Consider the following 53401-nt stretch of genomic DNA (forward strand, 5'->3'; position numbering starts at 1 on the left):
GCCCCCGAACTGCTGCACGGTGGCGGCGATCTCCTGCTGCGCCTTCCACTGCAGGTCCTGGTCGATCGTCAGAGCCACGTCCTTGCCGTCGACGGCCGGGGTGGTCTCCTGGATGCCGGTGGGGATGACCTGTCCCCCGGCACCGCGCTCGTAGGTCGTCTCCCCGTCGGTGCCGGCGAGCAGCTCGTCGTCGGCGCGCTCGACGCCCGCGGCGGCCTTGCCGTCCCCGCCCACGAAGCCGACCACGTTGCCGCCCACCTCACCGGCGGGGTACTGGCGCTTGGAGATGGCGTTGGCGCCGATGCCCGGCACCTTCTGGGACAGGACCGCATCGCGCACCTCGGGGGACACGTCCTTGACGAGGTATGCGAAGCCCTTGGTGCCGGTGAGCTTGGCCTGGGTCTCCTCGACGGTGAGGCCCAGCGAGGGGGCCAGCACCTTCGCGGCGGCTCCGACGCCCTTCTCCTGCGCGTTCTTGTCGCGTTCGAGGTAGTCGCCGACCTGCTTCTGGTTGACCCAGATGTCGTACCGACGCACGGAGGTGGCCATGACCGTGCCGTTGCGATCGAGGATGTCTCCGCGCAGCGCGGGGATGTCGCTGCGGTACGTGCGCTCCTTGACGGCCTCCGCGGCCAGGGCGCTCGCGTTGAGCCCCTGGACCCATACGAGGCGCCCGGCGAGGGCGACGATGGCCAGGAGGATCGCGATCACGAGCAGCCGGTGACGGATCGTGGGCGTCCCCACACGGGACGGCGGGATGAGGGACCTCATCGCCCTTCCTCTCTCGACGCGAGGCGTCGGGCCTGGGTCATCGCTCGGTGCACCATGGGTCAGCGGCCTTCGTTGCCCATGCCGTGGTACGGCTCGTTCTGGTCGTAGATGCTGGCCTGCGGCACGGGCGCCACGGGCGCCGGCGCCGTGGCGGGCGGGGTGCCGGTGGTCGGCGCCTGTCCCACGACCGATCCGGTCGAGAGGTCGATGTAGGCGGTCTCGCCGCTGGGCACCATGCCCAGCGCCACGGCCCGCGCCTGCAGCTCCTGCGGGGTGGAGAGCTTGTCGTCCTGCTCCTGCAGGGCCTGGCGCTGCTCCTCGAGAGTGCGCGACTGGGTCTGCAGGCGGGAGATCTCGTAGCTCGAGCTGGACATCGACAGGTTCAGCGACAGCACGCACAAGAGGGTGCCGACGATGATCAGCGAGCACAGCAGGGTGAAGGGCAGGGCGCTGCGCCGGGGCGCGGGCCGCTCGAGGACGGTCAGCCGCGGGCGGGCCGACCGGGTGCTCGACGGGGTGCGTTCGGCCGGCGCCGTGCGGGCGGCCGGACGGCGGACGCGGGCGGTGGAGGTGGCGGTGGTCATCTGGGTGCTCCTCCTCAGGATCCGATGCGGGTGCGCTCGAGGGCCCGGAGGCGGACCGAGGCCGAGCGCGGGTTGGTCGCCTGCTCCTCGGGTGCGGCGCGCTCGGCGCCGCGGACGAGGGCGGTGAAGGTGGGGCGGTGCTCCTCGAGCTCGACCGGGAGCCCCTCCGGGGCGCTGGATCGGGTGCGCCGGCCGAAGGCGGTCTTGACCAGACGGTCCTCCCCGGAGTGGTACGACTCGACGACGATCCGGCCCCCGAGGGTGACGGCGTCCAGCGCGCCCTCGACCGCGCGGGCGAGGATCTCCAGCTCGGCGTTGACGGCGATGCGCAGCGCCTGGAAGGTGCGCTTGGCGGGGTGCCCCCCGCTGCGCCGCGTGGCGGCGGGGATCGCGGCCTCGAGGAGCGCGACGAGCTGGGCGCTGTGGGTGATCGGGGTCGTTCGGCGGGTCTCGACGATCCGCCGGGCGATGCGACGGGCGAAGCGCTCGTCGCCGTACTCGTGGAGGATCCGCACGATCTCGACCTCGTCGGCGTCGCGCAGCAGGTCGGCGGCCGTGGGCTCGTCGCCCGCGGCATCCATCCGCATGTCCAGCGGGGCGTCCTCGGAGTAGGAGAAGCCGCGCTCGACGGTGTCGATCTGCAGGCTCGAGAGACCGAGGTCCATCATGATCGCGTCGGCGCCGGGGAGGCCGAGGTCGGCGAGCACGTCGGGGATCTCGTCGTACGTCGCGTGCACGAGGGTGATCCGCCCGGCGTGGCCCGCCCGGGTCAGACGCTCCTGGGCCAGGGCGAGCGCCTGAGTGTCCCGGTCGATGCCCACGAGGCGCGCGTGCGGGGCGGCGTCGAGGACGGCCGTCGCGTGGCCGGCCATGCCGAGGGTGGCGTCGAGGTAGACGGCGCCGGGATCCTCGAGGGCGGGGACGAGGAGGTCCACGCAGCGTCGCAGGAGCACGGGGACGTGCCGCTCCTCGGCGAGGGGCGGCGGTTCCTGGGTCTCCATGTCACCTCCGTGCTGCTGCTCGTGATCCTGCACCGGCTGCCGTGCCCGTCCGGCGGGATACCCCGTCGCTCCCGACCCGCCACCGGGGAAGATGCATCGGGGCGGGAGCGACGAGAGGTCTCATCGGACGGACTGCGGTCAGAACGACCCGGGGACCACTTCCTCGGCGGTCTCCGCGAAGCTCTCCTCGTTCTGGGCGAGATAGGCCTCCCACGCGGGGCTGGACCAGATCTCGAGCCAATCTCCTGCACCGATGACGGTGCAGTCCCGGTCCAACTTCGCGTAGGTGCGCAGATGGCCGGGCACGGTGATGCGCCCCTGCTTGTCCGGGATCACGTCCTCGGCGCCGGAGAGCAGCACGCGCAGGTAGTCGCGCGTCCTCTTGTCCGTGGCCGGGGCCGTGCGCAGCCTCTGGTGCAGCTCTTCGAAGGCTCGAATCGGATACACCGAGATGCAGTGCTCCTGTCCGCGGGTCATGACCAGACCCGTGGACAGCTGATCCCGGAACTTGGCGGGGAAGATCAGGCGGCCCTTGTCGTCCAGGCGCGGCGTGAAGGTCCCGAGGAACATCCGGCCACCTCCTGTTCGACATGGAGGCCCCTTCCTCCCCCGATCACTCCACTTTACCCCACATGCCTCCACCAGGCGCCAGGCCTTAGGCAAAATCACGGGCATGTGGCGGCAAGACTGCAGGTCACAGAGGTGGAGTGATGTGGAGCAGATTCGCACGCTGCGGGCTCCCTGGGCGCGGCGCTCGCGCGCAGGGGTGTCGCGCGGACGAGGTGGGCAAGTGCGCCTTGGCACGGACGACGACCGGGAGCCGGAGGACCCCGGGTGCAGCCCGAGGCACGTCGCCCCTGGTCATCGAGGGTTTCTGCGCGACAGACCGCTCGTGCGGTGCTCCTCGGGATCACCCGCCACGCCCCGGGCGCGCACACCTTCGGCCCGGTGGGGCGCCGTGGAGGACCCGGAGTGGAGCGATGTGGGGAGCGCCCTCGGGACCGGGGTAGAGCGATATGGGGATCACCCTGGAGACCGGGGTGGAGCGATATGGGGAGCGCCGCCGAGACCGGGGCGCAACGGTGCCGTGGCAACGGCGCGGGCATCGTGGTGAGGGTCCGCGCCCGAGGAGGATGCGCTCTCGACCCGGGGGCGAGCGAGGTCCGAGGACCTCGCACGACGACGCGCCGCCCCCGAAGGGAGCGGCGCGTCGTCAGATGCGGTGGAGGCTGTGCCGCCCCACGGGGCGGTGCCGGGTCAGGCGGGGCCGTCGGGCCCGGAGCGGCGTTCCCAGCGCTCCTCCATCCGGCGGAGGAAGGCGGACTGGGACGCGGCTGCGGTCGAGCGTCCGTCCGCCTCGGCGGGCTCGCCCTCCGTGGTGCGCGAGGGAGCCGTCACGGCGGCGATGCCGCCGGCGACCATGATCAGGAAGGCGAGAACACCCAGCCAGATGGCCGGGAGGGCCACGGCGAGCACGAGCAGCGCGAGGCCGATGCCGACGCCGAGCAGGCCCAGGATGATCCGACGCCGGCTGCGACGCTGCTGCGGGGACGCATGGAAGGCGCGCGCGAGCTTGGGATCGTCGGCGAAGAGCTGACGCTCCATCTCGTCGAGCATCTTCTGTTCGTGATCGGAAAGAGGCATCGTCGATACTCCTCGGTGCGGAACTGGGGTCCAGTTCGATCCTCCGGATCGTCATCGATGCTTCCGGAAGTCCCCCAAGGATAGACGTGCGGCCTGTGGATCGGAACAGTCCGGACCGAACGGTCTCCCGGCATGGCACGGGGGTTCACAGGGACCGGTCCCGTCCGCCTCCCGCGGTCCGACCTCCCCCGCCCCGGGTGGCCCCCGTCCGGGCGCCGTCGGCGGTCCCGGCGTGCCCCGTCCGGGCGTCGTCGGCGGTGCCGGGTCCCCGCGTGCGCGGCCCGTCCTCGCCGCGCGGGGGGAGGGTCGAACCCCGCGCGAGCGTGACGCCCCCGAAGCGCGCGCGCGCGCGGTCCATCGCCCGTTCGAGGTCCTGCCAACCGGCCGTCCTCCCGGTGAGCTCCGAGGGTGCCGCGCCGTCCTCGGCGCCCCGCAGCTGCTCGGCACGCACGCCCGCCAGGCGGATCCGCGGCAGCTGCGGAGCGACCCGCTCCCACAGGGCGACGACGTGCTCACGGAGCCGCTCGCCGCTGTCGGTCGCCTGGGCGAAGGTTGCCGATCGCGTGATCGTGGTGCCATCGGGTGCCCGCAGCTTCACGGCGACGGTCCGCGTGGTGAAGCCGTGGGCACGGAGATCGGCGGCGACGTCGTCGGCCATCGCCGTCAGCCGTCGCCGCACCTCGGCGGGATCGGAGATGTCCTCCTCGTACGTGTGCTCGGTGCCCAGCGAGCGGTCCCGGACCTGATGCACCAGTCCCGTCCGGTCCTCACCGCGCGCCACGTGCAGGATCCTCGGGGCGCTCGGGCCGACGGCGCGTCGGAGCGTCGTGACCGGCAGGTCGACCAGCTGGCCGATCCGGGTGACCCCCAGACGCTCGAGGGAGGACGCGGCGGCCGGCCCGATGCCGGGGATCGCGCGCACGTCCAGGGGCGCGAGGAACGGTGCGGTCTGGTCCGCGGGGACGATCAGCTGCCCGTCGGGCTTGGCGCGGGCCGACGCGATCTTCGCGACGGTGCGCGAGACCGAGCCGCCCACGCTGCTGGGGAGATCGAGCTCGTCCCGGATCCGACCGCGGAGGATCGTCGCGATCTGTTCGGCGCTCCCGAACTGGCGTCGCGCACCGCGGACGTCGAGGAAGGCCTCGTCGATGCTGATCTGCTCGATGTCGGCGCACACGGAGGACAGCACCGCCATCACGTCGCGGGAGGCCGCACGGTAGCGCTCCATGTGCGGCGGCACGATCACGAGATCCGGGCACCGCCGCCGAGCGGCCTCCATGGGCATCGCCGACCGGATCCCGAAGGTGCGCGCTGGATAGCTCGCGGCCGCGACCACGGAGCGCCGTCCGGTGCCGCCCACGACGACCGGGAGTCCTCGCAGCTCCGGGTCGTCCCGGATCTCGACCGAGGCGAAGAAGGAGTCCATGTCGAGGTGGAGGATGGTGCTGTCAGCTCCCGACATCCCCTCACCTCCCGTCGTCCGACCGCGCGGCCCACCATGCTAACGAGCCGGGGAGGGCGTGCTGCCGCGCCCGCCGCTCATGCACCCGCGCCCACGACCGCCGGCAGCAGCGCGACGGTGATCTCCGCACGGACGGCCGCGATGCGCTCACGGGTCCGGCGTGCATGGGTGTCGCGCAGCGCCGGGTCGACCCGCGCCGCGGGATGCGCGTCCAGGCGGGAACGCTCGGCCACCATGGGTGCGACCTCCGCCGCCCATTCCCGATGCAGCTCACCGCAGCGGCTCAACGCGGTCCAGGCGTTGAGCGGAAGGCGCCGGACGCGCCCGCGGTTGGCCTGCTCGATCACGACGCCTGCCGCGCGCAGCGCCGCACGATGCACGAGCTCGAAGGAGGCGCGGGGGTCCTCTTCGCGGAGCTGCTCGGCCTCGACGAGAAGGCTCTCGCACCGTTCGAGCACCACGAGTGCCCGGTCGAGGCGTTCCAGGTCCTCGCGGACCCGGCGCTGGGCGACGGCGCTCGCCTCGACGCCCGGCTCGGGGGGAGAGGAGATCGGCGCGCGGGAGGCACGTGCCGTGGCGTGCGGGGCACGCCCCGACGTGCGACTCCTCGGCGCCGCGGATGCCGCGGGCTCCGGGGTCCCCGTGGGTGGCGCGGATGTCCTGGATGTCGTCGAGATGGTCATGGCGGGCCTCCTCCCCGCGGCCGCTCCGTGCGACCGTGACCTCACGCTACGGAGCACCCCCGACACACGAAGCCCGCCCGGTCTTCTGCACCTGGGGAGGGATCGCCGACGGCCACGGGCGCGCCGTCCGTCCGCGGCCTGCCTAGAGTGGGCCCATGGCTCGGGGACGCACTGGACGCACACGGCAGAGCGACCCGTTCCCCCACCTGGGGGCCGTCGGGATCGACATCCCGGTCCCCACCGGCACCGTCCGCCTGACCCGCGAGACCGACGGCGGCGTGCTGGTCGAGGTCAACGGCGTCCCCAGCTCCTACCAGCACCCGGACCCCTCGCACCTGGTCTTCGAGTACATGCGGTGGATGCAGACGGCCCTCGTCGAGGTCGCGGAGCTCCGCGGGTCCGATCTCCCCCTGCGCGAGATCGCCCATCTGGGAGGTGGCGGCTGCTCCCTGCCCCGCGCGTTCGCGGCCCGCTGGCCCCGGGCGCACCAGGTCGTCGTCGAGCTCGACGCCCACCTCGCCGAGCAGGCCCGCAGCTGGTTCGACCTTCCGCGGGCCCCCGCCCTGAGGATCCGCGCCGGAGATGCGGCCGATGCCCTCGCGAGCTGGAGGGAGGACCGCTTCGACGTGCTCGTGCGGGACGTCTTCGCGGGCGACCGCACGCCGCCGCGCCTGCGCTCCGCGCAGGCCACCCGCGACGCGGCCCGGGTCCTGCGTCCCGGGGGGACCTACCTGGTCAACAGCGCCGGGTCACGGGCGCTGCGCGCCTCGCTCGCCGACGAGATCACGACTTTGCGCACGGCGTTCGCGCACGTCGGCGTCATCGCCGAGCCCGGGGTGCTCGCCGGCAGGCGTCGGGGCAACTGCGTGCTCGTGGCCTCGGACGTCGCGGCTCCCGGCGGTCTGGACCGGGCGCTGCGCTCGGATCCGGTGAGCGTGCGCTGGGCTCCGCCCGCCGAGGTGGACCGCCTCGCGGCGGGTGGTCGTGTCGAGGACGTGCCCGCCCCCTGACGGCGTGGGCGCACGAGCCTGCGACGGTGTGCCCGGGCGGCCCGGCCGCACCCCGGACATGCGGAACGGGCGACCAGGGAATCCCTGGTCGCCCGTTCACGGACGCGGGTCGAGCCCGCAGTCGGTCAGCTCAGGCGGGGCGGACGTTCTCGGCCTGCGGGCCCTTGTCGCCCTGCGTGACGTCGAACTCCACGCGCTGGCCCTCGTCGAGGGAGCGGTACCCGTCCATGTCGATCTTGCTGTGGTGCACGAAGACGTCGGCGCCGCCGCCGTCGATCTCGATGAAGCCGAAGCCCTTCTCGGCGTTGAACCACTTAACAGCACCCTGTGCCATGTTCCGTCCATCTTTCATTCGGTGTCGTCTGATCGCGACGCGATCCTGTAGCCGCTCGTGACGCCATCGCACCCGGAGGTACGGGAGGGTCGTTCACCAGATGCCACGGATCCTCGCACCGGAAGGTGTTCGGGGCCGTAGGCCGTACTGCTGACGTACTCATCACTGCAACATGACCATCATGGCACGGCAGCGCCGCGAGTGCACCCCTTCGCGCCACGGGTCGGGAAACGTCGGGTGAACTTCGCGGTTCTGCGGCCCATGGAGAGTCGATATCGGAGCAATCGGGACGTACCCACCGTCCGGTCGGTCGGTCCCGCTGAGGAATGCGCCACTCAGGACGGCGCGTCGCCCGGCTCGGGATCGTCGTCGCGGTGGGCGAGGAACCTCTCGAAATGGTCCCCGATCTCATCCGCCGTGGGCATGTCCATCGTCGTCGCGAGACCGGCTCCCTCGCCGCCCTGCATGGCGTCGTAGCTCTGCTCGAGGGCGGACACGATCCCCTGCACCTCGTCGTTGTCGGCGAGCGTGTCCCCCAGAGCGCTCCCGGCGGCGTCGGTGAGGTCGCCGAGGGTCACCAGCGGCAGCTCAAGGCCCGTGGCGGCGCTGACGCGACGCAGCAGGGCCAGGGCACCCGCCGGGAAGTCCGAGCGCGTGAGGTAGTGCGGGATCTGCGCCGCGAAGCCCTGGGCGGGATGTCCCGCACGCTCGAGCTCCCTCTCCAGCAGCGCACCGAAGGAGGCGGGGACGATGATCTCGGTCTCGTCGTCCCCGGCCGCGATCCCGTCGCGCTCGCGCGCCTGTCGGTTCGCATGGGCGATGAGACCGATCGGCCGCGTGTGGGGGACGGCCATCGGCACGGCGTTCATGCTCACGACGGACTCGACGTCGAAGTACTCCACGAGATCGGTGATCGCCTGCGCCAGTCGGCGCCACTGCAGATCCGGCTCCGGCCCGTCCAGCAGGAGGAAGGGTCGGTCGGACTCGTCGTAGACGAGGTAGAGCGCCATCTCCGGCAGCTCGACCGAGCGGAACGAGGCCCCGTCGAACACGGCCTGGGGTCGCGACCCCCGGTAGTCCAGGAGCTCGTCGGCGTCGAAGGTCACCAGGCGGACGTTGCGGAGGCTGTCGCGGAGGTAGGCCGCCGCGATCCGGCATGATTCGCCGGCGTCCACGATCCCCGGCAGGGCGTGCACCAAGGTCAGCCCGCGACGCGGCACGGCGGCCACGACCTCGGCCGATTCGAACGCGTACAGATCGCGCGGATCGCGCATCGTCGTCCTCCCCGCCCCATGGTTTCTCGCCCTGCGGGCGGATCCACCATAATGGATGACCGCGTGCCGACGGCACGCCGCCCGGATCGCCCGAATCGACGCGGTGTCCGGCGTCGCGGGTATGGGGAGGCCGACGTGGAGCCATCCGTCGATCAGATCGCTCATGAGCAGTCCTACACGGACGTGCTCTACGGGCGGCTCGACGAGCTGCTGGTGCAGGTCGCGCAGAACCTGGATCGCGCGCAGCATTCCCAGAACGCCTCGACCCATCAGAACCGCTCCGAACGGGACGCCTTCGTGGCGCTCTACGAGGACCGTCTGGGGCTCCTGCGCACGGCGTCCCAGAACCTCGTGTTCGGCCGCCTGGACACCGATGACGCGGCCCGGCACTACATCGGACGGATCGGGCTGTTCACGGCGGAGCGCGATCAGCTGCTGGTGGACTGGCGGGCGCCCGCGGCGGCCGCCTTCTACCAGGCCACGAGCGCGGATCGCCAGGGGGTCGTGCTCCGGCGCCACCTCATCACGCGCGGCCGCACCGTCGTCGGCCTCGAGGACGACGTCCTGGACGCCTCCGTGCTCGAGACCGAGGGGGCCGCCGAGGATCTCGCCCTGCAGGGCGAGGGGGCACTGCTGGCCGCCGTGAGCGCGCAGCGCACGGGCCGCATGGGCGACATCGTGGCGACCATCCAGGCCGAGCAGGACCGGATCATCCGGGCCGAGACCCGGGGCGTGCTGGTCGTCCAGGGTGGCCCGGGCACCGGCAAGACGGCTGTGGCGCTGCACCGCGCCGCCTACCTGCTGTACACGCACCGGCGTCGGCTCGAGCACGCGGGCGTCCTCATCGTGGCGCCCACCCGCGGCTTCCTGCACTACATCGAGCGCGTGCTGCCGAGCCTCGGAGAGTCCGGGGTCGTCATGCTCACGCCGGGCGAGCTGATCCCCGGGATCGACACGATGCTGCACGACAGCGACCGTGTGGCGGCGATCAAGGGCGACCTCGCGATGGCCGATCTCCTCGGGCGCGCCGTCAAGCAGCGTCAGCTGGTGCCCTCGCACGACACCGAGCTCGACATCGACGGGATCCGCGTCGTCCTGACCCGCGACGACGTCCGCGGGGCACGTCGCGAGGCCCGAGCGACCCATCGACCGCACAACGAGGCCCGATCGGTCTTCGTGCGGGCCGCGCTGGACCGCCTGGTGACGCGCTACGAGAGCGCCCTCAGCGCCCGCGGGCACACGGTCGTGCCCGAGGATCGCGGCGGGCACCTCTCGGACCTCCGGGACTCCGCCGCCGTACGGCGCGCGCTGAACCTCGCGTGGCTGCCCTACTCACCCGAGTCGTTCCTCCGGATCCTGCTGTCGCGACCGGACCGCATGCGGGCGGCGGCCCCCTCGACCCTGGGGCACGAGGCCCTGGAGCTCCTGGTCCGTCCCAAGGACGCCCCCTGGACCGTCGAGGACGTCCCCCTGCTCGACGAGGTCGCCGAGCTCCTGGGCGGCGACGGGGACCTGCGTCGTACCGAGGCCGAGTCCGCGCGGGCACGGCACGCCGACGACGTGGCCTACGCGCGCGAGGTGCTCGAGAACGTCGACCCCCACGGCGTCGTGCGCGCCGAGGACCTCGCCGAGCAGATGAGCTATGTGCGCGATACCCGCTCCCTCGCCGAACGGGCGAGCTCCGAGCGTGCCTGGACCTACGGCCACGTGGTCGTCGACGAGGCCCAGGAGAACTCCAGGATGATGTGGCGCTCGCTCATGCGCCGCTGCCCCACCAAGTCCTTCACGATCGTCGGCGACGTCGCCCAGACCTCCGCGGCGGCGGGCTCCTCCTCGTGGACCACCGCGCTGGAGCCCTTCGTGGCCGATCGCCTCGACGTCGAGGAGCTCACGGTCAACTACCGGACGCCCCGACGGATCATGGACGTGGCCGTCGCGACCGCCGAGAGCCTGGACCTGCCGGTGGCCGCCGTGACCTCGGTGCGGGACGGGGAGCATCCCGTGGGTGTGCATGCCGCCTCGACGGAGGGCGTCGCCGGCACGCTGGCCACCGTCGTGCGGTTCCACCTCGCCGAGGGTGCGGCCCGGGTCGCCGTGATCGCCGTCGAGGAGGACGTCGCACCCCTCGCGGCGGCTCTCCGCGCGCACGGGGACCTGCCCCGAGTGGGCGTGGGCAGCGCCGGCATCGACGACGTGATCGGCGTGATGACCGCGCAGGACGCCAAGGGCCTCGAGTTCGACGGGGCCGTCCTGGTCGAGCCCGCCGCGGTCCTCCGCGCCCATGAACGGGGGGCCGGCGACCTCTACGTCGCGATGACCCGCCCCACCCAGCGGCTGGACATCGTGCACGCCCTGCCGCTGCCCGCTGCACTGCGGGATGCACTGACGGCGGCGAGCGTGGGTGCGAGCACGGCGGTCTGAGCGAGGAACCGACCCGGGACGCACGCCGGGCTCACGGCGCGCGAGCATCCCGGGGCGACGCCTTCGCCGTGGGCGCCTCGGACCGGGCGCCGGGAAGACGGAGGACCGGTGGTCGAGGCTTCCCCTCCTCGACCACCGGTCCATTGTGCGCGAACGCACGCGTCACATCATAGGGGCATCCGGGGCGTGCTCGGCACCGTGTCCACGCATCCGGAGCAATCAGGCATTCTGGGAGGACCCGGGAACGGAGCGATCGCCCTCCGGCACCTCGCCCGTGGGGTGTGCGCGGAGCTCGAAGATCGCCGCCTCGAAGTCGTCGAGGGAGTCGAAAGAGCGGTACACGCTCGCGAACCGGAGGTAGGCGACGAGGTCGAGCTCCTGGAGGGGCTGCAGGATCGCGAGCCCCACCTGATGCGCATCGATCTCGGCCTGGCCGGACTGGCGGATCGTCTCCTCGACCCGCTGGGCGAGCACGGCGAGCTGATCGTCCGAGACCGGGCGCCCCTGACACGCCTTGCGCGCCCCGGCGATGACCTTCGCGCGGCTGAACGGCTCCGTCGCCCCGGACCGCTTGACCACGGACAACGAGGCGGTCTCGACCGTCGAGAACCGACGGGAGCAGTTCGGGCACTGGCGACGCCGGCGGATCGAGGCGCCGTCGTCCGAGGTCCGCGAGTCGACGACGCGCGAATCGGGATGACGGCAGAACGGGCAGTGCACCCCGCAAGGATACCGTCCGCACCCGACAGACGCGGGCCCTGTGGAGAACCCCGTGCGGGCCGGCCGGCTCAGCCCTCGACGGGGATGTCGATCTGCGATCCGGTGGCGATGTGCCCCGTCGGGAGGCCGTTGGCCTCCTGGATGGTCAGGACGAAGTCGCGGGGATCCGTCCCGGCGGGCGCGTACTGCTCGGCGTAGCCCCAGAGGGTGTCCCCGGGCTGGACCGTGACGGACACGTACTGCTGCTCGTCACCCCACGAGGCGAGAGCGGTGGGGGTGCCGAGCGCCACGAGCGCGGTGGCCGCGATCGCGAGCACCGCGAGGAAGACGAGCGCGCTCGCGACGAGGCGGCCACGGCGCGTGAGCTCGAGTCGCGAGGGGTGAACAGACGTTCGATCCGGACGCCGCACCTGGGGGCCGACGCGACCGGGGAGAGCCTGCACTGCCGAGATGGTGGTCATGGTCCGAACTCCTGTTCGATCGAATACGTGTACGACTGTAGGTCTCCGGGGCGCGACACGCAAGACACGATCGAACAGGTGTTTGGTCCACGGCCCCCTCCGACCTACTCTGGGGACACGGATCACTCCACCAGGGGGGTCCGACAGACGAAGGTCGCGGAGCCCGCGGCATCGTTCCGGGGCCCGAGGGCCCGCAGGACGGTCCCGCGCCCGAGGAGAGGACGCACGATGACGCCGAGCACCCCGCCGGAGGCAGCCGTCGACGGCTCGGAGCTGTCCCCCCGTCAGCGCACCGTGCTGGAGACGATCGCCCGGGCGATCGAGACCCGCGGCTACCCGCCCACCATGCGGGAGATCGGCGACGCCGTCGGGCTGACCTCGCCGTCCTCCGTCTCCCACCAGCTGCAGGCCCTCGAGCGCAAGGGCTTCCTGCGCCGTGATCCCAAGCGCCCGCGGGCGATGGAGATCGTCATGCCCGACGAGGCCGACGACCCCTCGGTCGTCGAGATCGCCCCCGAGCGCACCTCGCCGTCGGTCGCCGTCCCCCTGGTCGGACGGATCGCCGCCGGCGTGCCCATCACCGCCGAGGAGCAGGTCGAGGACGTCTTCACCCTGCCCGAGCAGCTCGTCGGCTCCGGAGAGCTGTTCCTCCTGGCGGTCGTCGGCGACTCGATGATCGACGCCGCCATCTGCGACGGAGACTGGGTCGTGGTGCGCTCGCAGAACGTCGCCGAGAAGGGCGAGATCGTCGCCGCGATGATCGACGGCGAGGCGACCGTCAAGACGTTCGCGCAGCGCGACGGGCACGTCTGGCTCATGCCGCACAATCCGTCGTTCGCGCCGATCCTGGGCGATCACGCCGAGATCCTCGGCAAGGTCGTCGCGGTGCTCCGCGCGGTCTGAGCTCGCACGAGCCCCCGGCCGCGATCCTCCAGGATCGCTCGAGGGGGGCGGCGGCCGCAGGATCGACGTCGGCACTCCGCACCACCGCCGACGGCGCGCCCCGCGCGGTCAGACGCGGGCCAGACGTCCCAACGCCGACAGCGCGGCCTGCGGGTCCGAGGTGCGCCACAGCGGCGGCATGGCGCTCGTGAGGAAGCCGCCGTAGCGGGCGGTCGCCAGGCGGGGATCCAGCACCGCCACCATCCCGCGATCCTCCGTGGACCGGATCAGCCGCCCGGCCCCCTGCGCCAGCAGCAACGCCGCGTGCTGGGCCGACACCGCCATGAACCCGTTGCCGCCGCGCCGTCCGATGCGCTCCTGGCGCGCCGCCGTCAGCGGATCGTCGGGGCGCGGGAACGGGATCCTGTCGATCGTCACGAGGCGGCAGGCGCGGCCCTGCACGTCGACGCCCTGCCACAGCGACAGCGTGCCGAACAGGCTCGCGGCGTCGTCCTCCCGGAAGGTCCTCACGAGGCTCGAGATGGAGTCCTCCCCCTGCAGCCCGATGGGCAGGGACGAGCGCAGGCGCACGTGGTCGGCCGCGAGCTCGGCCGCACGACGTGAGGAGAACAGGCACAGCGCGCCGCCGTGCGAGGCCTCGATGAGCTCGGTGAGGTGATCGAGCATCGCCGACGACGGACCCTCGCGTCCCGGGGGCGGGAGGTGCCGGGCGACGTAGAGGATGCCCTGACGCCCGTAGTCGAAGGGGCTGCCCACGTCCAGCGCGCTCCAGGCCGATCGGCCCCCGGTCCGGGGCGCGACCTCGGGGTCCTGGCGGTCGTCGGCCCGCAGGCCCACGCTGCCCGCCGGGGGCTCGAAGCGACCTCCGAGCGCAAGGGTCGCCGAGGTCAGCACCACGGTGCGCTCCTCGAGGACGGCTCCGCGCATGGCGCCGGCGACGCTGAGCGGTGCCACCTGGAGGCTACTGCGGCCCGTGGCCTCGGAGTGGGAGACGGAGACGACGTCGTCGTCGGCGGGAGCCGCGAGGCGCTCACACACGTCCATGATCGCCTGGAGATCGGCCCGGGCGGCCTTGCGGGCACCGGCGGTCGCGGCGCTCGAGGGATCCCCGGCGTCCCGAGCATCCGCGTGGGCGTCGCGGGCGGCGCCGCGCAGGAGCACGAGCGCGTCCAGCAGGGTCACCGGGAGATCCCCGATGACGCGCCCGTCGCCGACCAGCTCGAGCGCGGCGCGCAGGGACTCCCCCGCGTCATCGAGCGCGGTCGCCGCGACGCCGAGACCCCGGAGCTGGCGCACCACGCCGCGGACCATCCCGGCCGTCAGCTGCTCGGTGACGGCGCTCGTGACGCGGTCCACGAGATCGTGGGCCTCGTCGAAGACGACCACGTCGTGCTCGGGCAGGATCCCGTGGCGGTCGAAGGCGTCGACCGCCATGAGGGCGTGGTTGGTGACGACGAGGTCGACGTCTCGGGCGATCGCGCGGTTGCGCTCGGCGAAGCACGCCTCGACCATCGGGCACGAGGAGCCGATGCACTGGGGGCCCGTCACCGACACCTGCCGCCAGGCACGGTCGGAGACGGGGGTGGCCAGGTCGTCGCGGTCCCCCGTGTCGGTCTCCTCGGCCCAGTCCCGCAGCCGCCTGACCTGATCGCCCAGGCGCTCGGAGGCTCCGCTCGCGGGGTCGACCGACGCCTCGGTGAACAGCGCCTGCGGGTCGAGGTCCTCGGGGTATCCGCCGGTGGCCTTGTGCAGGCACAGGTAGTTGCTGCGCCCCTTGAGCAGGCTGTACGAGGGGGTCCGCGGGAGATGGGGCGCGAGGGCCTCGACGATCCGCGGGAGGTCCTTGCGGACGATCTGGGACTGCAGGGCGATCGTGGCCGTCGAGACCACGACGGTGCGGTCGGTCGAGACGGCATGGCGCAGGGCCGGCACGAGGTACGCGAGGGACTTGCCGGTGCCGGTGCCGGCCTGGACCAGCAGGTGCCGTTCGCCGCTCATCGCTGTGTCGACGGCGACCGCCATGTGCGCCTGGCCCTCGCGGGGCGTACCCCCCACCGCGGCGACCGCCGCGTCCAGGAGGACGGGGAGCTCGGGGACGGGGGCGGATGGCACCGGATCAGGGTAGTGGCGTGGCCGCCGCGCCCCGGGGAGGCGCGGCGGCGGGGACGCGCATCACGTCCGCGGCGTCCTGCCGCGGTCGACGTGGAAGCGATGTCGGGGAGCCCCGCCGCGGGCCGCGCAGGGTCCGAGGGCCCTGGCGCCCGGGCGGGGAACCCTCCGATGGCGCGCGCCCAGCCCGTTCTGGGACAGGCTCAGGCGACGGCCGTGAGCTCCGCGGCGAGCGCCGCATCGACCCGGGCATGCAGCCGGGTGCCGTCGGCGACGTGCTCCTCGGAGAGCACCTCTCCCGTGGAATGCGCACGGGAGACGAGGTCGCCCCGCGTGTACGGGACGACGACGTCGACCTCGACCTCCGGGCGCGGGAGGCGCTCGGCGATGAGCTCGCGGAGCTCCTCGATGCCCTCGCCGGTGCGGGCCGAGACGACGGCGCTGTCCCCCACCTGGCTGCGGATCCGGGCGATCGTCTCCGGGAGGGCGACGTCCGCCTTGTTCAGCACGACCACCTCGGGCACGTCGAAGCCGTCGATGTCCGACAGCACCGCCCGCACCGCGCGGATCTGCCCCTCGGGGTCCGGGTGGGAGGCGTCGACGACGTGCAGCAGGAGGTCGGCGTCGGCCACCTCCTCGAGGGTCGAGCGGAACGCCTCGACGAGCTCGGTGGGCAGCTGGCGCACGAACCCGACGGTGTCGGCGTACGTGTACTCGCGGCCGTCGGGCGTGGCCGTGCGGCGCACCGTCGGGTCCAGCGTGGCGAACAGGGCGTTCTCCACGAGCACCCCGGCACCCGTGAGGCGGTTCAGCAGGGAGGACTTCCCGGCGTTGGTGTATCCGGCGATCGCGACCGCGGGCACCTCGCGGCGTCTGCGGTCCGCCCGCTTGGCCTCGCGGGCCGGCTTCATGTCGGCGATCTCGCGGCGCAGCTTGGACATGCGGGTGCGGATCCGTCGGCGGTCCAGCTCGATCTTCGTCTCACCGGGACCGCGTGAGCCCATGCCCGCGCCGCCCGCGGCGACACGGCCGCCGGCCTGGCGGGACATCGACTCGCCCCAGCCGCGCAGGCGCGGCAGCAGGTACTCGAGCTGCGCGAGCTCGACATGCGCCTTGCCCTCGCGGGACTGGGCGTGCTGGGCGAAGATGTCGAGGATCAGCGCGGTGCGATCGACGACCTTGACCTTGACGACGTCCTCGAGCGCGCGACGCTGGCTGGGAGCGAGCTCGCCGTCGGCGATCACCGTGTCGGCACCGGTCTCGGCGACGATCTCGGCGACCTCGGCGGCCTTGCCCTTGCCCAGGAAGGTCGCGGGGTCCGGGTGGTTGCGGCGCTGCATCACGCCGTCGAGCACCTGGGAGCCCGCCGTCTCGGCGAGTGCCGCGAGCTCGCGGAGGCTGTTCTCGGCCTCCTCGATGTTGCCGCTCGTGTAGATGCCCGCGAGCACGACCTTCTCGAGGCGCAGCTGGCGGTACTCGACCTCGGTGACGTCCTCGAGCTCCGTGGAGAGGTTCGGGACGCGGCGCAGGGCGCGGCGGTCGGCGAGGTCGAGCTGGTCGCCGTCGGTCTGGGAGTCGTAGGTCGTCGCGGAGACGGAGGCGTCGCCGCGGTCCAGGATCCGCTGGGTCAGGGCGTCGCGGGTGCGGGGCGACGATTCCTTCTCGGCTCCCGCGGCGACGTCGGTGTCGGGTTCGGGGTCCGGATGGAAGGCGATGGGCACGATGCGGTGTTCTCTTCCTGTCGAGGAGTGGGCCGAAGCATCCATCGTCCCACGGGGCGCGGGGCGGCGGCGAGCGGTTTTCGCCGTGGGCGCAGGGAGCCCGGAGATGGGGACACGGAGGCCTGGGGGCTGAGGGCTGGGGGCTGAGGAGGGTGCGCATCGGTGACCGGGAAGGACCACACGCCGGGAGGCGCATCGGCGCGGTGGCGGCACGACCGTCCTGCCGGGCCGGTGGGCGCGCCGTACAGTGGCGGCCGTGACCGAGCACTACTTCTCCGAGGATCCCGCGACCGACGACGTGCGACGCCCGCTGCGGGTGCGCCTGGCCGGCGCCGACAGGGATCTGGTCTCGTCCCGGTCGGTGTTCAGCGGCGGCGGGCTCGACAAGGCCACGGCCGTGCTCCTGGACCGTCTCGACGTGCTCCCCACGGTGCCCTCCGGGGCGACGCTCGTGGATCTGGGCTGCGGCTGGGGGCCGATCGCGCTGACGGCGGCCCTCGAGCACCCGGACGCCGAGGTGTGGGCCGTCGACGTCTCCCGGCGTGCCCGGGAGCTGACCGCCGAGAACGCACGGCTCCTGGGCCTGGACGGACTGCGGGTCGTGGCCCCCGAGGAGGTCCCGGCCGAGCTCGCGGTCGACGTCCTGTGGTCCAACCCGCCGATCCGGATCGGCAAGCAGGCGCTGCACGAGCTGCTGACGCTGTGGACCGGGCGCCTGGCCCCGACCGGCTGGGCCGGTCTCGTGGTGGGTCGCCATCTGGGCGCGGATCCGCTCGCGGCGTGGCTGGGGCAGCTGCTGCCCGCGCGGCGCGTCGAGAAGCTGGCGAGCGCCAAGGGCTATCGGATCATCGGGGTGGGCCCCGAGCGCTGAGGACCAAACGCATCGCGTGCCGCCGGCCAGGTGGTCTGCGAGCCGATGCTCCGGTGGTCGACGTGTCGTCGGTCAGGACAGCAGCGTGCCCTCGGCCACCAGCACGGCCGGTCCCGCGAGCGTGACCTCGCCATCGGCGGTCCACCCGACCTCGAGCGTGCCGCCGGGCAGGTCCACCCGCCAGGGCAGGCCGCTGGCATCGCCTGCGCGACGTGCCGCCGCGACGGCCACGGCGCAGGCGCCCGTTCCGCAGGCGAGGGTCTCCCCCGAGCCGCGCTCGTGGACCCGCATCGCGACGTGGCGCTCCCCGCGCTCGACGACGAACTCGACATTGGCCCCGGCCTCGGGAACCGGGCTGAGCGGCGGCGCGGTGGTGAGGTCGAGGTCTGCCAGCGTGAGGTCCGCGGGCAGGAATGCGACCGCGTGCGGGTTGCCCATGTCGACGTCGACCGTCGGCAGGTCGTGGCCGGCCACATGGACGCGACGCCCCGTCTCCTGCAGCGTCGAGCGGCCCATGCCCGTCCGGACCTGCCAAGTGGCGCCCGTGACGGGGCGCTCGAGGATCTCGATGCTCCGCTCGCCCGCCCTGGTCCAGATCGAGTAGCGGTCGGAGTCGACGAGACCGGTGCGGTCCAGCCAGGCGGCGAACACGCGGGTGCCGTTGCCGCACATCTCGGCGATCGAGCCGTCGGCATTGCGGTAGTCCATGAACCAGGTGGGTGCACCCTCGGGCGCCGACTCCTGGGAGGCCGTGGTGCGGACCACGCGGATCACGCCGTCGGCCCCCAGCCCGGTGGTGCGCTCCGCGAGCCGCGCGACGCTCTGAGCGTCCAGATCGAGCGATCCCTCGGGGTCGTGGACCAGCACGAAGTCGTTGCGGGCACCGTGGCCCTTGGCGATCCGGGCGTTCTCGAGCGTCATGCCCGCGAGCCTAGGCCACCGTGCCCACGCCGTGCCTCAGGAGGTGATGCGGGAGACGAGGGCCAGCGCCCTCTCGGCGAGCTCGGTGCGGTCCGTGCCCTCGTGGGCATCGATCCAGTGCACACGCTCGTCGCGCCGGAACCAGGTGTCCTGCTTGCGGACCAGCCTGCGGGTGCCGATGACGGTGGCCTCGATCGCCTCGGCGCAGCCCATGGTTCCGTCGAGCACCGCGAGCGCCTGCTCGTAGCCGATCGCCCGGCGCGCGGTCCGTGCGCGGTCCAGGCCCTCGCCCCGCAGCCGCTCGGTCTCGGCGAGCAGACCGTCGCGCACCATGAGATCGACGCGTCGCGCGACCCTGTCGTGGAGCTCGGCGCGGTCCCGGTGCACCCCCAGCTGCAGCGCGGCGCCGTCGAGGTAGCGGTGGGTGGGCAGGAACGCGCGGAAGCTGCGTCCGGTGAGGCGGAGCACCTCGAGGGCGCGGACGATGCGCCGTGCGTCGCCGGCGCCGATGCGGGCCGCGGCCCCCGGGTCGCTGGCGGCGAGCTCCGCGTGCAGCGCGGCGGGGCCGATCGCCTCAGCACGGCGTTCGAGATCGGCGCGCACGGCGGCGTCGGTGGGAGGGAAGGCGATGTCGTCCAGGACCGCGCGGAGATAGAGGCCCGATCCCCCGACGAGGATCGGCACGCGGCCGCGTCCGCGGATGTCGGCGATCAGGGCCCGGGCCTCGCGCTGGTAGCGCGAGACGCTCGCCTCCTCGACCACGTCGAGGACGTCGAGCAGGTGGTGGGGCACGCCGTGCCGTTCGGCGAGCGGGATCTTCGCGGTGCCGATGTCCATGCCCCGGTAGAGCTGGAGGGCGTCGGCGTTGATGATCTCCCCGTCCAGGGCCAGCGCCAGATCGACGGCGAGATCGGACTTGCCGGTCGCGGTGGCTCCGACGACGGCGATCGGTCCCGGCAGCGGCATGGCCGGGACTCTACCGGGCGGCCCCGCGCGGATCGCACCCGCGCCCGTCGGTGCCTTTCAGGACGCCTGCCGAACACTCCGTCCCGCCCGGCGTCCCGGGGTGCGCGACCCCACCTCGCTCCGCCCCTGGCGCTCCCGGGCGCGCGGGGTAGTGTGTGCCGGATGCCGGGACGCGCCCGGCCCTGACGTCTGTGCGAAGGAGCCCCGTGACCTCCCCGATCGATTACCGACTGCCCGAGGAGACCGGCGTCCCGGCCGAGGCGCTGTCCCTGGAGCGCGTCGAGGCCAGCCTCGAGCGCCATGGCTACGCCTTCGTCGAGGACGAGGAGCACCCGGACATCGTCCGTGCCCGCTTCGACGCGTACCCGTTCCTCTTCATGCTCGCCGGCGACGACCGCACGATCCTGCAGACCCGCGCCCGCTGGAACCATTCGGTGGACGTGGCCCGCAAGGTCGAGATGGTCAAGCTGTGCAATGAATGGAACATGAACCGGATCTGGCCCAAGGTCTACGTGCGCCGCGAGGCCGAGACCGTGCTGGGCATGTACGGGGAGGTCGCCGTCGACTTCTCCACCGGTGCCCGGGACGACCAGATCGACCGCTCCTTGGAGTGCGGTCTGACGACGATCATCTCGTTCTTCCACGACCTCGAGGAACGCCTCGGCTCGAGCGTCGACGACCTCGACGACTGAGACTGCGGGGCGGGAGCGGCGACGTCAGCGCCGTCGCAGCGTCGGCAGTCCCAGGGTGACCGGTCCCGCGGGAGCCGTGGTGCCCGTCCCGCATCCGCCGGTGCCGCAGGCCCCCGCCGCCTCCTCGGGCTCCGTGGCGCCGAGCGCCCCCCGCTCCCAGGCGTCGCCGCTGCGGGTGCGTCGCACCGAGAAGGCCCGCGGATCGTCCTGCCCCGGGGCCAGGGACAGGGCGCTGTCGGCCAGCAGGTAGTGAGGCGCCCCGCGGGTCACGGTCGCGGTGACGAGATCCCCCGGTCGCGGGCGCGCGGATTCCGCGAGGTCGGCGGGCAGCGACAGGTGCACCAGGCGGTTGTCGGCGGCGCGCCCGGAGATGCGGTGCGTCTCGCGGTCCCGCTGCCCCTCCCCCTGGGCCACGAGCACCTCGACCTGCGTGCCCTCCAGGCGCCGGTTCTCCTCACGGGCGATCCGGTCCTGCAGGGCGGTCAGCCGCTCGTAGCGCTCCTGCACGACCTCCTTGGGGACCTGGTCGTCCATGGTCGCCGCCGGGGTGCCCGGCCGGATGGAGTACTGGAAGGTGAAGGCGCTCGCGAAGCGTGAGGCCTCGACCACCTCGAGGGTCCGGGTGAAGTCCTCCTCGGTCTCACCGGGGAACCCCACGATGATGTCCGTCGTGATCGCGGCGGTCGGGATGGCGTCCCGCACCCGGTCGAGGATCCCCAGGAAGCGCGTGGACCGGTAGGAGCGACGCATCGCGCGCAGCACGCGGTCCGAGCCCGACTGCAGGGGCATGTGCAGCTGGGGCATGACGTTGGGGGTCTCGGCCATCGCCGCGATGACGTCGTCGGTGAACATCGCCGGGTGCGGGGACGTGAAGCGGACCCGCTCGAGTCCCTCGACGTCCCCGCAGGCACGCAGGAGGTCCGCGAACGCCCCCCGGGTCCCGAAGTCCACGCCGTAGGAGTTCACGTTCTGGCCCAGCAGCGTGACCTCGATGGCGCCGGAGTCCACGACGTCGCGGACCTCGGCGAGGATCTCCCCGGGTCGGCGGTCCTTCTCCGCCCCGCGGAGGGACGGCACGATGCAGAAGGTGCAGGTGTTGTTGCAGCCGACGCTGATCGAGACCCACGCCGCGTACACGCTCTCGCGGCGGGTGGGCAGGGTCGAGGGGAACACCTCGAGCGATTCGAGGATCTCGACCTGGGCCTCGCGGCGGTGGTGGGCGCGCTCGAGCAGGCTGGGGAGGGAGCCGATGTTGTGGGTGCCGAAGACGACGTCCACCCACGGGGCGCGGTCCACGATGCTCGCGCGATCCTTCTGCGCGAGGCAGCCGCCGACGGCGATCTGCAGATCGGGGTTGGCGCGCTTGGCGGGGCGCAGGATCCCGAGGTTCCCGTAGAGCTTGTTGTCGGCGTTCTCGCGCACGGCGCAGGTGTTGAAGACGACGACGTCGACCTCACCGGCGGTGGCGTCGGCGTCCCGGGGGGCGGCGACGTAGCCCGCGTCCTCGAGCAGGCCCGTGAGGCGCTCGGAGTCGTGGACGTTCATCTGGCACCCGAAGGTCCGGACCTGATAGGTGCCGCGGGCGGACGGCGAGGCGGGCGCCGAGGACGCCGCGGAGCGGGGACGCTCGCCGGTGTCGTCGGGGCGGAGGTGCGGGGCGGGCACGATCGTCGACATGATCCGACCAGGGTACGGCGTGGGCGGCTCAGCGCCCTGTCAGGGCACGGAGCTCGGTGGAGATCACGCGCAGCGCGAGCGCCCCGTCGTACCCCTTGCGCCGCAGCAGGGCATCGAGGCGCCGCGCGACGCGTCCGCGCACGGCACCGTCACGGTCCGCGCACAATGCGTTCTCGTCGCGCACCAGCCGAGCGCGGACCAGCTCGCGCGCGCGGTCCTCCTCGTCGTCGTCCCCGAGCGCCAGGGCCGTCGCGATCACATCCTCGTCGACCTCCTTGTGCCGCAGCTCACGCCGCAGCGCCTCGTCGGAGAGGCGGCGCAGCGCGCGGCGCTGCTGGACCCAGTCCCGGGCGAAGGCCAGGTCGTCCAGGAGCCCGGCACGGTCCGTGCGGGCCATGGCCTCGTGCGCGACGGCGGGTGCGACCTCGCGGATGCGGAGCTTGGCATGCAGCTCCCCCGCCGAGCGGCGGCGCGTCGAGAGCAGGCGCAGGAGGTAGCGGCACTCCCGGACGACGTCCTTCTCGAAGGCGACGTCCGCGGCATCGGGCGTCCGCGGCGTGGCCGCGAGGATCGCCTCGGTGCGGCGGGCCAGCCCGTCCACGACCTGCGAGGTGGGCGCGGATCCATCGGCCTGCTCGGTGCGCGAGCGTTCGCGCACCTCGTGTGCGCCGGCCCCGGAGTGCGGTGTGTGATCCATGGTGCGTGTCGGCCCGCGCCACGGGTCTCCGACGGCGCGGGCCGATCCGTCGGCGATCAGATCGTCGCGGGGACGTCGTCGTCGAGGAACTCGCCGTCGGCCGTGTCGACCGGGGCCGCGGGCTCCTCGGCATATGCGCCCACACCGAGCGTGCGCAGGATCTTGTGCTCGATGTCGACCGCGAGGTCCGGGTTGTCCTTGAGGAACTGGCGGGCGTTCTCCTTGCCCTGGCCCAGCTGATCGCCCTCGTAGGTGAACCAGGCACCGGACTTGCGGACGATGCCGTGCTCGACGCCCAGGTCGATGAGGCCGCCCTCGCGGGAGATGCCCTCGCCGTAGAGGATGTCGAACTCGGCCTGCTTGAAGGGCGGGGCCATCTTGTTCTTGACGACCTTGATGCGGGTGCGGTTGCCCACGGCGTCCGCGCCCGACTTGAGGGTCTCGATGCGCCGGATGTCCATGCGCACCGAGGCGTAGAACTTCAGCGCCTTGCCACCCGTGGTGGTCTCGGGGCTGCCGAAGAACACGCCGATCTTCTCGCGCAGCTGGTTGATGAAGATGGCCGTGGTGCCCGAGCTCGCGAGGGCACCTGTGAGCTTGCGCAGCGCCTGGGACATGAGGCGTGCCTGGAGGCCCACGTGGGAGTCCCCCATCTCGCCCTCGATCTCGGCCTTGGGCACGAGCGCGGCGACGGAGTCGATGACGATCACGTCGAGCGCCCCGGAGCGGACGAGCATGTCCACGATCTCGAGGGCCTGCTCGCCGGTGTCCGGCTGGGAGACCAGGAGGGCGTCGGTGTCGACCCCGAGCTTCTTGGCGTACTCGGGGTCCAGCGCGTGCTCGGCGTCGACGAAGGCGGCGATGCCGCCGTTGCGCTGGGCGTTGGCCACCGCGTGCAGGGCCACGGTGGTCTTGCCCGAGGACTCCGGGCCGTAGATCTCCACGACGCGGCCCCGCGGGAGGCCGCCGATGCCGAGCGCGACGTCCAGGGCCACGGACCCGGTGGGGATCACCTCGACGGGAGGACGGGTGTCGTCACCCAGACGCATGATCGAACCCTTGCCGAACTGGCGGTCGATCTGCGCCAGGGCGGCGTCGAGCGAGGAGGACCGGTCCTTGGAGGCTCCGGCGGCGGACTTGGATGCAGGCATGTGTTCTTCCTTCCACGGGGCCGGGTGCTCCGGCGCGTGCTGACCGTGTCGCCACAGTAGGCAGGCCGTGTGACAGACGGGGCGGGGAGCCTCTCCCGGGGGTGATCGCACCGTGGGGAGGGAACCCGTGGCGCCACCCTACCCGAACAGATGTTCGAATGCGCCCGGCGCGCCCGGCGTGTCGGACGGGAGGGCACGCGACGCATCGGCCGTGCGGACGGACGAGGGGTCCAGAGGCGGGACGGCCCGAACGAGCGATGCGGGCACGGCACCTGAGGTGCCGTGCCCGCATCGGACTCCGGTGCCGTGCACGCTCAGCGCGCGTGCCGCTGGCCCGGCGGGATCTCCCACCGACGGGATTCGGGCACGTCCATCGCGTCGCACAGGGCGGTCCACGCCCGGCGCACGTCCTCGCCCTCGGCGATCGCCTGCGCGGCGGAGCGTCCCCCGAGTGCGGGGATCACCAGCTCGCGCGCGTAGGCCGCGGCGAGGACGGGCCCGAACACGTGGTCGGCGAGCGCGGTGAACTCGCTGCGCCGCACGGGTCAGCGGACCCCGACGAGCGTCGGGCGTCCGTGGTCGGTCCCCACGCCGGTGACGCCTCCCTCGCGGAGGGAGTCGGGCACGGTGTCGGGGATCGCGACGCCCTCGGTGAGGGCGATGCGGTCGGAGACCTCGCGGAGCACGAACGACAGCGGGAGGCCGAGGGCGTCGGTCACCGCGGCGAGCAGCTCGGAGGAGGCCTCCTTCTGTCCGCGTTCGATCTCGCTGAGATAGCCGAGGGACACGCGGGCGTCGGACGAGACCTGACGCAGCGTGCGTCCCTGATGACGGCGGGCGTCGCGGAGGACGTCGCCGAGCTCCTGGCGGAAGACGACCATGGGGCGGGCTCCCTTCGCGGTCGTGGGCGCACTCGGCGCCGTGGACGAGGATGATGCGTACTGCGGTGTGCGCTGGAGCGCACCGGGTCCGACGGCGGGCCGGGCCCGACGCACGGAGTCGGACGGCCGAGAGACGGGCCCGCGTCCTGCGGGTCGGTCGCTGCGGCGGAGAGCAGAGGTGGTGGATGTGTTCATCACGATCTGTGCAACGCGCCGACGCCCGTGCGTGTTCCCCGATCATACGGACGCGGCCCTGGGACGCCCCTGACGATGTCGGTCCGTGACCGTTCCGTGCCCTGGCTCACCGGGACGGGGTCGGCCCCGCGGGGCCCAGCGCCTCCGCGAGCAGCGCGATCCCCGCCTCCACCGCCCCGGCGCGCACCGCGGCACGGCCACCCCCCAGGTGCAGCTCACGCACCCGGGTCGGCGCGCCGTCGGCCGTGACCGCCGCGAGGAACACCGTGCCCGCCGGGACGCCCCGGGCGTCGGGGCCGGGCCCCGCGACGCCGGTGGTCGAGACCGCCACGTCGCTGCCGTAGGCCCGCAGCGCACCAAGGGCCATGGCGGTGGCGACCTCCGCGGTCACGGCGCCGGTGCGCTCCAGGAGCGCGGCGTCCACGCCCAGCACACGGGTCTTGGCGGCATAGGAGTAGCAGGCGGCGCCTCCGGCGATGCAGCCGCTCGCGCCGGGGACGTCGACGAGACGTGCGACGAGCGCGCCGGCCGTCAGGGACTCGGCGGTGGCCAGCGTCAGACCTGCATCGATCGCAGCGCGCACGACGAGCTCGGCGCACGACGCGGCCGCCTCCGAGGGGATCTCGGACCCCTCGCCACCGATCACCGCGCCGCCCGGCCGCGGTGGGTTCACGACGTGGGGCCGGGCGTCCCCGCGAGCGCCTCGCGTCGCAGACGGAGCCCGTCCTTGAGGTTCACGAGCCCGGACCAGATCGTCAGCACGAAGGCCACCAGGACCAGCGCCAGGCCGATCCAGCGGGCGGGCTCCCACCACAGCTCGAAGGGCAGGAGGCAGAAGGTGATCGCGATGGACTGCACCATCGTCTTGGCCTTGCCCGCGAGGTTCGCCGGCAGCGCGCCGTACTTGAGGATCGTGAAGCGCATGATCGTGATGCCGAACTCGCGCAGGAGGATGAGGATCGTGATCCACCAGGGGACGTAGTCCCAGACCGAGAGCATGACGAAGGCGGCACCGGTCATGCCCTTGTCGGCGATGGGATCGACGATCTTCCCGAAGTCGGTGATGAGGTTGCGGCTGCGCGCGAGGTGGCCGTCGAGGAAGTCGGTGAACATCGCGACCACGAAGATCACGGCGACGACGATCCGGCCGGGCACCGAGTCCGCGTTCAGCGCGGCGACGACGATGAACACCGGCACCAGGACGCATCGCAGCATGGTCAGGATGTTGGCGATGTTCCACAGCGGGACGGGGGCCTGCTCGGGCCGGGCCGTCGGGGTCATGGCTGCTCCTGGGGGTCGGTGCGATCGGTGCCGGTGCTGCTGCGGGGCGAGGTGCGGACGGGTCAGCGACCCGTCAGCTGCCAGACGTCCTCGTCCGCCTCGTCCCGGTGGTCGTGGCCGTCGTGGTAGTCGACGGTGTCCTCCTCGTCCGTCGCGGCGAGCGGATCCTCACCGTAGCGGTCGTCGTCCCCGGCGGGCCCGCCGGGCTCGGGGGCGGACGGGGCGCCGGCCGCGGGCGGATCGTCCTGACCGCGGATCCGGGCGATCGCGGTGGCGAGATCGTCGGGGTGCACGAGCACGTCGCGGGCCTTGGACCCCTCCGAGGGGCCGACGATCTCGCGCGACTCCAGCAGGTCCATGAGGCGCCCCGCCTTGGCGAAGCCCACCCGCAGCTTGCGCTGGAGCATCGAGGTCGAGCCGAACTGCGTGGTCACCACCAGCTCGGCGGCCTGCAGCAGCACGTCGAGATCGTCGCCGATGTCGTCGTCGATCTGCTTGGTGGGGGCGACGACCGTGACGTCCTCACGGTAGTTCGGCTTCATCTGCGCCTTGACGTGGTCGACGACCTTGTGGATCTCCGACTCGTTGACCCAGGCGCCCTGGACACGCATGGGCTTGGCCACGCCCATCGGCTGGAACAGGGCGTCGCCCTGGCCGATGAGCTTCTCGGCACCGGGGGTGTCGAGGATGACGCGGGAGTCCTGCAGGGAGGACGTGGCAAAGGCCAGGCGGCTGGGGACGTTGGCCTTGATGATGCCGGTGACGACGTCGACGCTGGGGCGCTGGGTCGCGAGCACCAGGTGGATTCCGGCGGCGCGCGCGAGCTGGGTGATCCGCTGGATCGAGGCCTCGACGTCGCGCGGGGCCACCATCATGAGGTCGGCGAGCTCGTCGACGACCACCAGCAGGTACGGGTAGGGCGCGAGGCGACGCTGGCTGCCCGCTGGCAGCTGGACGTCTCCCCCGCGCACCGCCTTGTTGAAGTCGTCGATGTGCTTGAACCCGAAGGCCGCGAGATCGTCGTACCGGGCGTCCATCTCCTTGACCACCCATTCGAGGGCCTCGGCGGCCTTCTTGGGGTTGGTGATGATGGGCGTGATGAGGTGCGGGATCCCCTCGTAGATGGTGAGCTCGACCCGCTTGGGGTCCACGAGCACCATCCGCACCTCCTCGGGGGTGGCGCGCATGAGGATCGAGGTGATCATCGAGTTCACGAAGCTCGACTTGCCGGAGCCGGTGGCGCCGGCGACCAGGAGGTGCGGCATCTTGGCGAGGTTCGCGGTGACGTACCCGCCCTCGACGTCCTTGCCCACGCCCATCACCATCGGGTGCGTGTTGCGGGTGGCGACGGGGCTGCGCAGCACGTCGCCGATGGCGACGGTCTCGCGGTCGGCGTTGGGGATCTCGATGCCGATGGCCTTCTTGCCGGGGATGGGCGAGAGGATCCGGACGTCGGCGCTCGCGACGGCGTAGGCGATGTTCTTGGACAGCGCCGTGACCTTCTCGACCTTGGTGCCGCTGCCCAGCTCGACCTCGTAGCGGGTGACCGTGGGGCCGCGGGTGAACCCGGTGACCTCGGCGTTGATGCCGAACTGGCTGAACACCTCGCCCAGGGCCTCGACGACCTGGTCGTTGGCGGCGCTGCGGGTCTTGTGGGGCGGTCCCTCGATGAGGAACCCCGGGTCCGGGAGGGTGTAGACGATGTCCCCGGCCAGCTCCAGCTGCTCCCCGGCGCGGGGGAGGTCCCCCATCGGCGGGGGCACCAGCTCGTGCTCCTCCTCGACCGGCTCGGACTCCGAGACCGGCTTCGCGGCGCGTCCGGAGCCCTTCGCGGCCGGCAGCGGCGTCGTGGCCGCGGCCCGCGGGAACGCCTTGGTGCGGGCGTTCTCCTCAGCGACGACGTCGAAGACCTCGGTCGGACCCTCGGGCGCCTGCGCATCCGCCGGGGTCGCCTCCTCGGCGGCACCGCGGCGCGGGCGTCTGCGACCCTTCTTCGCGCCGGCGTCCGGCTCCTCGTCGGTGCCCACGCCATGGGCGTAGGCCTCGTCGCCCGCGTATCCGAAGCCGTCGTGGTCGCGAGGGTCCTCGCCCTCGGCGCTGCGGGGCTTGCGGCGTGCACGCGGCGGCTTCACCTGGGCGGGCTCGGAGGCATCGGCCGCGGCGCGGCGCGGTCGCAGCCCGAAGGCCTCGCGCTCGGCGTCCTCGGCCTCGCTGCGTCCGACGAGCGTCGCGTAGGCGGAACGGACCGTGCTCGGCAGGGATTCGACGGGGGTGGCCAGCAGCACCAGCACCCCGAAAAGCGCGAGGACCACGGCGATCACGACCACGGCGAACGGCGGCAGCAGCGCGGTCAGGGGCGCGGCGGCCAGGTAGCCGAGCACGCCGCCGCCCTGGGCCAGGGCCGGGATCCCGTCGGTGGGTGCGGGCAGGCGGGCCGAGATCGAGGCGATCGCCGCGAGTGCGGTCAGCAGGATCGCCATCCCCAGCGCGATCCGGGAGTTGGCGCGGACCAGGTCCGGCCGGCGGAACATGCGCAGCGACCATCCGGCCAGGAGCAGCGGGAGCACCACGGCGATGACGCCGAAGGTGCCGGCGGCGACGGTGTGCACGGCCTCGAAGACGGGACCGCCGGCCTGGAACCACTCACGGATCGCCACGAGCACGGCCAGGGACATCAGGAACAGCGCGTAGCCGTCGCGGCGCTGCTCGAAGGCGACCTCCCAGCGGGCCACGCCGATGCCGCGCACGAAGCCGCCGACACCGCGGGCGATCCCGAGGTAGCCGGCGCGCACCGCGCGCACGGGAAGAGGGAGCGTCGACGCGTCTCGGGTCCCGGCCTTGGCGCCGCGCGAGGACGCGGCGGAGGTGCGGGAGGAGCCTTTCGACGCACGTGCGGGGGAAGACGTACGTGTCGCCATACCCGCCAATGTACCGTGCGGGCACGGCGGCGCCCGGGATCCCGGGGAGTGAGGCTCCCCGGGTCCGTCCCTGAGCGGTGCCGGAGCTGCGCCGGATCAGGCCTCGACGACCACCGGGATGATCATCGGACGACGGCGCAGACGCTGGGACACGTAGCGCCCGACGACCCGTCGCATGACCTGCTGCAGCTGATGGGCGTCCCGCTTGGTGGGATGGTCGGCCACGGCCTTCTCGAGCGCCTTGACGATCTCGGGCTTGATGCGCTGGAACACCGCATCGTCCTCGGCGACGCCGCGGGCATGGATCTCGGGACCGGCGATGAGGGCGCCGGTCGCGGAGTTGACGACGGCAAACACCGAGATGAAGCCCTCGTCCGAGAGGATCCGGCGGTCCTTGAGGTCCGCCTCGGAGACCTCCCCGACGCTCGAGCCGTCGACGTAGACGTAGCCGTTGGGGATCTCGCCGACGACCTTGGCATGGCCGTCCTTGAGGTCGATCACGGAGCCGTCGCGGGCCAGCACCACGTGGTCCTCGGGGACGCCCGAGGACTGGGCGATCTTGCCGTTGGCCACGAGGTGGCGCACCTCGCCGTGCACCGGCATCACGTTCTTGGGGCGCACGATGTTGTAGCAGTACAGCAACTCGCCGGCGCTCGCGTGACCCGAGACGTGCACACGGGCGCTGCCCTGGTGGACGACCTCGGCGCCGAGGGCCATGAGCTCGTTGACGATCCGGAACACGGCGTTCTCGTTGCCCGGGATGAGCGAGCTCGCGAGGACGACCACGTCACCCTCCCCCACGGAGATCTGGTGCTCGCGGTTGGCGATCCGGCCCAGCGCCGCCATCGGCTCGCCCTGGCTGCCCGTGCACATGAGGACGACCTTGTCGTCGGGCAGCGAGTCGACCTTCTTGACGTCGATCAGGGTGTCCTTGGGGACGTGGAGGTAGCCCATCTCCTGGGCGATCTTCATGTTGCGGATCATGGAGCGGCCCACGAAGGCGACCCGGCGGCGCTGCTTGGAGGCGGCGTCGAGGACCTGCTGGACCCGGTGCACGTGGCTGGAGAAGGACGCGACGACGATCTTGCCCGTGGCCCGCGCGAACACGGAGTCCAGCACGGGGCCGATCTCGCGCTCGGAGGCGGTGAAGCCGGGGACCTCGGCGTTGGTGGAGTCGACCATGAACATGTCGACCCCCTTCTCCCCGAGGCGCGCGAAGGCGCGCAGGTCGGTGATGCGGCCGTCCAGGGGCAGCTGGTCCATCTTGAAGTCGCCGGTGTGCAGCACGGAGCCGGCCGGGGTGGACACGTACACCGCGAGCGCGTCCGGGATGGAGTGGTTGACGGCGACGAACTCGCATTCGAAGGGGCCGAACTGCTCGACCGCGCCCTCGGCCACCGCGAGGGTGTAGGGCGTGATGCGGTGCTCCTTGAGCTTGGCCTCGATGAACGCGAGGGTCAGCTGGCTGCCCACGAGCGGGATGTCGGGCTTCAGGCGCAGCAGGTAGGGCACCGCGCCGATGTGATCCTCGTGGCCGTGCGTGAGCACGATCGCGGAGATGTCGTCGAGCCGGTCCCGGATGTAGTCGAAGTCCGGGAGGATCAGATCCACGCCGGGCTGGGTCTCCTCGGGGAACAGCACGCCGCAGTCGACGACGAGGAGCTTGCCCTCGTACTCCAGGACGGACATGTTGCGGCCCACGTCCCCGAGGCCGCCGAGCGGGATCACCCGGAGGGTGCCGTTCTTGAGCTTCGGGGGCTGGTTGCGGTGCTGGGTGAAAACGCTGGTCATCGGGTCCTCCAGGGAGCGTTGCGAACGGGGGGCACGCCCTCGGCAGCGGCCAGCGCGTCGGAGATCGCGCGCACGGCCTGCTCGTCGGCGGGGGCGTGGGGGCCGCGCACGGCGGCATGGGGCAGTCGGCCCTGCAGGTGCAGGCCGACCTTGGCGGCGACGACGCCGGGGATGTGGGTCATGACGGCGTCCACGAGCGGCGCGAGGCGGCGGTGCAGGTCGGTCGCACCGGCGAGGTCGCCGCGGTCGACGGCCTCGACGAGCGCCTTCTCGAGCCCGGGCGCGACGTGCCCGACGACGGACACGAGCCCCGAGGCGCCGACGGCGAGCCAGGGCAGGTTCAGCGCGTCCTCGCCCGAGTAGTAGGCCAGCTCGGTCTCGGCCATGAGCAGCGTGGACTGCTGCAGGTCGCCCTTGGCGTCCTTCAGCGCGAGCACGCGGGGGTGCTCGGCGAGGCGACGGATGGTGTCGGCCGCCAGCGCCACCCCGGTGCGACCGGGGATGTCGTAGAGCATGACGGGGAGGTCGGTCGCGTCGGCGACGGCCTCGATGTGGGAGATGATGCCCTCCTGCGAGGGCTTGGAGTAGTACGGCGTGACCACCAGCAGGCCGTCCACGCCGAGCGCGGCCGCGCGGCGGGCCAGGTCGACGCTGTGACGGGTGTCGTTGCTGCCGGCACCGGCGACGATGGTCACCTCGGGCCCCACGGCCTCGCGCACGGCCTGGACGACGGCGAACTTCTCCTCGTCCTGCGTGGTGGGCGACTCACCCGTCGTGCCGTTGAGCACGAGCAGGTCGGTGCCGTCGGCCACGAGGTCGGCGGCGAGCGCCTGGGCGGCGTCGAGGTCGACGCTCTCGCCGTCGGCGCTGAACGGGGTGACCATCGCGATCCCGACCGTGCCGAACGGCCGCCGGGGAGTGGTGGGGCTGTTCATGAGATGCCTCCTGAGGTGCGGGATGTCACGGGGCGATCCGTCCGGTCTCGACGAACGCCGCATGGGTCAGCGGCATGGCCTCGGCGAAGAACGTCTCCATCTTCTCGGCGACCATCTCGATCTCGCGCTGCGGGAACGAGGGGAACGCCGCCTCCTCGTGCTTGGTGCGCAGCGAGAGCACGTTCATGAGGGAGCGCGCGTTGAGGGTGACGTACATCGAGGAGAACAGGTTCAGCGGCAGCACGGTGCGGGCGACCTCGCGGGCCACGCCCGCCTCGAGCATCCGCTGGTAGGACGCGTAGGCCTCGACGGAGCGCTGCTCCACCTCGTTGCTGACGAGCGCGTGCTGCTCGGGGGTGCCGGGCTCGAACACGTAGGCGCCGGGTTTGCCCACCTGGACCAGACGGCGCTCGGGCGAGGGCACGTAGAACACCGGACGCATCTCGCGGTAGCGGCCGGACTCCTCGTTGTAGCTCGCGACGCGGTGGCGCATGAACTCGCGGAACACGAAGATCGGCGCCTCGACGTAGAAGGTGAAGGCGTTGTGCTCGAAGGGGCTGCCGTGCCGGTCGCGCATGAGGTAGCGGATGAGGCCACGATCACGCGCGGAGGCCTCGGCGCCGGCGGCGGCACGCGATGCCTCGCCCTGCGTCGAGACCCGGGCGGCGAAGAGCACATCGCTGTCCTGGGCGGCGGACCGGATCAGCTCGACGGTCACGTCGGACCTGAAGACGATGTCGCTCATGGTGACCCAGCCTAGTCGAGGCGGAGGCTCATCCCTCCCGCCGACGCACCAGCAGGCTCCCGGCCTCCACGAGCACCTCGATGTCGTCGAGGGAGGTGACGAGCGCCTCGGCATGGGCGAGGTCCGCGGCCGGCGTCGTGGTCGTGACCGCGAGGGTCCGGGCCCCGGCCGCGGCACCGGAGCGCAGACCACCCGCGGAGTCCTCGATCACGAGCGCGCGGTCCCCATGACGGTCGAGGCGATCCATCGCCAGCAGGTACGGGGCCGGGTCCGGCTTGCCGACGCGCACCTGGTCCGCGGTCACGAGGTCCTCGGGCGCGGGCAGGCCCGTGGCGCCCCAGCGCGCCTCGAAGAGCGGGCGGGTGCACGAGGTGACGATCGTCCAGGTGGGATGCCCCAGCTGCGTCGCGGCAGCATCGAGCTCGGCGAGGACGCGGCGGGTCCCGGGGAGCACCTCGATCCCCTCGACGTCCTGGATCTCGAGCTGCTCGATCCGATGGTGCGCCGCCTCGACCTCGGCGTCGGTGAGGTCCGGGAAGATCGTCCCGAGGACCTGACGGGCCGGGATCCCGTGGAGCTCCGGGGAGAAGGAGCGCTCGCTCCCCAGCTCGCGCATGAGGGTGGTCCACGCGCGGGTCACGGCCTCGCCGGAGTCGACGAGCGTCCCGTCCATGTCCAGGAGCAGGACGTCGACGGACAGCGGCAGGGCGTCGGAGCGCGCGGGCGCCCCGGGAGTGGGGGTGGTCATGCCCCACGGTCTCACGCGGACACGGCGTCGAGCACGTCCCCGCACGGCGTGGATACAGTGCAGGAGCGATGAACGCCACCGTCTCCCCGCTCCCCCGCCCCGCGCCGTCCCCCGAGGTCACCGCGATCCGTCGACGTGGCCTCTCCGTGGGCCTGGCCACCGGTCTCTACGGCCTCTCCTTCGGGGCTCTGGCGACCGGATCGGGCCTGGACGTGTGGCAGGCCATGGTGCTGTCGGCGGTGCTGTTCTCCGGGGGCAGCCAGTTCGCCTTCGTCGGGGTCGTCGCGGGCGGCGGGTCCGCGCTGGGCGCCGTCCTCGCCGCGACCCTGCTCGGGATCCGGAACATGATCTACGGCGTGACGCTGTCCGGGGTGCTCCCGCGCGGCGGGGTCCGCGGGGCCCTGCGCTCCCTCCTGACGATCGACGAGTCCACCGCGACCGCCCTGTCGGGCACGACGCCCGCGGCACAGCGCGCGGGCTTCTGGTCGGCGGGGATCTGGGTGTGGGTGTTCTGGAACCTGTTCTCGCTGATCGGGGCGCTCGGCGGGCAGTTCATCGCCGATCCGCGCACCTGGGGCCTGGACGGCGCCGCCGCGGCGGCGTTCCTCGCGCTCCTGTGGCCGCGCCTGCGGCGCCGTGACGCGGTCGCGATCGCGGTGGCCGCGGCGTTCGTCGCGACGATCACCACCCCCGTGCTCCCCGCGGGCCTGCCGGTGCTGGCCGCGGCGGTGGTGGCCGTCGTGGCGGGCCTCGCGGGAGTGCAGAGGTCGGGCGCATGAGCATCCTGTGGGTGGCCGTCCTGGCGGCCGCGCTGCTGAGCTTCGTCCAGAAGTGGCTGGGGTACCAGGTCCCCCCGGGCGCCCTCGAGAAGCCGGCCGTCGCGCGGGTGACGGGCTATCTGCCGGTCGCGCTGCTGGGTGCCCTCGTGGCGACCCAGACGCTCACCCAGGGGCAGGCGATCGTGCTGGACGCGCGCGTGGCCGGGGTGGCCGTCGCAGCGGTCCTGCTGTGGCTCCGTGCCCCGTTCCTGGTCGTGGTGCTGGCCGGAGCGGCGGTGACCGCCGGTCTGCGACTGCTGGGCCTCCCCTAGCCCCGGTCGTTCTCCTGCTCCCGCTCCGCCGCGATGGCCAGACGGATCTGCTCGCGGGCGTGCTTGCGGTCGCGCAGGGCATCGTAGGCGCAGCCGAGGCGGAAGTGCGCCTGCCAGCTGTCGTCGCCGTCCTGGACAGCGGTGCGGGCCGCCTCGAACTCCGCGCGGGGATCGAGGTCCATCGGGGCCTCGTCCGCCGACAGGGCGCCCGGCGCCGTCGGCGCGTACAGCCGATTCAGGCGGGCCGCCGCGAGGCCGAAGAGGACCTCGCGCCACGTCACCCACACGGTGAGTGCGAGCAGGATGACGACGCCCGCGGCGAGCCCCCAGCCGACCGCGCCGCCCGCGCGGCTGAAGCCCCAGGCGATCCAGCCGAGCCCCCAGCAGTAGATCGCCGTGAGGACCAGCAGGACCAGGACGGACAGGATCCGCCGCACGTCAGTCGAGGTCCAGGTAGCCGTCGAGACCCACGGTGAGCCCCGGGTGGTCCGCCACCTGGCGCACCCCGATGAGGACCCCGGGCATGAAGCTGGCACGGTCGAAGGAATCGTGACGGATCGTCAGCCCCTCTCCCACCCCGCCGAAGAGGATCTGTTCGTGGGCCACGAGCCCGCGCAGGCGCACGGCATGGACGTGGATGCCGTCGACGACCGCTCCGCGGGCGCCGTCCGGGTCCTTCTGGGTCGCGTCGGGGACCGGCCCCAGTCCCGCGTCCGCACGCCCGCGCGCGATCGCCGCGGCGGTGTGCCGGGCGGTGCCCGAGGGGGCGTCGACCTTGTCGGGGTGGTGCATCTCGATGATCTCGGCGCTCTCGTAATAGCGTGCCGCGATCTCGGCGAAGCGCGAGGCCAGCACGGCGCCGATCGCGAAGTTCGGGGCGATGAGCACTCCGAGGTCGGTGTGCTCCCCCAGCTGCGCCCGGACGGCCGTGAGGGCGTCCTCGTCCCAGCCCGTGGCGCCGACGACGGCGTGCAGGCCGTTCTCGAGCGCCCAGCGGACGTTGTCCCGGGTGGCCGAGGGCACGGTGAGGTCGACGACGACCCGGGCACCGGCGCGCACCGCCTCGTCGCGGTCGTCGCCGTGGCCGATCGCCGCCACGAGGTCGAGGTCCTCGGCGGCGTCGATCGCCGCGACGGCGGCGGTGCCCATGCGGCCGCGGGCGCCGAGGACGGCGACTCGGAGGGGTGCGTTCATGGTCTGCTCCAGGTGGGGTGCGGGCGCGGGGGGCGCCGGGACGGGAGGGTTCGTCGACGGGGTCTGCTGCGGGGTCATGAGGCGATGGCGACGTGCCGGCCGTCCGGCCCCACGTCGACGCGGGTGGTGAAGGAGCCGGCGAGCCGCTCGGCCAGGGACCGGACGTCCTCGGCCCGCACCGCGGCGATCCGGGCGACGGCCTCGTCGACCTCGGTGTACCGGCCGTGCACCAGCTCGGACGTGCCCAGGCGGCCCATGCGGGAGGACGTGTCCTCGAGACCCAGGGCGAGCGAGCCGGTGATCTGTCCCAGGGCGCGGCGCATCTCCGCCTCGGTCACGCCGCGACGTCCCATGTCGGCGAGCTCGGCGCCCATGAGCTCGACGACCTGCTCGGTGCGGGTGGGCCGGCAGGCGGCGTAGAGCCCGAACACGCCGGCATCGCGGTACGCGGAGCTGAAGGAGTACACGGAGTAGGCCAGGCCCCGCTCCTCCCGGACGTGCTGGAACAGCCGCGAGGACATGCCCCCGCCCAGGATCGCCATGAGGACGCTCATGGCGTGCCGCTCGGGCGCGGTGGCGCTGAGGGCCGGACCGCCGAGATAGACATGGGTCTGCTCGGTGTCACGGGCCAGGACCCGCGGGGTCAGCGCCGCCGCGCCGATCCCCGGGACGGCCGCCTGCGGAGCCGTCGCGGGACGCGGCCGCGGGAGGGCCCCGGGCTCCAGCGTCCAGCCGCCCGCGGTGAGCCGTGCGGAGAGCTGGGCCGCCAGCAGATCGTGATCGAGGTCCCCGACCGCCGTGACCACGAGGTTCTCGGGCCGGTAGTGCTCGGCGTAGTGGGCGCGGACCGCGTCGACGTCGATCCCGCCGACGGAGGCGGGGGTGCCGCCGACGGGGCGTCCGAGCGCCGTGCCCTCACCGAGGACCTGCTCGCAGAACGCCTCGTAGCCCACGTCGGTCGGGTCGTCCTCGGCCATGGCGAGCTCCTCGAGGATCACCTCGCGCTCGAGCTCGAGGGCGGCAGGTTCGAGGGCGGCCGAGGTGATCATGTCGGCGAGGACGTCCAGGGCCAGCGGCAGGTCCGCGCTGCGCACCCGCCCGTAGTAGAAGGTGTGCTCCTTGGCGGTGACGGCGTTGGACTCCCCGCCCACCTCGTCGAAGGCCGTCGCGATGTCCAGGGCGCTGCGGCGCGCCGTGCCCTTGAACAGCAGGTGCTCGAGCACGTGGGTCGCGCCCGCGTGCTCGGGTCTCTCGTCGCGCGAGCCGACCGGGATCCACATCCCGATGCTGACGCTGCGCACCGAGCGGTCCGTCTCGGTGAGCAGCCGCACCCCGCCGGGCAGGACGGTGCGGCGCACGAGGGATCCCCCCTCGGAGAGCACGAGGTCGGAGCGGGCGTCGTCCAGGGGCAGCTCGATGGGCACCGGTCGAGTCTGCCACGTCCGGGCCCGTGGGTTCCGCGCAGGGGTCGCGAACGCCACGAGGGCCGCACCCCGCGATGCGGGATGCGGCCCTCGGGCCGATGCGGGCGCGCCGTCCGGCGGCGAGCCCGCGCGGATCACTCGGCGGTCGGGGCGTCCCCGGAGACGGACTCGGCGGACTTGTCGTCCGCGTCGTCCTCGACGACGCCGAGGCTGATCTTGCCGCGGGCGTCGATCTCGCGGATCTCGACCTCGATCTTCTGGCCGACCTTGACCACGTTCTCGACGTTCTCGACGCGCTTGCCGTCGTTGAGCTTGCGCAGCTGCGTCACGTGGAGCAGCCCGTCCTTGCCCGGCGTCAGCGACACGAAGGCGCCGAAGTCGACGACCCGCACGACGGTGCCGAGGTAGCGCTCGCCGACCTCGGGAACCGTCGGGTTGGCGATCGCGTTGACCGCGCTGCGGGCGGCCTCGGCCGAGGGGCCGTCGGTCGCGCCGATGTAGACGGTGCCGTCGTCCTCGATGGAGATGTCCGCGCCCGTGTCGTCCTGGATCTGGTTGATCATCTGACCCTTGGGGCCGATGACCGCACCGATCTTGTCGACGGGGATCGTCACCGCGATGACGCGAGGAGCGTTGGGGCTCATCTCGTCGGGGGTGTCGATGGCCTCGTCGAGCACGCCGAGGATGTGCAGGCGGGCCTCCCGGGCCTGGGTCAGCGCCGAGGCCAGGACCGAGGCGGGGATGCCGTCGAGCTTGGTGTCGAGCTGGATGGCGGTGACGAACTCGTCGGTGCCGGCGACCTTGAAGTCCATGTCGCCGAAGGCGTCCTCGGCCCCGAGGATGTCGGTCAGCGCCGCGTAGCGGGTCTCACCGTCGACGGTGTCGGAGATGAGGCCCATGGCGATGCCGGCGACGGGCGCCTTCAGCGGCACGCCGGCGTTCAGCAGCGACAGGGTCGAGGCGCACACGGAGCCCATCGAGGTCGAGCCGTTGGAGCCGAGGGCCTCGGACACCTGACGGATCGCGTAGGGGAACTCCTCGCGGCTGGGCAGCACCGGCACGAGGGCGCGCTCGGCGAGCATGCCGTGGCCGATCTCGCGGCGCTTGGGCGAGCCCACGCGGCCGGTCTCGCCGGTGGAGAACGGCGGGAAGTTGTAGTGGTGCACGTAGCGCTTGTGGTGGACGGGAGACAGCGAGTCGATCTGCTGCTCCATCTTGAGCATGTTCAGCGTGGTGACGCCGAGGATCTGGGTCTCGCCGCGCTCGAACAGCGCCGAGCCGTGCACCCGCGGGAGCACCTCGACCTCGGCGGAGAGCTGGCGGATGTCGCGCAGCCCGCGGCCGTCGATGCGGGAGCCGTCGGTCAGGACGCGCTCGCGCACGACCTTCTTGGTCAGCGCGCGGAAGGCCCCGGAGATCTCCTTCTCGCGACCCTCGAGCTTGCCGGACAGCTCGGCGACGACCTCGGCGAGCAGCTGCTCGGTGCGCTCCTCGCGCTCGGTCTTGGCGGCGATCGCCATGACGTCCTTGAGGCGGTCCGTCGCGGTGGCGGCGACCAGCTCGAAGGCGTCGTCCTGGTAGTCCAGGAACAGCGGGAACTCGCGGACGGGCTTGGCGGCGGTGGCCGCGAGCTCCTTCTGCGCCTCGCACAGCGAGCGGATGAAGACCTTGGAGGCCTCGAGGCCCTCGGCCACGACCTCCTCGGTGGGCGCGATCGCGCCGGAGTTCTTGATGAGGTTCCAGGCGTTGTCTGTCGCCTCGGCCTCGACCATCATGATCGCGACGTCGGAGTCGTCGCCCTCGCCGACGATGCGGCCGGCGACGACCATCGAGAAGACGGCCTCGTCGAGCTGCGAGAAGGTCGGGAACGCGACCCACTGGCCACCCTTGGCGTTGGGCATGAGCGCGACGCGCACGCCGCCGATCGGGCCCGAGAAGGGCAGACCGGAGATCTGGGTGGAGGCGGAGGCGCCGTTGATGCCGACCACGTCGTACGCGTCGTCGGGATCGATCGCCATGACGGTCAGGACGACCTGGACCTCGTGGCGCAGGCCCTTGACGAAGGCCGGGCGCAGCGGGCGGTCGGTGAGGCGGCACGCGAGGATCGCGTCGGTGCCGGGACGGCCCTCGCGACGGAAGAACGAGCCGGGGATGCGGCCCGCGGCGTACATGCGCTCCTCGACGTCCACCGTGAGGGGGAAGAAGTCGAACTGGTCCTTGGGGCGGTTGGAGACGGCGGTCGCGGACAGGACCATCGTGTCGTCGTCGAGGTAGACCGCGACGGCGCCGGCGGCCTGCTGGGCGAGGCGACCGGTCTCGAAGCGGACGGTGCGGGTGCCGTATGCGCCGTTGTCGATGACGGCGGTGGTGGCGGTGATCTCAGGGCCTTCCATGGCCATGGGGAGCTCCTTGCTCTGGGTGTCTGTGGACTGCTCCCCGCCGGCGCGGCCTTCGCCAGTCGTCCGCGGTCCCCCGCTGCCGTGCGGGGCTCCGCGACCCACTGCCGAGGACCGAGCCTGGACGGGTGCGTTCGGTGATGCGGTGCGCGCCGGGCGCGCGAGCGCACTGGGCGTGTGCCCGGTGCGCAGGGCGTCCGCCCCCGCGATCCGTGTGGTGCGGGGGCCGACGCCGAAACCGCCGCCCTCCCCGGAGGGGTGGACGGCGGCGGGTGATCAGCGGCGGAGGCCGAGTCGCTGGATCAGCGACCGGTAGCGCTCGATCTCGACGGCCTGCAGGTACTTCAGCAGGCGGCGGCGCTGACCGACGAGCAGCATCAGGCCACGACGCGTGTGGTGGTCGTGCTTGTGCGACTTCAGGTGCTCGGTCAGGTAGGTGATGCGGTGGGTCAGAAGAGCGATCTGGACCTCGGGCGAACCGGTGTCACCCTCATGGGTCCCGTACTCCGAGATGATCTGCTGCTTGGTGGCGGTATCGAAGGCCACTGGTTCTCCTTGGTGTCGTTGCGCGGCGCACCGGGGCATGTCCACCCGGGCTCTCTGGACGAGTCCCTCCGACGGCGAGGGCTCCGAACCATGGGCGCTGCTGCTCGGCGTCGGTCGACGTCGCTCAGCACTGCTCAGCACTGCTCGGGACTCTCGCGTGGTGTCGGCGCCGGCGAACCCGTCCTCGGACGAGGGCGGTCCGCAGGCAGGACTCTCCGCGGCCGTATGTACGGCGATGTGAGGATATCAGTCCTCGGGCGGCGAACCGAGGTCGTCCGAGGCCAGGGTGCGGCGGGTCACATCGAGATCGCGACCCATCTGCTCGACGAGGGCCTCGACCGAGTCGAACCGCAGTGTGGGACGCTGACGGTCCACGAACTCGATGCGCACGCGGTCCCCGTAGAGATCCAGGTCCGCGTCGGTGTGGACGTAGGCCTCGACCAGCCGCGGCGGCTCGTCCTCCCCGTCCGCGTGGAAGGTGGGATTGGTGCCCACGGAGATCGTGGCGGGAGCCCCGGCGAGCGGGTCGGTGCCCAGGTGCTCGGGTGCCTGCTCGATCACCGTGAGGTACCCGGCGTACACGCCGTCGGCCGGGACGAGCCCGCTGGGGTGCGGGCCGAGGTTCGCGGTCGGGAAGCCCAGCTCGCGACCGCGCTTGAACCCGTGATGGACGATGTCGGAGACCGTGTGGTGGCGCCCCAGCATGCGGGCGGCGGCCGCGACGTCCCCGGCCTCGAGGGCGCTGCGGACGGCGCTCGAGGAGATCCTGTCCGTCGGATCGGGGGCGCCGGACCGCTCGCCCTCGCCCGAGGCGCCGAGATCCTCGACGGTGACGACGTCGAAGCCCATCTCGTCCCCGAGCCGTCGCATCGTCGCGAGGTCCCCGGCGTTGTCCTTGCCGAAGCGCGAGTCGGCGCCCATGACGATGCAGCGCATGCCCAGACCCTCGACGAGGAAGATCCGCACGAAGTCCTCCGGGGAGTGCTGGGCGAACTCGAGGGTGAACTCGAGGTCGAGCACGCCGCGCAGGCCGGTCAGCAGCAGGAGGCGGTCGCGCTCCTCCTGTCCCGTGACGAGGTGAGGGTCCCCCGGGGAGACGCACACGTGCCGCGGGTGGGGCCAGAAGGTCATGGCCACGGGGGCCAGTCCCCGCTCGGCGGCGATCCGCCGCAGGCGGGCGAGGACCTCGCGGTGCCCGCGGTGCACGCCGTCGAAGTTGCCGATCGCGACCGCGGTCGCACCGAGATCGACGGGCACGTCCGCGAGGGAGTGCCAGATCAGGGAGCGGGACACGGTCAGGGGATCCTTCCGTCGGGGCGTGGCGTCGCCGATCCGCGCACGCCGTCGCACACTCTAGTCCGATCCCCCGAGCGCGATCGATCCGTCGGGACGGTCCCCCGCGGAGATGTGACGCATGCCCGCACGGACGCTCCCTCGCCTCCCGAGCCCCCCTCGGGTAGTCTCAGGCCATCTGACGGCTCTTGGGGGAGAGTCCCCCGCCGCTCGATGCACGTCCACGGCGCTCGCGCCCGGGCCTGCACAGGTCCGAGCGTCGGCCCGATGAGGAAGGCAGCTGCATCCATGTCCAACGTGACCGATCTCGAGACCCTCGGCGGTGCCGGGTCGCCTCGCGGCCGCTCGGGCCGTCGAGCCGCCCTCATCATCATCGCCGTCGTGGCGGTGATCGCCCTCGTCGTCGCGGGAGGCTCGATCGCCTACGCCAAGCAGTACGACGGCAAGGCGCTGCCGGGCACCACCGTGCTGGGCCAGGACGTCGCCGGCAAGTCCGTCGAGGAGATCGCGGCTCTGGTGGGCGACCAGGCCTCCAAGGTCACCGTCACCGTGAACACCGACGGCCAGCCCCACGAGGCGAAGCTCGCGGACCTCGGAGTCGCGGTCGACGCGCAGACCACCGCCCGCAACGCGGTCGAGCACGACGGCGACATCACCGAGGTCATCAGCTCGACCTTCTCCGGCAAGCGCACGGTCACCCCCGTCGTGAGCGTGGACCCGCAGGCCATCTCGGCGTACGCGACCTCGCTGGTGCCGGACGACCGCACCGCGGCCGCCGACGCCCAGGTCGTCTACGACGCCGATGCCAAGACCTGGAATGTCGTGCCCGGGCACGCGGGCCTGGGTGTGGACCCCTCGATCCTCGAGGCCGCCGTCACCGAGAAGGCGCCGTCGCTGGAGAACTTCTCCGTCGACCAGCCCATTCAGCAGACGCCGCCGGCCATCTCCGACGAGGCCGCGCAGAGCACGCTGGACACCATCACCGCGACCCTCGATCAGCCCGTGAGCATCAAGGGCCCGGACGGCACCGTGTACGAGGCGTCCAAGGACCGCCGCAGCGGCTGGCTGTCCGTGTCCCCCAACGAGGCGAACGACGGCCTGGACGTGCATGTCGACGACGCCGCGGTCAAGGAATGGGTCGACGGGCGCGCGGAGAAGGCGTCCGTGGAGCCGACCAAGGGCATCGAGCAGATCGACGCCAACGGGGCGGTCACCAAGGTCGTCTCCGAGAAGAAGGACGGGGTGAAGGTCTCCAACAGCGAGTCGATCACCCAGCAGATCGTCGCCGGTGTCCAGGGCGGCTCCCCTGTCGAGGTCACCTTCGAGACCACGCCGGTCCCCGCCGAGGTCACCCAGGCCAAGGCTCCGGACGCCGCCGCGCCCGCCGATCCCGCGACGCCCGCCGCCGATCCCACCGGCGAGAAGTGGATCGACATCAACCTCAGCGACAAGACGCTGACGGCCTACCAGGGCGACACCCCGGTCTTCGGGCCCAAGAAGATCGTGGACGGCAAGAAGGACTACGAGACCGTCACCGGCACCTTCGAGATCTACCACCGTCTCGAGAAGCAGGACATGACGAACGCGTCGAAGTTCCCCCAGAGCGACTCGCGCTACTACTACACCAAGGACGTCCCCTGGGTGCAGTACTTCAAGGGCGGCTACGCGATCCACGGCGCCCCCTGGCGCTCCTCCTTCGGGTACTCCGGATCGCACGGCTGCATCAACATGTCCGTCTCGGACGCCAAGTGGATGTACGACTGGGCATCGATGGGCACCAAGGTCGTCGTGCACTACTGATCGACGGCCCTCAGGACGAAGGCCCCCTCCCATCGGGAGGGGGCCTTCGTCCTGTCCGGGCGCAGATGCACGATTCCGCGATGTCAGGTGCGCGCGTCCTCGGGGATCACGAGGCGTGGCCGGGCGATCCCGTCGTCCTCGACCTCCACGACCGCGACCAGCCGGTTCTGCGGATCGAGCGCGGCCGCGAGTCCGCGGTGGGCGGTCGCCACGGCGGGACGACGGCCGAAGCCGAGCTCGACCGCGGCCGGGGCGTCGACCTGCACGACGGGGAGGACCTGTGCCGCCCCCGCACCGAGCCCGATCGCGGGGGTCGTGCCGTCGTCTCCCTCGCCGCGCGGCGGGAGGACCAGGGCGTCCTCGATCCGGAAGGGGCCGACCCGTGTGCGGCGGAGGGCCGTGAGGTGGCCGCCGGTGCCGAGGGACGCCCCGAGATCACGGGCGATCGCGCGGACGTACGTGCCCGAGCTGCAGTCCATCACGATCTCGAGGTCCACGAACGGTCCCTCGTCGCGCCGCGACAGCACCTCGAGACGGAAGACGGTGACCGGACGGGCGGCGAGCTGCACGTCCTCGCCGGCCCGGGCGCGGGCGTAGGCACGCCTGCCGTCGACCTTGATCGCGCTGACGGAGCTGGGCACCTGGGTGATCTCGCCCCGCAGCGGCGCGAGGGCCGCCTCGAGGTCCGCGTCGGCGATGCCGGTCGCATCGACAACGGAGCCGAGCGGCTCCCCCTCGGCGTCGTCGGTGCTGGTCCCCTGCCCGAGGCGCACGGTGGCCGTGTAGGTCTTGGGCAGGCCCACCAGGTACGTCAGGAGCCGGGTGCCCTGCCCGATGCCGAGCACGAGCAGTCCCGTGGCCATCGGGTCCAGGGTCCCGGCGTGACCCACGCGCCGGGTGCCGGCGAGCCGCCGGGTGCGACCCACGGCGTCGTGGCTGGTCCAGCCGGGGGCCTTGTCGACCAGGAGCAGCGCGTGCGGAGGGGAGATCGCCATGCCCGCGGGGTCCGTCAGGCCCGGTCCGGACCGGCGTCGCCGGATGCGCCGGTCGTGGGCGATCCGTCGGTGCCTGCATCCAGGGCATCGGCGTCGTCCGGAGCCTCGGCGTCGGGCGCGTTCGTGTCCGTCCCGTCCGCGTCGGGATCGGAGTCCTCGAGGTCGGCGTCCTCCCTCGGCACCCGGTACGGATCCTCCTCCCCGGCGTACGCCGCGCCCTCCTTGGAGCGCGCGAGATCCGCATCGCGGTGCTGGGCCACGACGAGGAGATCCTCGATGGTGAGGGCGTTCTCGGGCAGCGCATCGGCGATGAACTCGAGCGTGGGCGTCAGCCGCACGCCGATCTGGCGACCCACCTCGCTGCGGAGCATGCCGGTGGCGCTGCGGAGGGCGGCGGCGGTGCCCTCGCGGGCCTCGTCGTCCCCGAAGACGGTGTAGAACACGGTCGCGTGCTGGAGGTCGCCGGTGACGCGCACGTCGGTCACGGTCACGAACCCGAGCCGCGGGTCCTTGACGCGGGTGTCGATGGTCGTGGCGACGATCTGCTGGATGCGGTCGGCGAGGCGCCGGGCGCGGGGGCTGTCGGGCATCAGGGGATCCTTTCGACGGCGACGGCCCCGCTGAGCGCGGGGTCGTCGACCTGGGGGTGGTCGGTGCGGACCGCGACGAGGACGTCGCGGTCGATGGACTGGTCGACCCGGTGGCGGAACTCGCCGTCGGCGCCCAGGACGCGGAACCCCGCGTCGTTCAGGATGTCGGCCGCCGCGGCGTAGGGCGTCGTATGGCGATTGATCGCGAGCGCCATCCCCGCGTCCCGACGCAGGAGGCCGCGCCAGACCGGCGCCGCCTCGGTGAGCAGCGCCAACGGGGAGCGTTCGAGGTCGCGTCCGCGATGCGCGCCGTGCTGGACGCCGTAGGGGAGGTCCGCCACGAGCGCGTCGGCGGCGCCCCGGGGCAGGACGGACGCCAGCTCCTCGGTCGGGCACCGCAGCAGGGTCACGTGCTGGATGCGTCCGGCGCGGCGATCCTCCTTGGACCGTGCGAGCTCGGCCTCGAAGCGGGTCCCGAGGACGCGTCCATGGGTCGAGAGCCGTCCGGTGTCGGAGGTGTGCTTGAGGTGATGGGTCCGCATCCACGTCAGCAGGAAGGCCCGATAGGCCTCGATGTCGGCCTTGTCGACGTCGGCGCCCACGACGTCCAGGCCCAGGCGCAGAGCCCGCGAGAGCGTCGTCCCACGGCCGCACACGGGGTCGAGCACCTGCAGGGAGCCGTCGAACAGTCCGGCGCGGCGTCCGGAGGACGCCGTCGCGAGGTTGACCAGCAGCGCGGTGAACTGCTCGTTGGTCTTGCCCGGGTAGCGCAGCGTGGTCTCGAGATCGCTCGGCAGGCGGGTGGCATCGATCGGCGCGAGCGGCTCGAGGAGCAGCCTGCTGCCGGAGGATGCGGCGGCGGGCACGGTGGCGTCCTCCCGGGCACCGGCGGGGTGGTGCGGGAACGCGTCCTGGGCGTCCGCATCGCCGTGCTCGTGGGGGGCGAAGGCGCCCAGCACCCCTGAGAGCGTCGAGAGCACGCGCACCAGGTCCTCGCGCCGGGCGCGGCAGCGGACGTCGAGGTACTCGATCCCCCCGAGCCGGATCAGCTCGACGACGGCACCGGGATCGAGGTGGGCGGCCAGCACCCGGCGTGCCTCGTGGACCGCGAGCGGGCCCGAGGCATCGGCGTAGACCCGGTTGGAGGACGGCGCGCGCAGCACCAGCAGCCGCTCCTCCGGAGCGCGCACCGCCGGTGTCGGGGCGTCCCCGTCCTGCGGCTGCGGCACGTGTCGCGAGGCGTCGGCGCCCTGCGCCGCCCGCGGGGCCGGCTCGCCATGGGCAGCCCGCGGGGCCGTCTCGCCCTGCGGGTCCGACGGGTCCTGCCCATCGCGTGCTGCCATCGAGTCCCTCACGATCCGTCCTTGCCTGCCGCCCGGGCAGGATATCCCGCACGGCCCCGGTGACCCGGGGTGCTCCTCCGGGGCCGCCGGCGGCTCCGGGACGCCGCCGCGCCCCGCCCGGCGGAGCCGGACGGGGCGCGGCGGACCGCGGTGCCGGAGCGACCGCGATGCCTCAGCGGCGGGTCACCGCGTCTCGCGCGGCTTCTCCCGCGACTCGAAGGTGGTGATGACGTCACCGATCTGGAGATCGTTGAACGACCCCAGGTTGATGCCGCACTCGAAGCCCTCGCGGACCTCGGTGACATCGTCCTTCTCGCGGCGCAGGCCGGCGATCTGCAGGTTCTCGACGAGCACCACGCCGTTGCGTGTGATGCGCGCCTTGGCGCCGCGGTGGATGCTGCCGCTGCGCACGATCGAACCGGCGATGTTCCCGAACTTCGAGGACCGGAAGATCTGACGGATCTCCGCGGAGGCCGTGTCGACCTCCTCGAACTCCGGCTTGAGCATGCCCTGGAGGGCCTGCTCGATCTCCTCGATGGCGCGGTAGATGACCGAGTAGTACTTGATCTCCACGCCCTCGCGGTCGGCGTACTCCGCGTTCAGGCCCTCGGCCCGCACGTTGAAGCCGATGATGACCGCGTCCGAGGCCACCGCCAGGTTGATGTTGTTCATCGTGACGGCACCGACGCCGCGGTCGATGATGCGCAGCTGCACACCCTGACCCACGTCGATCCCCAGCAGGGACTCCTCGAGCGCTTCGACGGAGCCCGCCGCATCGCCCTTGAGGATGAGGTTGAGGGTCTCGACCTTGCCCTCGGCCATCGCCTTGTTGATGTCCTCGAGGCTGATGCGCTTGCGGGCACGCGACAGGGCCGCGGCACGTTTGGCGGCCTCGCGCTTCTCCGCGATCTGACGGGCGGTGCGCTCGTCCTGGGCGACCAGGAACGAGTCACCGGCACCGGGGACCGAGGTCAGGCCCAGCACCTGGACGGGGCTGGAGGGACCTGCCTCGTCGACCGGGTTGCCCAGGTCGTCGAGCATCGCGCGGACGCGGCCGTGGCCGGTGCCGCAGACGATCGCATCGCCGACGTGGAGCGTGCCCTGCTGGACCAGCACCGTCGCGACCGGGCCGCGACCGCGGTCCAGGTTCGCCTCGATCGAGACGCCGCGGGCGTCCTTCTCGGGGTTGGCGCGCAGGTCCAGCGCCGCGTCCGCGGTCAGCAGCACGGCGTCCAGGAGCTGGTCGATGTGCAGGTTCTCGCGGGCCGAGACGTCGACGAACATCGTGTCGCCGCCGTACTCCTCGGCGATCAGGTTGTACTCGGTGAGCTGCTGCCGGATCTTCTCCGGGTTCGCGCCCTCCTTGTCGATCTTGTTGACCGCGACCACGATCGGCACGTCCGCCGCCTGGGCGTGGTTGAGCGCCTCGATGGTCTGGGGCATCACGCCGTCATCCGCCGCGACCACGAGGATCGCGATGTCGGTGACGTCGGCACCACGGGCACGCATGGCCGTGAAGGCCTCGTGACCCGGGGTGTCGATGAAGGTGATGGCCCGCCCCTCGGGGCCCTGCTCGCCCTCGTGCTCGACGGTGACCTGGTAGGCGCCGATGTGCTGGGTGATGCCGCCGGCCTCGCCCGCCTGGACGTGGGTGTTGCGGATCGTGTCCAGCAGTCGGGTCTTGCCGTGGTCGACGTGGCCCATGACGGTGACGACCGGCGGGCGCGGGAGGCGCTCGTCGTCGTCCTCGTCCGCGAGCTCGGCGTCGAGGTCGATGTCGAACTGCTCGAGGAGCTCGCGCTCCTCGTCCTCGGGCGAGACGATCTCGATGCGGTAGCCGAGCTCGTCGCCCAGCAGATCGAAGGTGTCCTCGTCCAGGGACTGGGTGGCCGTGGCCATCTCGCCCATCGCGAACAGCACCGTGATCAGCGACGCCGGGTTGACGTCGATGCGGTCGGCGAAGTCGGACAGCGAGGCGCCGCGGCGCAGACGGACGGTCTGGCCGTTGCCGCGGGGCAGCGAGACGCCGCCCGGTGCCGGAGCCTGCTGCTGCTCGAACTCCTGGCGCTTGGCGCGCTTGGACTTGCGGGAGCGGGCGGGCTTGCCGCCGCGGCCGAAGGCACCCTGGGTGCCGCCACGTCCGCCACGACCGCCGCCACCGGGGCGACCGCCGCCGGCGAAGCCGCCGCCACCGGCACCGGGACCGCCGCCGGCACCCGGGCGGGCACCGCGCGCTCCGCCGGGACCGCCGCCGGGACGACCGCCGCGGCCACCGGCCGGACGACCTTCCTGGATGCCGCCATGGGCGTGCTGGCGCATGACACCGGGGGTGGGCATGCCCGGACGGGGACCGCCGGGACGAGGTGCCGCACCCTCACGGGAGCTGGAACCGGAGCCGGCCGCCTGGCCGTCCCGCTGCTGCGGGCGGGGCGCGCCGGGTCGCGGCATGCCCTGGCTCGTGGCGAAGGGGTTGTTCCCGGGACGGGGTCCGCCCTGGCCCCCGCGGCCTCCACGACCCCCCGGACGGGGCATGCCCTGACTGGTGGCGAAGGGGTTGTTCCCGGGGCGCGGGGCGCCACCGGGGCGGGGAGCCGCCTGGCCGGGCTTGGGCGCGTCGCCACGGGAGGGCTTGCGCTCGGTGTCCGCGGGCTTCTCCGGTGCCGGGGTCGCCGCCTCCTCGCGGGGCGCGGGACGACCGGGCCGGGGGCCCGGGGCCGAGGACCGCGGCGCGGGCGCCGGGGTCTCACGGGCGGCGGGCTCGTCGGGGGCCGGGGTCGCGGAACGCTCCGCGGACCTGGCCTCCTCGGCCTTCTGGGCCTCGGTCGCGGCGCGCGCGGCCGGGGATCCGGGCTTGGCCGGGACGCGGCCGGGGGTCGCGCCGCCGGGCCTGCGCCCAGCGGTCGACGCCGTGGGCGCGCCGGAGTCGGGGGATCCGGCGGACTTCTCGCCGGGGAACTGGTCGCGCAGACGGCGCGCGACGGGGGCCTCGATGGTCGAGGATGCTGATCGGACGAATTCGCCCATGTCCTGCAGTTTCTGCAGGACGACCTTGCTCGGCTGTCCGAGCTCCTTGGCGAGCTCGTGGACGCGGACCTTAGCCACATTTCTCCTGTCTCGGCCCGCCGCCGAAACAGGGCGCGGACCATTAACTCCTGAGGGTGCTCATTGTCGAGTACTCATCGGATGTCCATTGGTTCTACCCGCTTCTGACGTGGTGGACGGGACTGTGCCTCGAACATGTCCCGGAGCTCGGAGAGCCCCGTGGCATCGATCGCGCCCCGGAAGGATCGGGCGAATCCGCCCCGCTGGACGGCGAGGTCGAGACACCGGGCGTCGGGGTGGACCCAGGCTCCCCGGCCGGGGGCGGACCCTCTGAGGTCCGCCCGGAGGCGAGGAGCACCGGACTCCGGGGATCCCTCCCGGACCAGACGCACGAGCTGATCGCGTGGGGCCTTGCTGCGGCAGCCGACACACGTCCGTTCGGGACCAGAGACCTCGATGCGCGGATCCACACCGTCACCTCCGTCCCGAACGCCTCACACGCACGGGGTCCGTCGTGGGCCGGAGCCGAGCACGCGGGGCGTGGACGGCACGGGACGCGGACGGGGCGGCGCGTGAACAGCCCCTCCAGTGTAGCGGACCACCGCCGACGGGCCCCGGTCCCGGCGGCCGACCCCCGGTGTGATCGGTCACCCCGGACGTCCGCGCCGGGTCTCAGCCGCGCGGGCCGTCCGCGACGATGTCGATGCGCCAGCCGGTCAGCTTGGCCGCCAGGCGGGCATTCTGCCCCTCCTTGCCGATCGCGAGCGAGAGCTGTCCCTCGGGCACGGTCGCCCGGACGCTGCGCCCGACCTCGTCGATCACCACGACGCGCGAGACGCGGGCCGGGGACAGCGCCTGGGTCACGAAGGTCGCGGGGTCCTCATCGAAGTCGACGATGTCGATCTTCTCGCCGCCGAGCTCGTTCATCACGGCGCGCACGCGCGAGCCCATGGGGCCGATGCAGGCGCCCTTGGCGTTCAGGCCCGGGATGGTCGAGCGGACGGCCATCTTGGTGCGGTGGCCGGCCTCCCGGGCGATCGCCGCGATCTCGACGGAGCCGTCGGCGACCTCGGGGACCTCGAGCGCGAACAGGCGCCGCACCAGGTTGGGGTGCGAGCGCGAGAGCGTGATCTGCGGGCCTTTGGGACCCCGACGGGACTCGACGACGTAGGCACGGATCCGCGTGCCGTGGGAGTAGTCCTCGGTGGGGACCCGCTCGTGGGGCGGCAGGACGCCCTCGACGGAGCCGAGGTCCACCTGGACCAGACGCGGGTCGCGGCCCTGCTGGATCACGCCGGAGACGATGTCGTCGGTGCGGCCGGCGAACTCGCCCATCACGGCCTCGTCCTCGAGCTCGCGGATCCGCTGGAAGATCACCTGGCGGGCGGTCGAGGCCGCGACGCGACCGAAGCCCGCAGGGGTGTCGTCCCATTCGTCGACGACGACGCCGTCCTCGTCCTTCTCCTGGGCCAGGACGCTGACGCGTCCGCTGCGGCGGTCGATCTCCACGCGCGCCGAGGGCGCGGGCGACGGCGTGTGCTGGTACGCGACCAGCAGGGCCTCGGAGATGGCGTCCAGCAGCACCGGCAGGCTGATGTCCTTCTCGCGCTCGAGCGCGCGCAGCGCTCCCATGTCGATGTCCATGTCAGCCTTCCTCGGGGTCGGTGTCGGTCTCGGTGTCGGCGCCCGGAGAGGCGTCGAGGCCCTCGGGGCGGGAGAACTCCAGCAGGACGGTCGCGGAGGCGACGTCGGCCAGGGGCAGCTCGAGATCGGGGCGGGGCCTGCGGCGCGCCGAGGGCCTGGCGCCGGGGGAGGTCTCGGGGCGCAGGGTCAGCACGCCCTCGGCCGAGACGTCGAGCAGGCGTCCCGTGAGGTCCTCACCGCCGCGGGTGCGGATGGCGAGCAGCCGGGTGCGTGCCCGGCGGAAGTGCCGGGGCTCGGTGAGCGCGCGCTCGGCGCCGGGTGTGGACACCTCGAGCTCGTAGGGGTCCTGGCCGAGCACGGCGTCCTCGTCGTCGAGCCGGTCCGAGACCGTGCGGGTGATCGCGGCGATCGTGTCGAGGTCCACGCTGCCGAGCGCGTCCTCGGGCAGGTCGACGACCACGCCGACCTCGGTGGTCCCGCCGCGCCGGCGGATCTCGACGTCCTCGAGGGCCAGGCCCGCGTCGGCCACGAGAGGGGCGAGCATCGCGCGCAGCCTCTCGGCGGCATCGGGGGCGATGGTCATGGGGCGCCTCTCTCTCGGTATCGGCGTCCGCCGGTCCCGGGCACGGGGATCGGATGTCCTCGGGCGGGTCACGGCGGTCGGCTGGTTGTCAGGTGGTGCACGGGCGGTGGGCGGCCGTGCCGCCGTCCGTCCGGCCGATGGTCCACGAGGTCGGGAGCGGCGCACCCGAGCCCGCGACGGGCCGTCGACGGATCTCGTCCAGGGTACCCGTCCCGGACGCGGGCTCGGCGCGCCCCGAGCGTCCGGTCGGTCGGCCCCCTGGGTGGCCCGGGACCGGGATGCGAGAATCGACACCGTGCACACCCCTGACAGCTCCCGGCGGCCCTCGCGTCGCACGGCCATGACCCTCGGCACGACGGTCGCGGCGAGTGCCCTCCTGGGCGCCTGCGGCCCCGTGCGGCTGGGCGGGCCCGCGGGGTACACACCTCCCCCGGTCGGGATCGACGACATCTACCGCTCCGAGCTGCTGGCCACGATCGACGAGCTGCGGTCGACGGTCCCCCACGTGGTGAGCACCCTGCCCGAGGTCGCCACCCAGGTCCGCGACCTCTCCGCCGCCCTCGTGGAGCAGCGCCAGGCGCTGCTCACAGGTGCCGAGGCCTCCGGGGCCGCCTCCCCGAGCTCTGCCTCCGGGTCGACGGGCTCCGGCGCGTCGGCGAGCGACGGTGCGTCCTCGGAGCCCGTCCCGGTCTTCCACCTCGTGGACCTGCTGACCGCCAGTGCGCTGCTGTGCGCGGACGCCTGCGTCCAGTGCTCGGGGTCCCTGGCGCGCGTGGTCGGCGCCATCGGCGTGCACCACCTGTGGACCGCCGGACGCCTCGCGGCCCTGTCCCAGGATCCGGCGATCCCGGCCCCGGTCGCCCCCGCGGCGGCCGACATCGCCCCCACCCGGACGGTGCCGGCCTCGGACCCGCCCTCGGTGGGCGCGACGGTCGACTACCAGGCCGAGCTGCAGGAGACCCAGGGCGACGAGTGGTACACCGGCTACGTCTTCGAGGTCCTGGCCGCCCGGGCCACCGACGAGGCGGAACGGACCCGGCTGCTCGACGCCTCCACCGCGCACCGGGACCGCGCCCGGGAGCTGGCCACGATCGCCGCCCAGGACTCGATCGCCTCGGTGCTCCAGGAGCCCGTGTACGGGGTGCCCGGAGGCGGGGATCCCACGGCCCTCGACACGCTGCCGCCGGAGCTCTCGGCGACCCTGCTCACGGACTGGGTCGCGCTCACGGGAGCCTCCCCCTTCGCGCGCCGGGCCACGATGATCGCGACGGCCTATGCGGAGGCCGTGACGCTCTCGGGGTACGCCAGCGCCCTCGTGCCGCTGCCGGGGCTCGCGACCGACGGCTGACCGGATCCATCGCACTGCCGCATCGCCGCACCACCGCGCGGCCGCACGGCTGCACGACCGCGCGGCCGCCTCGGTCGCACGACCGACCCGGTGGCGTCGGTCAGTCGACCGGGGAGACCCGGACGAGCTGCCCGTCGGGATCCGCGACGACGAACGTGCGGCCGAAGACCGCGTCGTGCGGCTCCTCGACGACCCGCACCCCTCGGGCGACCCAGCGGGCGAAGACCGCGTCGACCGCCGATGCCGGTCCGGGGATCATCCAGCCCACCTCGGACGTGCGGGGCACAGCCGGATCCAGGTCCGTGCCGTGCCCGCTCCACACGGCGAACAGGACGCCGGGCGCGACCTCGAAGGCCACGTAGCGGGGGCTGGTGAACGTCGGCCCGATCTCGAAGAGGCCGCTGTAGAAGGCGGCGGAGACGGCGGTGTCGCGGACATGGATCAGGAACAGGTTGGGGGCGGTCATGGGGCACTCCTGCGTCGGACGGGACCTGCGAACCCCTCCAGAGGATCGCAGAAGCGCGCCAGGGACTGTCACCTTTTCTG

50 protein-coding genes (1 of these 50 cut by a window edge) are annotated in these 53401 nt (G+C 72.7%); 9 read left to right on the forward strand and 41 right to left on the reverse strand.

Annotated elements, in window-relative coordinates; genetic code table 11:
* The 7 genes from ACT3TZ_RS10170 to ACT3TZ_RS10200 all read right to left on the reverse strand — a co-directional run.
* Positions 1–771 carry the 5' end (the start) of a peptidoglycan D,D-transpeptidase FtsI family protein gene (locus tag ACT3TZ_RS10170; RefSeq protein WP_444583301.1) on the reverse strand. 978 nt of this gene lie to the left of the window's left edge, so only the first 771 of its 1749 coding nucleotides appear in the window; its start codon is at positions 769–771; the stop codon falls past the left edge of the window.
* A gap of 59 nt (positions 772–830) precedes the next feature.
* On the reverse strand, positions 831–1355 hold the full coding sequence (locus ACT3TZ_RS10175) for a hypothetical protein (protein ID WP_444583302.1): 525 nt from the start codon (positions 1353–1355) through the stop codon (positions 831–833).
* Positions 1356–1369: 14 nt separating this feature from the next.
* Positions 1370–2356: a 16S rRNA (cytosine(1402)-N(4))-methyltransferase RsmH gene (rsmH, locus tag ACT3TZ_RS10180; protein ID WP_444583303.1), complete on the reverse strand. Its 987-nt coding sequence runs from the start codon at positions 2354–2356 to the stop codon at positions 1370–1372.
* Between the two features lie 138 nt (positions 2357–2494).
* Positions 2495–2926: a division/cell wall cluster transcriptional repressor MraZ gene (mraZ, locus tag ACT3TZ_RS10185; protein WP_444583304.1), complete on the reverse strand. Its 432-nt coding sequence runs from the start codon at positions 2924–2926 to the stop codon at positions 2495–2497.
* A gap of 687 nt (positions 2927–3613) precedes the next feature.
* Entirely contained in the window at positions 3614–4000 is a 387-nt protein-coding gene (locus ACT3TZ_RS10190; protein ID WP_444583305.1) for a DUF3040 domain-containing protein, read from the reverse strand.
* A 145-nt stretch (positions 4001–4145) separates the two neighbouring features.
* Positions 4146–5462: a DNA polymerase IV gene (gene dinB / locus ACT3TZ_RS10195; protein WP_444583306.1), complete on the reverse strand. Its 1317-nt coding sequence runs from the start codon at positions 5460–5462 to the stop codon at positions 4146–4148.
* A gap of 77 nt (positions 5463–5539) precedes the next feature.
* Complete coding sequence (locus ACT3TZ_RS10200; protein WP_444583307.1) at positions 5540–6145, reverse strand: SAV_6107 family HEPN domain-containing protein; 606 nt, start codon at positions 6143–6145, stop codon at positions 5540–5542.
* Between the two features lie 155 nt (positions 6146–6300).
* Between ACT3TZ_RS10200 and ACT3TZ_RS10205 the strand changes: the two genes are divergently transcribed.
* Positions 6301–7155: a spermidine synthase gene (locus ACT3TZ_RS10205; protein WP_444583308.1), complete on the forward strand. Its 855-nt coding sequence runs from the start codon at positions 6301–6303 to the stop codon at positions 7153–7155.
* A gap of 130 nt (positions 7156–7285) precedes the next feature.
* Here the strand turns inward: ACT3TZ_RS10205 and ACT3TZ_RS10210 are convergent, their stop codons facing one another.
* Positions 7286–7489: a cold-shock protein gene (locus ACT3TZ_RS10210; RefSeq protein ID WP_444583309.1), complete on the reverse strand. Its 204-nt coding sequence runs from the start codon at positions 7487–7489 to the stop codon at positions 7286–7288.
* Between the two features lie 335 nt (positions 7490–7824).
* Positions 7825–8763 carry a proteasome assembly chaperone family protein gene (locus ACT3TZ_RS10215; RefSeq protein ID WP_444583310.1) on the reverse strand — a complete coding sequence of 313 codons (939 nt, stop codon included), beginning with the start codon at positions 8761–8763 and terminating at the stop codon, positions 7825–7827.
* An 18-nt stretch (positions 8764–8781) separates the two neighbouring features.
* Here ACT3TZ_RS10215 and ACT3TZ_RS10220 point away from each other — a divergent pair, with 18 nt between their 5' ends.
* Positions 8782–11184, forward strand: a complete 2403-nt coding sequence (locus ACT3TZ_RS10220; protein WP_444583311.1) for a HelD family protein — start codon at positions 8782–8784, stop codon at positions 11182–11184.
* Positions 11185–11403: 219 nt separating this feature from the next.
* On the opposite strand, the gene nrdR is transcribed toward ACT3TZ_RS10220, so the two are convergent.
* A complete protein-coding gene (gene nrdR, locus ACT3TZ_RS10225; RefSeq protein WP_444583312.1) occupies positions 11404–11904 on the reverse strand; it encodes a transcriptional regulator NrdR in 501 nt (166 codons plus the stop codon).
* A gap of 68 nt (positions 11905–11972) precedes the next feature.
* Positions 11973–12365: a LysM peptidoglycan-binding domain-containing protein gene (locus tag ACT3TZ_RS10230; RefSeq protein ID WP_444583313.1), complete on the reverse strand. Its 393-nt coding sequence runs from the start codon at positions 12363–12365 to the stop codon at positions 11973–11975.
* A 228-nt stretch (positions 12366–12593) separates the two neighbouring features.
* Between ACT3TZ_RS10230 and lexA the strand changes: the two genes are divergently transcribed.
* The gene (gene lexA / locus ACT3TZ_RS10235; RefSeq protein WP_444583314.1) at positions 12594–13268 is read left to right on the forward strand and encodes a transcriptional repressor LexA; all 675 of its coding nucleotides are present in this window, start codon (positions 12594–12596) and stop codon (positions 13266–13268) included.
* A 108-nt stretch (positions 13269–13376) separates the two neighbouring features.
* Here lexA and ACT3TZ_RS10240 read toward each other — a convergent pair whose 3' ends face one another.
* Positions 13377–15380, reverse strand: coding sequence for an ATP-dependent DNA helicase (locus tag ACT3TZ_RS10240; RefSeq protein WP_444583315.1), 2004 nt, complete (start codon positions 15378–15380; stop codon positions 13377–13379).
* 200 nt (positions 15381–15580) lie between these two features.
* Positions 15581–17098 (reverse strand): GTPase HflX, encoded by a 1518-nt coding sequence (hflX, locus tag ACT3TZ_RS10245; RefSeq protein WP_444583316.1) that lies wholly within the window; start codon positions 17096–17098, stop codon positions 15581–15583.
* A 256-nt stretch (positions 17099–17354) separates the two neighbouring features.
* Here hflX and ACT3TZ_RS10250 point away from each other — a divergent pair, with 256 nt between their 5' ends.
* Positions 17355–17969, forward strand: coding sequence for a class I SAM-dependent methyltransferase (locus ACT3TZ_RS10250; protein WP_444583317.1), 615 nt, complete (start codon positions 17355–17357; stop codon positions 17967–17969).
* Positions 17970–18041: 72 nt separating this feature from the next.
* On the opposite strand, the gene dapF is transcribed toward ACT3TZ_RS10250, so the two are convergent.
* On the reverse strand, positions 18042–18890 hold the full coding sequence (gene dapF / locus ACT3TZ_RS10255) for a diaminopimelate epimerase (protein ID WP_444583318.1): 849 nt from the start codon (positions 18888–18890) through the stop codon (positions 18042–18044).
* Between the two features lie 36 nt (positions 18891–18926).
* Complete coding sequence (gene miaA / locus ACT3TZ_RS10260) at positions 18927–19856, reverse strand: tRNA (adenosine(37)-N6)-dimethylallyltransferase MiaA (RefSeq protein WP_444583319.1); 930 nt, start codon at positions 19854–19856, stop codon at positions 18927–18929.
* Positions 19857–20062: 206 nt separating this feature from the next.
* On the opposite strand from miaA, the gene ACT3TZ_RS10265 reads away from it, so the two are divergent.
* Positions 20063–20548: a YbjN domain-containing protein gene (locus ACT3TZ_RS10265; RefSeq protein WP_444583320.1), complete on the forward strand. Its 486-nt coding sequence runs from the start codon at positions 20063–20065 to the stop codon at positions 20546–20548.
* Positions 20549–20572: 24 nt separating this feature from the next.
* On the opposite strand, the gene miaB is transcribed toward ACT3TZ_RS10265, so the two are convergent.
* The 12 genes from miaB to ACT3TZ_RS10325 form a co-directional block, all read right to left on the reverse strand.
* The gene (miaB, locus tag ACT3TZ_RS10270) at positions 20573–22225 is read right to left on the reverse strand and encodes a tRNA (N6-isopentenyl adenosine(37)-C2)-methylthiotransferase MiaB (protein ID WP_444583321.1); all 1653 of its coding nucleotides are present in this window, start codon (positions 22223–22225) and stop codon (positions 20573–20575) included.
* A gap of 28 nt (positions 22226–22253) precedes the next feature.
* Positions 22254–22922, reverse strand: a complete 669-nt coding sequence (locus ACT3TZ_RS10275) for a regulatory protein RecX (RefSeq protein ID WP_444583322.1) — start codon at positions 22920–22922, stop codon at positions 22254–22256.
* A gap of 56 nt (positions 22923–22978) precedes the next feature.
* Entirely contained in the window at positions 22979–24073 is a 1095-nt protein-coding gene (recA, locus tag ACT3TZ_RS10280; RefSeq protein WP_444583323.1) for a recombinase RecA, read from the reverse strand.
* A gap of 314 nt (positions 24074–24387) precedes the next feature.
* Positions 24388–24615, reverse strand: a complete 228-nt coding sequence (locus ACT3TZ_RS10285) for a DUF3046 domain-containing protein (protein WP_444583324.1) — start codon at positions 24613–24615, stop codon at positions 24388–24390.
* 3 nt (positions 24616–24618) lie between these two features.
* Positions 24619–24954, reverse strand: coding sequence for a helix-turn-helix domain-containing protein (locus tag ACT3TZ_RS10290; protein ID WP_444583325.1), 336 nt, complete (start codon positions 24952–24954; stop codon positions 24619–24621).
* A gap of 301 nt (positions 24955–25255) precedes the next feature.
* Entirely contained in the window at positions 25256–25822 is a 567-nt protein-coding gene (locus tag ACT3TZ_RS10295) for a CinA family protein (RefSeq protein ID WP_444583326.1), read from the reverse strand.
* Positions 25819–26430, reverse strand: a complete 612-nt coding sequence (gene pgsA / locus ACT3TZ_RS10300) for a CDP-diacylglycerol--glycerol-3-phosphate 3-phosphatidyltransferase (RefSeq protein WP_444583327.1) — start codon at positions 26428–26430, stop codon at positions 25819–25821. The genes ACT3TZ_RS10295 and pgsA overlap by 4 nt, the downstream gene beginning before the upstream one ends.
* A 62-nt stretch (positions 26431–26492) precedes the next feature.
* Positions 26493–29231 (reverse strand): DNA translocase FtsK 4TM domain-containing protein, encoded by a 2739-nt coding sequence (locus tag ACT3TZ_RS10305; RefSeq protein WP_444583328.1) that lies wholly within the window; start codon positions 29229–29231, stop codon positions 26493–26495.
* Positions 29232–29444: 213 nt separating this feature from the next.
* On the reverse strand, positions 29445–31139 hold the full coding sequence (locus ACT3TZ_RS10310; protein ID WP_444583329.1) for a ribonuclease J: 1695 nt from the start codon (positions 31137–31139) through the stop codon (positions 29445–29447).
* Positions 31136–32074 carry a 4-hydroxy-tetrahydrodipicolinate synthase gene (gene dapA / locus ACT3TZ_RS10315; protein WP_444583330.1) on the reverse strand — a complete coding sequence of 313 codons (939 nt, stop codon included), beginning with the start codon at positions 32072–32074 and terminating at the stop codon, positions 31136–31138. Before dapA ends, ACT3TZ_RS10310 begins: the two co-directional genes overlap by 4 nt.
* Before the next feature lie 25 nt (positions 32075–32099).
* Positions 32100–32819, reverse strand: coding sequence for an FAD-dependent thymidylate synthase (gene thyX / locus ACT3TZ_RS10320; RefSeq protein ID WP_444583331.1), 720 nt, complete (start codon positions 32817–32819; stop codon positions 32100–32102).
* Between the two features lie 28 nt (positions 32820–32847).
* The gene (locus ACT3TZ_RS10325; RefSeq protein ID WP_444583332.1) at positions 32848–33567 is read right to left on the reverse strand and encodes an HAD-IA family hydrolase; all 720 of its coding nucleotides are present in this window, start codon (positions 33565–33567) and stop codon (positions 32848–32850) included.
* Positions 33568–33635: 68 nt separating this feature from the next.
* Here ACT3TZ_RS10325 and ACT3TZ_RS10330 point away from each other — a divergent pair, with 68 nt between their 5' ends.
* Both ACT3TZ_RS10330 and ACT3TZ_RS10335 read left to right on the forward strand, forming a co-directional pair.
* Positions 33636–34346, forward strand: coding sequence for an AzlC family ABC transporter permease (locus tag ACT3TZ_RS10330; protein ID WP_444583333.1), 711 nt, complete (start codon positions 33636–33638; stop codon positions 34344–34346).
* Positions 34343–34657, forward strand: coding sequence for an AzlD domain-containing protein (locus tag ACT3TZ_RS10335; protein WP_444583334.1), 315 nt, complete (start codon positions 34343–34345; stop codon positions 34655–34657). Before ACT3TZ_RS10330 ends, ACT3TZ_RS10335 begins: the two co-directional genes overlap by 4 nt.
* Here ACT3TZ_RS10335 and ACT3TZ_RS10340 read toward each other — a convergent pair.
* The 6 genes from ACT3TZ_RS10340 to ACT3TZ_RS10365 form a co-directional block, all read right to left on the reverse strand.
* Positions 34654–35094, reverse strand: a complete 441-nt coding sequence (locus tag ACT3TZ_RS10340) for a hypothetical protein (protein ID WP_444583335.1) — start codon at positions 35092–35094, stop codon at positions 34654–34656. The genes ACT3TZ_RS10335 and ACT3TZ_RS10340 overlap by 4 nt on opposite strands.
* 1 nt (position 35095) lies before the next feature.
* Complete coding sequence (dapB, locus tag ACT3TZ_RS10345) at positions 35096–35851, reverse strand: 4-hydroxy-tetrahydrodipicolinate reductase (RefSeq protein WP_444583336.1); 756 nt, start codon at positions 35849–35851, stop codon at positions 35096–35098.
* Between the two features lie 74 nt (positions 35852–35925).
* Positions 35926–37275: a M16 family metallopeptidase gene (locus tag ACT3TZ_RS10350; RefSeq protein WP_444583337.1), complete on the reverse strand. Its 1350-nt coding sequence runs from the start codon at positions 37273–37275 to the stop codon at positions 35926–35928.
* Between the two features lie 134 nt (positions 37276–37409).
* On the reverse strand, positions 37410–39668 hold the full coding sequence (locus ACT3TZ_RS10355) for a polyribonucleotide nucleotidyltransferase (RefSeq protein ID WP_444583338.1): 2259 nt from the start codon (positions 39666–39668) through the stop codon (positions 37410–37412).
* 279 nt (positions 39669–39947) lie between these two features.
* On the reverse strand, positions 39948–40217 hold the full coding sequence (gene rpsO, locus ACT3TZ_RS10360; protein ID WP_444583339.1) for a 30S ribosomal protein S15: 270 nt from the start codon (positions 40215–40217) through the stop codon (positions 39948–39950).
* Positions 40218–40463: 246 nt separating this feature from the next.
* The gene (locus ACT3TZ_RS10365) at positions 40464–41510 is read right to left on the reverse strand and encodes a bifunctional riboflavin kinase/FAD synthetase (protein ID WP_444583340.1); all 1047 of its coding nucleotides are present in this window, start codon (positions 41508–41510) and stop codon (positions 40464–40466) included.
* Positions 41511–41798: 288 nt separating this feature from the next.
* Between ACT3TZ_RS10365 and ACT3TZ_RS10370 the strand changes: the two genes are divergently transcribed.
* Positions 41799–43310, forward strand: coding sequence for a L,D-transpeptidase family protein (locus tag ACT3TZ_RS10370; RefSeq protein ID WP_444583341.1), 1512 nt, complete (start codon positions 41799–41801; stop codon positions 43308–43310).
* An 83-nt stretch (positions 43311–43393) separates the two neighbouring features.
* Here ACT3TZ_RS10370 and truB read toward each other — a convergent pair whose 3' ends face one another.
* The 7 genes from truB to rimP all read right to left on the reverse strand — a co-directional run bounded on the left by truB (position 43394) and on the right by rimP (position 51507).
* Entirely contained in the window at positions 43394–44305 is a 912-nt protein-coding gene (gene truB, locus ACT3TZ_RS10375; RefSeq protein ID WP_444583342.1) for a tRNA pseudouridine(55) synthase TruB, read from the reverse strand.
* Between the two features lie 14 nt (positions 44306–44319).
* Positions 44320–44895 carry a 30S ribosome-binding factor RbfA gene (gene rbfA / locus ACT3TZ_RS10380; protein ID WP_444583343.1) on the reverse strand — a complete coding sequence of 192 codons (576 nt, stop codon included), beginning with the start codon at positions 44893–44895 and terminating at the stop codon, positions 44320–44322.
* Complete coding sequence (locus tag ACT3TZ_RS10385; protein WP_444583344.1) at positions 44895–46238, reverse strand: TRM11 family SAM-dependent methyltransferase; 1344 nt, start codon at positions 46236–46238, stop codon at positions 44895–44897. Before ACT3TZ_RS10385 ends, rbfA begins: the two co-directional genes overlap by 1 nt.
* A gap of 183 nt (positions 46239–46421) precedes the next feature.
* Positions 46422–49340 (reverse strand): translation initiation factor IF-2, encoded by a 2919-nt coding sequence (infB, locus tag ACT3TZ_RS10390; protein ID WP_444583345.1) that lies wholly within the window; start codon positions 49338–49340, stop codon positions 46422–46424.
* A gap of 74 nt (positions 49341–49414) precedes the next feature.
* Complete coding sequence (locus ACT3TZ_RS10395; protein ID WP_444583346.1) at positions 49415–49750, reverse strand: YlxR family protein; 336 nt, start codon at positions 49748–49750, stop codon at positions 49415–49417.
* Between the two features lie 202 nt (positions 49751–49952).
* On the reverse strand, positions 49953–50924 hold the full coding sequence (gene nusA / locus ACT3TZ_RS10400) for a transcription termination factor NusA (protein WP_444583347.1): 972 nt from the start codon (positions 50922–50924) through the stop codon (positions 49953–49955).
* A 1-nt stretch (position 50925) separates the two neighbouring features.
* The gene (gene rimP, locus ACT3TZ_RS10405) at positions 50926–51507 is read right to left on the reverse strand and encodes a ribosome maturation factor RimP (protein ID WP_444583348.1); all 582 of its coding nucleotides are present in this window, start codon (positions 51505–51507) and stop codon (positions 50926–50928) included.
* A gap of 295 nt (positions 51508–51802) precedes the next feature.
* Here rimP and ACT3TZ_RS10410 point away from each other — a divergent pair, with 295 nt between their 5' ends.
* Positions 51803–52855 (forward strand): DUF4439 domain-containing protein, encoded by a 1053-nt coding sequence (locus tag ACT3TZ_RS10410; protein ID WP_444583349.1) that lies wholly within the window; start codon positions 51803–51805, stop codon positions 52853–52855.
* Between the two features lie 100 nt (positions 52856–52955).
* On the opposite strand, the gene ACT3TZ_RS10415 is transcribed toward ACT3TZ_RS10410, so the two are convergent.
* The gene (locus ACT3TZ_RS10415) at positions 52956–53321 is read right to left on the reverse strand and encodes a VOC family protein (RefSeq protein ID WP_444583350.1); all 366 of its coding nucleotides are present in this window, start codon (positions 53319–53321) and stop codon (positions 52956–52958) included.
* Positions 53322–53401: the final 80 nt, after the last annotated feature.

It is taken from the genome of Brachybacterium sp. AOP25-B2-12 (assembly GCF_052378625.1).
In the GTDB taxonomy this organism is placed as follows: Bacteria; Actinomycetota; Actinomycetes; order Actinomycetales; family Dermabacteraceae; genus Brachybacterium.

Bases quoted from the DNA above. Each gene is read 5' to 3' on its own strand.
- ACT3TZ_RS10175 (WP_444583302.1), bottom strand. From the start codon at position 1,355: ATGACCACCGCCACCTCCACCGCCCGCGTCCGCCGTCCGGCCGCCCGC.
- rsmH (WP_444583303.1), bottom strand. From the start codon at position 2,356: ATGGAGACCCAGGAACCGCCGCCCCTCGCCGAGGAGCGGCACGTCCCC.
- mraZ (WP_444583304.1), bottom strand. From the start codon at position 2,926: ATGTTCCTCGGGACCTTCACGCCGCGCCTGGACGACAAGGGCCGCCTG.
- ACT3TZ_RS10190 (WP_444583305.1), bottom strand. From the start codon at position 4,000: ATGCCTCTTTCCGATCACGAACAGAAGATGCTCGACGAGATGGAGCGT.
- dinB (WP_444583306.1), bottom strand. From the start codon at position 5,462: ATGTCGGGAGCTGACAGCACCATCCTCCACCTCGACATGGACTCCTTC.
- ACT3TZ_RS10200 (WP_444583307.1), bottom strand. From the start codon at position 6,145: ATGACCATCTCGACGACATCCAGGACATCCGCGCCACCCACGGGGACC.
- ACT3TZ_RS10205 (WP_444583308.1), top strand. From the start codon at position 6,301: ATGGCTCGGGGACGCACTGGACGCACACGGCAGAGCGACCCGTTCCCC.
- ACT3TZ_RS10210 (WP_444583309.1), bottom strand. From the start codon at position 7,489: ATGGCACAGGGTGCTGTTAAGTGGTTCAACGCCGAGAAGGGCTTCGGC.
- ACT3TZ_RS10215 (WP_444583310.1), bottom strand. From the start codon at position 8,763: ATGCGCGATCCGCGCGATCTGTACGCGTTCGAATCGGCCGAGGTCGTG.
- ACT3TZ_RS10220 (WP_444583311.1), top strand. From the start codon at position 8,782: ATGGTTTCTCGCCCTGCGGGCGGATCCACCATAATGGATGACCGCGTG.
- ACT3TZ_RS10230 (WP_444583313.1), bottom strand. From the start codon at position 12,365: ATGACCACCATCTCGGCAGTGCAGGCTCTCCCCGGTCGCGTCGGCCCC.
- lexA (WP_444583314.1), top strand. From the start codon at position 12,594: ATGACGCCGAGCACCCCGCCGGAGGCAGCCGTCGACGGCTCGGAGCTG.
- dapF (WP_444583318.1), bottom strand. From the start codon at position 18,890: ATGACGCTCGAGAACGCCCGGATCGCCAAGGGCCACGGTGCCCGCAAC.
- miaA (WP_444583319.1), bottom strand. From the start codon at position 19,856: ATGCCGCTGCCGGGACCGATCGCCGTCGTCGGAGCCACCGCGACCGGC.
- miaB (WP_444583321.1), bottom strand. From the start codon at position 22,225: ATGTCGACGATCGTGCCCGCCCCGCACCTCCGCCCCGACGACACCGGC.
- ACT3TZ_RS10275 (WP_444583322.1), bottom strand. From the start codon at position 22,922: ATGGATCACACACCGCACTCCGGGGCCGGCGCACACGAGGTGCGCGAA.
- recA (WP_444583323.1), bottom strand. From the start codon at position 24,073: ATGCCTGCATCCAAGTCCGCCGCCGGAGCCTCCAAGGACCGGTCCTCC.
- ACT3TZ_RS10290 (WP_444583325.1), bottom strand. From the start codon at position 24,954: ATGGTCGTCTTCCGCCAGGAGCTCGGCGACGTCCTCCGCGACGCCCGC.
- pgsA (WP_444583327.1), bottom strand. From the start codon at position 26,430: ATGACCCCGACGGCCCGGCCCGAGCAGGCCCCCGTCCCGCTGTGGAAC.
- ACT3TZ_RS10310 (WP_444583329.1), bottom strand. From the start codon at position 31,139: ATGACCAGCGTTTTCACCCAGCACCGCAACCAGCCCCCGAAGCTCAAG.
- dapA (WP_444583330.1), bottom strand. From the start codon at position 32,074: ATGAACAGCCCCACCACTCCCCGGCGGCCGTTCGGCACGGTCGGGATC.
- thyX (WP_444583331.1), bottom strand. From the start codon at position 32,819: ATGAGCGACATCGTCTTCAGGTCCGACGTGACCGTCGAGCTGATCCGG.
- ACT3TZ_RS10325 (WP_444583332.1), bottom strand. From the start codon at position 33,567: ATGACCACCCCCACTCCCGGGGCGCCCGCGCGCTCCGACGCCCTGCCG.
- ACT3TZ_RS10330 (WP_444583333.1), top strand. From the start codon at position 33,636: ATGAACGCCACCGTCTCCCCGCTCCCCCGCCCCGCGCCGTCCCCCGAG.
- ACT3TZ_RS10335 (WP_444583334.1), top strand. From the start codon at position 34,343: ATGAGCATCCTGTGGGTGGCCGTCCTGGCGGCCGCGCTGCTGAGCTTC.
- dapB (WP_444583336.1), bottom strand. From the start codon at position 35,851: ATGAACGCACCCCTCCGAGTCGCCGTCCTCGGCGCCCGCGGCCGCATG.
- ACT3TZ_RS10355 (WP_444583338.1), bottom strand. From the start codon at position 39,668: ATGGAAGGCCCTGAGATCACCGCCACCACCGCCGTCATCGACAACGGC.
- ACT3TZ_RS10370 (WP_444583341.1), top strand. From the start codon at position 41,799: ATGTCCAACGTGACCGATCTCGAGACCCTCGGCGGTGCCGGGTCGCCT.
- truB (WP_444583342.1), bottom strand. From the start codon at position 44,305: ATGGCGATCTCCCCTCCGCACGCGCTGCTCCTGGTCGACAAGGCCCCC.
- rbfA (WP_444583343.1), bottom strand. From the start codon at position 44,895: ATGCCCGACAGCCCCCGCGCCCGGCGCCTCGCCGACCGCATCCAGCAG.
- ACT3TZ_RS10385 (WP_444583344.1), bottom strand. From the start codon at position 46,238: ATGGCAGCACGCGATGGGCAGGACCCGTCGGACCCGCAGGGCGAGACG.
- nusA (WP_444583347.1), bottom strand. From the start codon at position 50,924: ATGGACATCGACATGGGAGCGCTGCGCGCGCTCGAGCGCGAGAAGGAC.
- rimP (WP_444583348.1), bottom strand. From the start codon at position 51,507: ATGACCATCGCCCCCGATGCCGCCGAGAGGCTGCGCGCGATGCTCGCC.
- ACT3TZ_RS10415 (WP_444583350.1), bottom strand. From the start codon at position 53,321: ATGACCGCCCCCAACCTGTTCCTGATCCATGTCCGCGACACCGCCGTC.